The 54,886-nt window shown below is 65.8% G+C and carries 60 protein-coding genes and 1 tRNA gene (2 of these 61 running past the window's edge); 31 read left to right on the top strand and 30 right to left on the bottom strand.

Annotated features, from left to right (window positions below; all coding sequences use genetic code 11):
* The 5 genes in view from ftsY to J0H39_16850 are tightly spaced (at most 42 nt apart) and all read right to left on the bottom strand, a layout consistent with a single transcriptional unit that may run on beyond the window.
* Positions 1-445 carry the 5' portion of a signal recognition particle-docking protein FtsY gene (ftsY, locus tag J0H39_16870; GenBank protein MBN9498427.1) on the bottom strand. Its footprint begins 476 nt before the window's first position, so 445 of the gene's 921 nt are visible here — the first part of the coding sequence; the start codon lies at positions 443-445; its stop codon lies beyond the left edge, outside the window.
* Positions 442-1,668: a tRNA (N(6)-L-threonylcarbamoyladenosine(37)-C(2))-methylthiotransferase MtaB gene (mtaB, locus tag J0H39_16865; protein ID MBN9498426.1), complete on the bottom strand. Its 1,227-nt coding sequence runs from the start codon at positions 1,666-1,668 to the stop codon at positions 442-444. Before mtaB ends, ftsY begins: the two co-directional genes overlap by 4 nt.
* Positions 1,665-2,513: a diaminopimelate epimerase gene (locus tag J0H39_16860; GenBank protein ID MBN9498425.1), complete on the bottom strand. Its 849-nt coding sequence runs from the start codon at positions 2,511-2,513 to the stop codon at positions 1,665-1,667. The genes mtaB and J0H39_16860 overlap by 4 nt, the downstream gene beginning before the upstream one ends.
* 42 nt (positions 2,514-2,555) lie before the next feature.
* Positions 2,556-2,996, bottom strand: coding sequence for a type II toxin-antitoxin system VapC family toxin (locus J0H39_16855; GenBank protein MBN9498424.1), 441 nt, complete (start codon positions 2,994-2,996; stop codon positions 2,556-2,558).
* Entirely contained in the window at positions 2,975-3,265 is a 291-nt protein-coding gene (locus tag J0H39_16850; protein MBN9498423.1) for a hypothetical protein, read from the bottom strand. The genes J0H39_16855 and J0H39_16850 overlap by 22 nt, the downstream gene beginning before the upstream one ends.
* A 225-nt stretch (positions 3,266-3,490) precedes the next feature.
* Between J0H39_16850 and ffh the strand changes: the two genes are divergently transcribed.
* The 9 genes from ffh (at position 3,491) to leuB (ending at position 11,005) form a co-directional block, all read left to right on the top strand.
* Positions 3,491-4,840: a signal recognition particle protein gene (ffh, locus tag J0H39_16845; protein ID MBN9498422.1), complete on the top strand. Its 1,350-nt coding sequence runs from the start codon at positions 3,491-3,493 to the stop codon at positions 4,838-4,840.
* Between the two features lie 33 nt (positions 4,841-4,873).
* Positions 4,874-5,230, top strand: coding sequence for a 30S ribosomal protein S16 (rpsP, locus tag J0H39_16840; protein MBN9498421.1), 357 nt, complete (start codon positions 4,874-4,876; stop codon positions 5,228-5,230).
* 12 nt (positions 5,231-5,242) lie between these two features.
* Positions 5,243-5,827 carry a ribosome maturation factor RimM gene (gene rimM, locus J0H39_16835; GenBank protein MBN9498420.1) on the top strand — a complete coding sequence of 195 codons (585 nt, stop codon included), beginning with the start codon at positions 5,243-5,245 and terminating at the stop codon, positions 5,825-5,827.
* Positions 5,824-6,582: a tRNA (guanosine(37)-N1)-methyltransferase TrmD gene (gene trmD / locus J0H39_16830; GenBank protein ID MBN9498419.1), complete on the top strand. Its 759-nt coding sequence runs from the start codon at positions 5,824-5,826 to the stop codon at positions 6,580-6,582. Before rimM ends, trmD begins: the two co-directional genes overlap by 4 nt.
* 20 nt (positions 6,583-6,602) lie before the next feature.
* Positions 6,603-7,037 (top strand): 50S ribosomal protein L19, encoded by a 435-nt coding sequence (rplS, locus tag J0H39_16825; GenBank protein MBN9498418.1) that lies wholly within the window; start codon positions 6,603-6,605, stop codon positions 7,035-7,037.
* Positions 7,038-7,115: 78 nt separating this feature from the next.
* A complete protein-coding gene (leuC, locus tag J0H39_16820; GenBank protein ID MBN9498417.1) occupies positions 7,116-8,537 on the top strand; it encodes a 3-isopropylmalate dehydratase large subunit in 1,422 nt (473 codons plus the stop codon).
* A gap of 5 nt (positions 8,538-8,542) precedes the next feature.
* On the top strand, positions 8,543-9,232 hold the full coding sequence (locus J0H39_16815) for an RDD family protein (protein MBN9498416.1): 690 nt from the start codon (positions 8,543-8,545) through the stop codon (positions 9,230-9,232).
* Between the two features lie 18 nt (positions 9,233-9,250).
* Positions 9,251-9,871, top strand: a complete 621-nt coding sequence (leuD, locus tag J0H39_16810) for a 3-isopropylmalate dehydratase small subunit (GenBank protein ID MBN9498415.1) — start codon at positions 9,251-9,253, stop codon at positions 9,869-9,871.
* A 21-nt stretch (positions 9,872-9,892) separates the two neighbouring features.
* Positions 9,893-11,005, top strand: coding sequence for a 3-isopropylmalate dehydrogenase (gene leuB, locus J0H39_16805; protein MBN9498414.1), 1,113 nt, complete (start codon positions 9,893-9,895; stop codon positions 11,003-11,005).
* Between the two features lie 87 nt (positions 11,006-11,092).
* On the opposite strand, the gene J0H39_16800 is transcribed toward leuB, so the two are convergent.
* Positions 11,093-11,713 carry a methyltransferase domain-containing protein gene (locus tag J0H39_16800; GenBank protein ID MBN9498413.1) on the bottom strand — a complete coding sequence of 207 codons (621 nt, stop codon included), beginning with the start codon at positions 11,711-11,713 and terminating at the stop codon, positions 11,093-11,095.
* A 250-nt stretch (positions 11,714-11,963) separates the two neighbouring features.
* Here J0H39_16800 and J0H39_16795 point away from each other — a divergent pair, with 250 nt between their 5' ends.
* Together J0H39_16795 and J0H39_16790 are read left to right on the top strand one after the other, a co-directional pair.
* Positions 11,964-12,974, top strand: a complete 1,011-nt coding sequence (locus J0H39_16795; protein MBN9498412.1) for an aspartate-semialdehyde dehydrogenase — start codon at positions 11,964-11,966, stop codon at positions 12,972-12,974.
* Positions 12,971-13,690, top strand: a complete 720-nt coding sequence (locus J0H39_16790) for a hypothetical protein (GenBank protein ID MBN9498411.1) — start codon at positions 12,971-12,973, stop codon at positions 13,688-13,690. The genes J0H39_16795 and J0H39_16790 overlap by 4 nt, the downstream gene beginning before the upstream one ends.
* Here J0H39_16790 and J0H39_16785 read toward each other — a convergent pair.
* Complete coding sequence (locus tag J0H39_16785; protein MBN9498410.1) at positions 13,687-14,322, bottom strand: LysE family transporter; 636 nt, start codon at positions 14,320-14,322, stop codon at positions 13,687-13,689. The genes J0H39_16790 and J0H39_16785 overlap by 4 nt on opposite strands.
* Positions 14,323-14,469: 147 nt before the next feature.
* Between J0H39_16785 and J0H39_16780 the strand changes: the two genes are divergently transcribed.
* Together J0H39_16780 and J0H39_16775 are read left to right on the top strand one after the other, a co-directional pair.
* On the top strand, positions 14,470-15,354 hold the full coding sequence (locus J0H39_16780) for a CoA ester lyase (protein ID MBN9498409.1): 885 nt from the start codon (positions 14,470-14,472) through the stop codon (positions 15,352-15,354).
* Positions 15,351-15,923 carry a hypothetical protein gene (locus tag J0H39_16775; GenBank protein ID MBN9498408.1) on the top strand — a complete coding sequence of 191 codons (573 nt, stop codon included), beginning with the start codon at positions 15,351-15,353 and terminating at the stop codon, positions 15,921-15,923. The genes J0H39_16780 and J0H39_16775 overlap by 4 nt, the downstream gene beginning before the upstream one ends.
* Here J0H39_16775 and J0H39_16770 read toward each other — a convergent pair.
* Genes J0H39_16770 through J0H39_16755 form a run of 4 tightly spaced genes read right to left on the bottom strand, consistent with a single transcriptional unit; the run spans position 15,920 to position 19,118 of the window.
* Entirely contained in the window at positions 15,920-16,474 is a 555-nt protein-coding gene (locus J0H39_16770) for a demethoxyubiquinone hydroxylase family protein (protein MBN9498407.1), read from the bottom strand. The genes J0H39_16775 and J0H39_16770 overlap by 4 nt on opposite strands.
* Positions 16,471-16,971: a disulfide bond formation protein B gene (locus J0H39_16765; protein ID MBN9498406.1), complete on the bottom strand. Its 501-nt coding sequence runs from the start codon at positions 16,969-16,971 to the stop codon at positions 16,471-16,473. The genes J0H39_16770 and J0H39_16765 overlap by 4 nt, the downstream gene beginning before the upstream one ends.
* 21 nt (positions 16,972-16,992) lie before the next feature.
* On the bottom strand, positions 16,993-18,402 hold the full coding sequence (locus tag J0H39_16760) for a two-component sensor histidine kinase (protein ID MBN9498405.1): 1,410 nt from the start codon (positions 18,400-18,402) through the stop codon (positions 16,993-16,995).
* Positions 18,399-19,118 (bottom strand): response regulator, encoded by a 720-nt coding sequence (locus J0H39_16755; GenBank protein ID MBN9498404.1) that lies wholly within the window; start codon positions 19,116-19,118, stop codon positions 18,399-18,401. The genes J0H39_16760 and J0H39_16755 overlap by 4 nt, the downstream gene beginning before the upstream one ends.
* Positions 19,119-19,306: 188 nt before the next feature.
* Between J0H39_16755 and J0H39_16750 the strand changes: the two genes are divergently transcribed.
* From J0H39_16750 to J0H39_16725, 6 genes are all read left to right on the top strand, one after another.
* Complete coding sequence (locus J0H39_16750) at positions 19,307-19,777, top strand: Spy/CpxP family protein refolding chaperone (protein ID MBN9498403.1); 471 nt, start codon at positions 19,307-19,309, stop codon at positions 19,775-19,777.
* Positions 19,778-19,896: 119 nt separating this feature from the next.
* Entirely contained in the window at positions 19,897-20,304 is a 408-nt protein-coding gene (locus J0H39_16745) for a hypothetical protein (protein ID MBN9498402.1), read from the top strand.
* 138 nt (positions 20,305-20,442) lie between these two features.
* On the top strand, positions 20,443-20,904 hold the full coding sequence (locus J0H39_16740) for an Hsp20 family protein (protein ID MBN9498401.1): 462 nt from the start codon (positions 20,443-20,445) through the stop codon (positions 20,902-20,904).
* Positions 20,905-20,907: 3 nt separating this feature from the next.
* Positions 20,908-21,135, top strand: a complete 228-nt coding sequence (locus J0H39_16735; GenBank protein ID MBN9498400.1) for a DUF1150 family protein — start codon at positions 20,908-20,910, stop codon at positions 21,133-21,135.
* A gap of 370 nt (positions 21,136-21,505) precedes the next feature.
* Positions 21,506-22,210, top strand: coding sequence for a hypothetical protein (locus J0H39_16730; protein MBN9498399.1), 705 nt, complete (start codon positions 21,506-21,508; stop codon positions 22,208-22,210).
* Positions 22,211-22,224: 14 nt separating this feature from the next.
* Positions 22,225-23,427 carry a hypothetical protein gene (locus J0H39_16725; protein ID MBN9498398.1) on the top strand — a complete coding sequence of 401 codons (1,203 nt, stop codon included), beginning with the start codon at positions 22,225-22,227 and terminating at the stop codon, positions 23,425-23,427.
* Positions 23,428-23,465: 38 nt separating this feature from the next.
* On the opposite strand, the gene J0H39_16720 is transcribed toward J0H39_16725, so the two are convergent.
* Positions 23,466-24,071, bottom strand: a complete 606-nt coding sequence (locus J0H39_16720) for a hypothetical protein (GenBank protein ID MBN9498397.1) — start codon at positions 24,069-24,071, stop codon at positions 23,466-23,468.
* A gap of 126 nt (positions 24,072-24,197) precedes the next feature.
* Positions 24,198-24,941 (bottom strand): hypothetical protein, encoded by a 744-nt coding sequence (locus tag J0H39_16715; GenBank protein MBN9498396.1) that lies wholly within the window; start codon positions 24,939-24,941, stop codon positions 24,198-24,200.
* Between the two features lie 409 nt (positions 24,942-25,350).
* On the opposite strand from J0H39_16715, the gene J0H39_16710 reads away from it, so the two are divergent.
* Positions 25,351-26,775: a hypothetical protein gene (locus J0H39_16710; protein ID MBN9498395.1), complete on the top strand. Its 1,425-nt coding sequence runs from the start codon at positions 25,351-25,353 to the stop codon at positions 26,773-26,775.
* Positions 26,776-26,844: 69 nt separating this feature from the next.
* On the opposite strand, the gene ptsN is transcribed toward J0H39_16710, so the two are convergent.
* The 9 genes from ptsN to J0H39_16665 form a co-directional block, all read right to left on the bottom strand.
* Positions 26,845-27,306: a PTS IIA-like nitrogen regulatory protein PtsN gene (gene ptsN, locus J0H39_16705; protein ID MBN9498394.1), complete on the bottom strand. Its 462-nt coding sequence runs from the start codon at positions 27,304-27,306 to the stop codon at positions 26,845-26,847.
* 21 nt (positions 27,307-27,327) lie between these two features.
* The gene (gene raiA, locus J0H39_16700; protein ID MBN9498393.1) at positions 27,328-27,945 is read right to left on the bottom strand and encodes a ribosome-associated translation inhibitor RaiA; all 618 of its coding nucleotides are present in this window, start codon (positions 27,943-27,945) and stop codon (positions 27,328-27,330) included.
* 228 nt (positions 27,946-28,173) lie between these two features.
* Positions 28,174-29,715, bottom strand: a complete 1,542-nt coding sequence (rpoN, locus tag J0H39_16695; protein MBN9498392.1) for an RNA polymerase factor sigma-54 — start codon at positions 29,713-29,715, stop codon at positions 28,174-28,176.
* The gene (gene lptB, locus J0H39_16690; protein MBN9498391.1) at positions 29,712-30,479 is read right to left on the bottom strand and encodes an LPS export ABC transporter ATP-binding protein; all 768 of its coding nucleotides are present in this window, start codon (positions 30,477-30,479) and stop codon (positions 29,712-29,714) included. The genes rpoN and lptB overlap by 4 nt, the downstream gene beginning before the upstream one ends.
* Positions 30,476-31,396 carry a hypothetical protein gene (locus J0H39_16685; GenBank protein ID MBN9498390.1) on the bottom strand — a complete coding sequence of 307 codons (921 nt, stop codon included), beginning with the start codon at positions 31,394-31,396 and terminating at the stop codon, positions 30,476-30,478. The genes lptB and J0H39_16685 overlap by 4 nt, the downstream gene beginning before the upstream one ends.
* Positions 31,393-32,208, bottom strand: a complete 816-nt coding sequence (gene lptC, locus J0H39_16680) for an LPS export ABC transporter periplasmic protein LptC (GenBank protein MBN9498389.1) — start codon at positions 32,206-32,208, stop codon at positions 31,393-31,395. Before lptC ends, J0H39_16685 begins: the two co-directional genes overlap by 4 nt.
* Complete coding sequence (locus J0H39_16675) at positions 32,208-33,200, bottom strand: KpsF/GutQ family sugar-phosphate isomerase (GenBank protein MBN9498388.1); 993 nt, start codon at positions 33,198-33,200, stop codon at positions 32,208-32,210. Before J0H39_16675 ends, lptC begins: the two co-directional genes overlap by 1 nt.
* 192 nt (positions 33,201-33,392) lie before the next feature.
* The gene (locus J0H39_16670; protein ID MBN9498387.1) at positions 33,393-34,004 is read right to left on the bottom strand and encodes a ribonuclease D; all 612 of its coding nucleotides are present in this window, start codon (positions 34,002-34,004) and stop codon (positions 33,393-33,395) included.
* 79 nt (positions 34,005-34,083) lie between these two features.
* Positions 34,084-34,170, bottom strand: a tRNA-Leu gene (locus tag J0H39_16665).
* Positions 34,171-34,330: 160 nt separating this feature from the next.
* Between J0H39_16665 and J0H39_16660 the strand changes: the two genes are divergently transcribed.
* Complete coding sequence (locus J0H39_16660) at positions 34,331-35,281, top strand: complex I NDUFA9 subunit family protein (protein ID MBN9498386.1); 951 nt, start codon at positions 34,331-34,333, stop codon at positions 35,279-35,281.
* Here J0H39_16660 and J0H39_16655 read toward each other — a convergent pair whose 3' ends face one another.
* A complete protein-coding gene (locus tag J0H39_16655) occupies positions 35,282-35,869 on the bottom strand; it encodes a hypothetical protein (protein MBN9498385.1) in 588 nt (195 codons plus the stop codon).
* A gap of 70 nt (positions 35,870-35,939) precedes the next feature.
* On the opposite strand from J0H39_16655, the gene J0H39_16650 reads away from it, so the two are divergent.
* The gene (locus tag J0H39_16650; protein MBN9498384.1) at positions 35,940-36,464 is read left to right on the top strand and encodes a Crp/Fnr family transcriptional regulator; all 525 of its coding nucleotides are present in this window, start codon (positions 35,940-35,942) and stop codon (positions 36,462-36,464) included.
* Here the strand turns inward: J0H39_16650 and J0H39_16645 are convergent.
* From J0H39_16645 to hpxZ, 5 genes are read right to left on the bottom strand one after another with little or no spacing between them, the layout of a single operon-like run.
* Positions 36,461-37,078 (bottom strand): cyclic nucleotide-binding domain-containing protein, encoded by a 618-nt coding sequence (locus J0H39_16645; GenBank protein ID MBN9498383.1) that lies wholly within the window; start codon positions 37,076-37,078, stop codon positions 36,461-36,463. The genes J0H39_16650 and J0H39_16645 overlap by 4 nt on opposite strands.
* Positions 37,079-37,080: 2 nt before the next feature.
* Complete coding sequence (locus J0H39_16640; GenBank protein MBN9498382.1) at positions 37,081-37,956, bottom strand: ABC transporter permease; 876 nt, start codon at positions 37,954-37,956, stop codon at positions 37,081-37,083.
* The gene (locus J0H39_16635) at positions 37,953-38,900 is read right to left on the bottom strand and encodes an ABC transporter permease (protein ID MBN9498381.1); all 948 of its coding nucleotides are present in this window, start codon (positions 38,898-38,900) and stop codon (positions 37,953-37,955) included. Before J0H39_16635 ends, J0H39_16640 begins: the two co-directional genes overlap by 4 nt.
* 37 nt (positions 38,901-38,937) lie before the next feature.
* Positions 38,938-40,488 carry an ABC transporter substrate-binding protein gene (locus J0H39_16630; GenBank protein MBN9498380.1) on the bottom strand — a complete coding sequence of 517 codons (1,551 nt, stop codon included), beginning with the start codon at positions 40,486-40,488 and terminating at the stop codon, positions 38,938-38,940.
* Positions 40,489-40,532: 44 nt separating this feature from the next.
* Positions 40,533-40,925: an oxalurate catabolism protein HpxZ gene (gene hpxZ / locus J0H39_16625; protein ID MBN9498379.1), complete on the bottom strand. Its 393-nt coding sequence runs from the start codon at positions 40,923-40,925 to the stop codon at positions 40,533-40,535.
* A 270-nt stretch (positions 40,926-41,195) separates the two neighbouring features.
* On the opposite strand from hpxZ, the gene J0H39_16620 reads away from it, so the two are divergent.
* The 6 genes from J0H39_16620 to J0H39_16595 all read left to right on the top strand — a co-directional run bounded on the left by J0H39_16620 (position 41,196) and on the right by J0H39_16595 (position 50,661).
* On the top strand, positions 41,196-42,674 hold the full coding sequence (locus J0H39_16620) for an NAD(P)-dependent oxidoreductase (protein MBN9498378.1): 1,479 nt from the start codon (positions 41,196-41,198) through the stop codon (positions 42,672-42,674).
* 11 nt (positions 42,675-42,685) lie between these two features.
* On the top strand, positions 42,686-47,239 hold the full coding sequence (gene gltB / locus J0H39_16615) for a glutamate synthase large subunit (protein ID MBN9498377.1): 4,554 nt from the start codon (positions 42,686-42,688) through the stop codon (positions 47,237-47,239).
* A gap of 22 nt (positions 47,240-47,261) precedes the next feature.
* The gene (locus J0H39_16610) at positions 47,262-47,921 is read left to right on the top strand and encodes a VTT domain-containing protein (protein ID MBN9498376.1); all 660 of its coding nucleotides are present in this window, start codon (positions 47,262-47,264) and stop codon (positions 47,919-47,921) included.
* Positions 47,918-48,514, top strand: a complete 597-nt coding sequence (locus tag J0H39_16605; protein ID MBN9498375.1) for an exopolysaccharide biosynthesis protein — start codon at positions 47,918-47,920, stop codon at positions 48,512-48,514. Before J0H39_16610 ends, J0H39_16605 begins: the two co-directional genes overlap by 4 nt.
* A gap of 19 nt (positions 48,515-48,533) precedes the next feature.
* Positions 48,534-49,202 (top strand): glutathione S-transferase family protein, encoded by a 669-nt coding sequence (locus J0H39_16600; GenBank protein MBN9498374.1) that lies wholly within the window; start codon positions 48,534-48,536, stop codon positions 49,200-49,202.
* Positions 49,203-49,347: 145 nt separating this feature from the next.
* The gene (locus J0H39_16595; GenBank protein ID MBN9498373.1) at positions 49,348-50,661 is read left to right on the top strand and encodes a pentapeptide repeat-containing protein; all 1,314 of its coding nucleotides are present in this window, start codon (positions 49,348-49,350) and stop codon (positions 50,659-50,661) included.
* Here J0H39_16595 and J0H39_16590 read toward each other — a convergent pair.
* Positions 50,658-51,518, bottom strand: coding sequence for a hypothetical protein (locus tag J0H39_16590; protein MBN9498372.1), 861 nt, complete (start codon positions 51,516-51,518; stop codon positions 50,658-50,660). The two genes, J0H39_16595 and J0H39_16590, sit on opposite strands and share 4 nt — an antisense overlap.
* Positions 51,519-51,568: 50 nt before the next feature.
* On the opposite strand from J0H39_16590, the gene J0H39_16585 reads away from it, so the two are divergent.
* Entirely contained in the window at positions 51,569-52,474 is a 906-nt protein-coding gene (locus J0H39_16585; protein ID MBN9498371.1) for an SDR family oxidoreductase, read from the top strand.
* On the opposite strand, the gene J0H39_16580 is transcribed toward J0H39_16585, so the two are convergent.
* Entirely contained in the window at positions 52,460-53,239 is a 780-nt protein-coding gene (locus J0H39_16580) for an alpha/beta hydrolase (protein MBN9498370.1), read from the bottom strand. The genes J0H39_16585 and J0H39_16580 overlap by 15 nt on opposite strands.
* A 65-nt stretch (positions 53,240-53,304) precedes the next feature.
* Between J0H39_16580 and J0H39_16575 the strand changes: the two genes are divergently transcribed.
* Both J0H39_16575 and J0H39_16570 read left to right on the top strand, forming a co-directional pair.
* Positions 53,305-54,462 carry a glycosyltransferase family 4 protein gene (locus J0H39_16575; GenBank protein MBN9498369.1) on the top strand — a complete coding sequence of 386 codons (1,158 nt, stop codon included), beginning with the start codon at positions 53,305-53,307 and terminating at the stop codon, positions 54,460-54,462.
* On the top strand, positions 54,459-54,886 hold the 5' end (the start) of the coding sequence (locus tag J0H39_16570) for a glycosyltransferase family 9 protein (GenBank protein ID MBN9498368.1). It continues 514 nt past the right edge of the window; 428 of the gene's 942 nt are visible here — the first part of the coding sequence; the start codon lies at positions 54,459-54,461; the stop codon falls past the right edge of the window. Before J0H39_16575 ends, J0H39_16570 begins: the two co-directional genes overlap by 4 nt.

The following is a 54,886-nucleotide window of genomic DNA, read 5'->3' as shown; positions in this document are numbered from 1 at the left end:
CGAGCTGCGACACGGCCGCCGCGCGGAACGTATCGCCCGCCGCCAGCGTCACGCGCTTGCCGTCCGCGGCCAGCGACGACGCCAACTTGCCGATCGTCGTCGTCTTGCCGCTGCCGTTGACGCCCACGACCAGCACGACATGGGGTTTGAGCGCGGGGTTGGGCGCGAATCTCTGCGCGACGGGCGCCAAAATCGTTTCGATATCCTCGGCGAGCAGCTCCTTGACGCGTTCGATCGACGTTTCGGCCGGAAGTTTTCGCGCGCGCAAGGCGCCGACCAGCTTCGCCGCGACCGACGGGCCCAGATCGGCTTCGATCAGCGCGTCTTCCAGCGCCTGATAGGCCGCTTCGTCGAGCCGGCCGATATTGAGTGCGCGCGAAATGCCTTCCGCGAGCCGCGCCGAAGATTTCTTGAGACCCGTCTTGAGACGCTGAAACCAGCTCATGCCACCGCCCGCAATTGCCGCCCGTCGTGACCCAGGATGCGCGCGGGCACGAGTGTGCCGCGCATCATTTCGCGATCGAGCCGCACGCGTGTGCCCCGCGCGTCCAGCCCGTCGCGGCGCGAGGCTTCGACCAAAACATCGGCCGTTGCGCCAATGCGCCGGTCGAGGTCGCGCCCGCGCGACGCCGCAACCGCATGACGCAACGCCTCGGCACGGCGGCGAATCGTCTCGCCGTCGAGCTGGGGCATGCGCGCGGCGGGCGTGTTGTCGCGCGGGGAATAGGGGAACACATGCGCGTCGGCCAGGCCGATTTCTTCGACCAGCGCCAGCGTATTGGCGAAGGCATCGTCGCTTTCGGTGGGAAAGCCTGCGATCAGATCGGCGGTCAGCGCCACGTCTTCGCGGGCTTTGCGCGCGCGGCTTGCAACGGCGATCACGTCGGCGCGCGAATGGCGGCGCTTCATGCGCTTCAAGATCAGATCGTCGCCCGCCTGGATCGACAGATGCAGTTGCCCCGCGAAGCGCGGCTCGCGCGCCAGCAGATCGAAAATATCGTCGTCGATCTCGGCCGGATCGACCGAGGACAGACGCAAGCGCGCCAGATCGGGGCACGCGGCGAGGATCGCCTTGGCGGCCGCCCCCAGTCGCGGCGCGCCGGGCAGGTCCTGACCCCACGAGGTGAGATCAACGCCCGTCAGCACGATCTCGCGCTTGCCCGCGTTCACGGCCGCTTGGGCGCGCGCGATCACGCGATCCAAGGGCAGGGAGCGCGAATTGCCGCGCCCATACGGGATCACGCAAAAGGTGCAGCGATGGTCGCAGCCTTGCTGGATTTCCAGGAATTCGCGCGTTCGGCCGCTATCGGGCGGCGTATCGGTCTCGACGAATTCGCGCGACGTCATGATGTCGCCGACGGTGGCGTCGGCGCCGGCCCAGGTCGCCTGTTGGAGTTTCTCGCGATTGCCGACCACGGCGGCGACGTTCGGGAGCCCCCGCCAATGATCGGGATCGATCTGGGCGGCGCAGCCGGTCACGACGATGCGCGCTTGCGGGGTTTCGCGCGCGAGCTTGCGGATCGCGGCGGCGGCTTCGCGCGTCGCTTCGGCGGTCACGGCGCAGGTATTGACGACGATCGTGTCGGTATCGCCCGCCCGGGCGAGCAGCGCTTCGATCGCCGCGCTTTCGGCGGCGTTCAGCCGGCAGCCGAAAGTGACGACGCTCATCGCAGCGGCCAGATCCCGCTGAACGACATCGCGGTCGGCCCGGTCATCAGCACATGGCCGTCGCGCAACCATTCGATCTCGATTTCCGATTTCGGATCGTTCGGGACCGAACCGTCGACGACGATGGAAACTTTGCGGCCCGCGACCAATTGGCGGCGGATGGCGGCGACACCGGCCGCACACGCGCCCGAACCGCAGGCGAGCGTGATGCCCGCGCCGCGTTCCCACACGCGCAGGCGCATCCGCTCGGGGCTCAGGATTTGCGCGATACCGATATTGGCGCGCTGCGGGAACATCTTGTGATGCTCGAGTTGCGGCCCGAGCTTGTCGAGTTCGATCGCCTCGGCGTTCGGCACGAAGAACGTCGCGTGCGGATTGCCCATCGACGTCGCGACGGGCTTGGCAAGCGGGCCCAATTCGATCGGCACGGCGTTGGTGTCGCACGCCTCGGCCAGCGGGATCTCGCGCCAATCCAAACGCGCGGGGCCCATATCGACCGTCACGCGGCCATCGGGCTTGCGCGTGGCTTCCAGCGAACCCGCGATGGTTTGAATCGCGAGCTGATCCGCCCCGCGTTCGGCCATCACGCGGTCGGCCACACAGCGCGTGCCATTGCCGCAGGCGCCGGCCTCGGAGCCGTCCGAATTGTAAAAGCGGAAGAACACGTCGGCGTCTTTATCCGCCGGCGTTTCGATCACGATCAATTGATCGAAGCCCACGCCGCGATGCCGGTCGGCGATCGCGCGCGCGAGATCCGGCGTAATCGCGGGCGCGTTTTCACGCGCGTCCACGACGACGAAATCGTTGCCAAGCCCATGCATTTTGACGAAAGGCAGCGTGTCCATGTCCGGGATATAGGGGCCGCCCGCCCCAAAAGTCCACCCGGTTCAGACGGCCAGAACGCGCACCCGTTGGGCGAGATCGGGCTCGGAGGCCGCCGCTTTGCCGAGACGGGTATCGGCGGTCAGGATGGCGCAGTCGAGTTGTGCCGCAAGCGCCAGATAGAGGCAGTCATAAACCGAATGCGGCAGGCGAAGGGCGAGCGCCATCGCCGCGGGTAGAAGCGATGCGTCGGGCGTCAGCGCGATCGGCAATTCGAGGAGGCGAGTTTGTCGTGCGATGGCCTGTGCGGCCGGTTGGCTTTTAAAGCGTGCGATCTTCCAGATCGCGTTGGAAACTTCGACCAGCAATAGGTCGGGCGCATTCATAGCTTTGCCCGAAATCGCTTGGGCGAGCGCTTCCGGCAGGGCGTCGTCTTCGGTCATCGCGCGGACGACCGACGCATCGACGATGACGCGATCCTCGTTCACCGGAGTTTTGCCACCCATTCGTCGTCGCGCGCGTCACGCTCGTCGCGACTCTCTTGGAGCGCTCTCGTCCAATCCTCGGCGGAGACGGGATCGATGGGGGCCGTGACTTTCCACTTCGCCTGCAACTCGCGAAAGCGCTCCAGCGAAAAGGGTTGGGCGGGTTTCGGCGCGTTTGCCCGGATCGTCCTTTTGGCGGCCTCGGAAAGGGTAATTCCTTCCGTTGCCGCCTGAATTCGAAGATTCCGGTGCGTCTCGGGATCGATGTCGCGGATTAGGATGTCGACCATTTGATATCTCCAATATCATTGATATCATTGATATCAAATGCGTGCAAGCCTCACCCTATATAGGGTGGCGCCAGAGTCGAATTGACGGGGGCCGCCCGATCCCCTAAAACCGCCGCCATTCAAGGGCAATACGGAACCCTTGGGCCCCTTCGGGGTCTCCCGCCGTCCGCGAGTTTCGCGCACGGCGGCCGTTTTGTTTTGGCTTCGAGGTTCGTTTCGGCGCGTATGTTCGACCAGCTCGGCACAAAACTCGGCGCGGTATTCGACAAGCTGCGCGGCCGCGGTGTGATCACCGAGGCCGACGTCGATACGGCGTTGCGCGAAGTGCGTCTGGCGCTGCTCGAGGCCGACGTCGCCTTGCAGGTGGTGAAGGACTTCATCGCCGCCGTGCGCTTCGAAGCGATCGGCCAGCAGGTCGTGCGCTCGGTCACGCCGGGCCAGATGGTCGTCAAGATCGTCCACGACAAGCTGATCGAAACGCTCGGCTCGACCGCGACCGACGTCAATCTGCGCGCCGCCGCCCCGATCCCGTTCCTGATGCTGGGCCTGCAAGGCTCCGGCAAAACGACGACGTCCGCGAAGCTTGCCAAGCGTTTGACCGAGAAGGACCGCAAGAAGGTCCTGCTCGCCTCGCTCGATACGCGCCGCCCCGCCGCGCAAGAACAGCTCGCCGTGCTCGGCACGCAGATCGGCGTGACGACGCTGCCGATCGTCGCGGGCCAGGAGCCGGTCGCCATCGCCAAGCGTGCGATGGAAGTGGGCCGCACCGAAGGCTACGACGTCGTCATCCTCGACACCGCCGGTCGTCTGTCGATCGACGAAGAGTTGATGGCCGAAGCGAAGGCCGTGCGCGACACGGTGCAACCGGCCGAATCGCTGCTGGTCGTCGATGCCCTGACGGGCCAGGACGCGCTGACGACCGCGACGCGCTTCAACGAAGGGCTCGGCATCACCGGCGTGGTGATGACGCGCTTGGACGGCGATCAGCGCGGCGGTGCCGCGTTGTCGATGCGCGCCGTCACCGGCAAGCCGATCAAACTGGTCGGTCTCGGCGAAAAGATGGACGCCCTCGAGACGTTCCATCCCGACCGCGTCGCGGGTCGCATCCTGGGCATGGGCGACATCGTCGGCCTGGTCGAGAAGGCGCAGGCGACGGTCGAGGCCGAAACCGCCGAGAAGCTCGCCGCCAAGATCAAGAAGGGCGAGTTCGATTTCAACGACATGCTGTCCCAGCTTCGCCAAGTGAAGAAGATGGGCGGGCTTGGCGGCGTTATGGGCATGCTGCCCGGCGTCGCCAAGATGCAAGCGCAGATGAAGAACGCGAACGTCGACGAAAGCCTGCTGCGCAAGCAGGAGGCGATCATCTGCTCGATGACGAAGCGCGAACGGCGCGACGCCAAAGTTCTCGACGGCAAGCGCAAGCGGCGGATCGCCGCAGGCTCGGGCACGTCGGTCGAGGAGGTCAACCGCCTCGTCAAGCAGTTCATGGAAATGAGCCGCGTGATGAAGCAGATGGGCCGCCTCGGTCAGAAGGGAATCATGCGGACGGGTATCGGAAACCTGTTCCGCCGATAGACAACGACTTATCTCAAGAAAGGACCAACACGAATGGCCGTTAAAATTCGTATGAGCCGCGGCGGTGCGAAGAACCGCCCGCACTACAAGATCGTCGTCGCCGACTCGCGCTACGCGCGCGACGGCCGCTTCATCGAGAAGATCGGTTACTACGATCCGATGCTGCCGAAGGAAAACGACAAGCGCGTCGTGATCGACGTCGAGCGCGCCAAGCATTGGCTGTCGAAGGGCGCGCAGCCTTCCGACCGCGTGACGCTGTTCCTCGCGGCCCTGGGCCTCGCCGAGAAGCCCGCGATCCGCGAAACGCCGAAGAAGTCCGCGCCGAAGAAGAAGGCGCAGGAGCGTGCGAAGGAAGCCGCGGCCAAGGCGGAAGCCGCTCCGGCGGCCTAAGGGGTCGGGGCGTTGTCCGCCACTTCACCGGGGAAGCGGGTTCTGGTCGGGGCCATCGCGTCGGCGCACGGTGTGCGCGGCGAGGTCAAGATCAAGAGCTTCACCGGCAAGCCGGCGGATGTCGCGGGTTACGGCCCCGTCTCGGACGAGAGCGGCAAGCGCCGCTTCGACATCCGGAAGGTCGGCATCGTTCGCGGTCTGGTGATCGCGAAACTGTCGGGGGTCGAGGATCGCGACGCGGCGGAAGCTTTACGCGGCATGCGGCTCTATGTGGACCGCGACGCGCTGGGCACGAAGCCGAAGGGTTCGGGACGATCGAAGGAACTTTGGTTCCATGCCGATCTGATCGGACTCGAAGCGAAGGACACGCAAGGGCGCGTCCTGGGCAAGGTGACCTCGGTGCAGAACTACGGCGCCGGGGACATTCTGGAGGTGGCGGACGAAGCGGGCGAAACCCGGCTTCTGCCCTTCACCAAAAGAGTGGTGACGGAAGTGGACGTCGCGGCGGGCACGATCACGGTCGACCCGCCCCAATGGACCGAAGCGAAGCCTGACGAGGATGATTCCGAGTCTCGGGCGGACGAAGGGAACGAATGAGTACGGCGAACGACATCGGCGGATCGGGCAAGACGGGCGGCACAGCCGCGCCGTGGCGCGCGGTCGTGCTGACGATCTTCCCGGACATGTTCCCGGGCGTGCTGGGCCAGTCGCTGGTCGGCCGCGCCCTCGCCGATGGCGTGTGGACGCTGGACGCGATCGATATCCGCGATTTCGCCTTCGACCGCCACCGCTCGGTGGACGACGTTCCCTTCGGCGGCGGGCCGGGCATGGTTTTGAAGCCCGACGTCGTCGATGCCGCACTCGCGGCCGCCATCGCCAAAGCTCCGGAAAATGCCCCCGTCCTTTACCTAAGCCCGCGCGGCGCGCGTTTCGATCAGGAACGCGCGCGCGCTTTGGCGGCAGCCCCCGGCGTGGTGCTGCTGTGCGGGCGGTTCGAAGGTGTCGATCAGCGCGTGCTCGACAAGCGCCAGGTGGCCGAGCTCTCGCTCGGCGATTTCGTGTTGTCGGGCGGCGAGCCGGCGGCGCATTGCGTCCTCGACGCGTGCGTTCGTTTGCTGCCGGGCGTGCTGGGCGCTTGCGAATCGCTGGGCGAGGAAAGCTTCGAGGACGGTCTGCTCGAATACCCGCAATACACGCGCCCCGCTTCGTGGGACGGCCGCGACGTGCCGTCCGTGCTGACCAGCGGCCACCACGCCAATGTCAAAGCCTGGCGTCGCGCCCAGGCCGAAAAAATCACCGCCGAACGCCGGCCCGATCTGTGGGCCAAGCGTCAGGCGCAAACCCAACACTAGAATCAAGCAGGAGAAAGCACATGTCGTTCATCATCGAGCAGATCGAGAAGGCGGAAATCGCCAAGCTCACGGCGACCGCGAAGAAGGTCCCCGATTTCGGCCCCGGCGATACGCTGCGCGTCGCCGTGAAGGTGCAGGAAGGGACGCGCGAGCGTCTTCAGATTTTCGAAGGCGTGTGCATCGCGCGCAAGAATTCGGGTCTCAACTCCAACTTCACCGTGCGCAAGATCTCGTTCGGCGAAGGCGTGGAGCGCGTGTTCCCGCTCTACTCGCCGCGCCTGGGCGGCATCGAAGTCGTGCGCCGCGGTGCGGTGCGTCGCGCGAAGCTGTACTATCTGCGCGGTCGCACGGGTAAGGCCGCGCGTATCGTCGAGAAGTCGGGCAACAACACCGCCGCGACGGCCGCCGACATGTCGGCCGCCGATCTGGAAGCGGCGGCCGACGCCAAGGCGTAAGCCTTCGCGGGCTCGAGTGGGGGGAGGACCGCGAAAAGGCGGCCTCCCCGGCAGGTATTGGGAGCGAGGAAGGAAACGATGGCTAAGCCGCGCACGCTGTTCGACAAGATCTGGGATGCCCACGTGGTCCACCGTCAAGACGACGGCACCTGCGTGCTTTATATCGATCGCCATCTCGTCCACGAGGTGACGTCGCCCCAGGCCTTCGAAGGTCTGCGCATGACCGGCCGCAAGGTCCGCCGTCCCGACCTCACCGTCGCCGTCGCTGACCACAACGTGCCGACGACCGATCGCTCCAAGGGCATCGAGGATCCGGAAAGCCGGATCCAGGTCGAAACCCTCGCCAAGAACGCGCATGATTTCGGCGTGATGCATTTCGGCATGGACGATATCCGCCAGGGCATCGTCCACATCATCGGGCCCGAACAGGGCCTGACGCAGCCGGGCAACACGATCGTGTGCGGCGACAGCCACACCGCGACGCATGGCGCGTTCGGCGCTTTGGCCTTCGGCATCGGCACGTCGGAGGTCGAGCACGTTCTGGCGACGCAGACGCTGATCCAGAAGCCGGCCAAGAACATGCGCATCTCGGTCGACGGGCAATTGCCGGTCGGCGTGACCGCGAAGGACGTGATCCTCGCGATCATCGGCAAGATCGGCACGGCCGGCGGTACCGGCTACGTCGTCGAATTCGCGGGCAACGTGATCCGCGAATTGTCGATGGAAGGCCGCATGACCGTCTGCAACATGACGATCGAAGGCGGCGCGCGTGCGGGCCTGGTGGCGCCGGACGAAAAGACGTTCGAATACGTCAAAGGCCGCCCCTACGCGCCCAAGGGCGCGCAGTGGGACATGGCCGTCAATTACTGGCGCACGCTGCCGTCGGACGAAGGGGCGAAATACGATCGCGAGGTTTCGCTCGCCGCCGCCGACATCCCGCCGATGGTCACCTGGGGCACCTCGCCCGAAGACGTGCTGCCGATCACCGGCGCCGTGCCCGATCCGTCGTCCTTCGCCGATGCGGCGAAGAAGACGGCGGTCGAGCGCGCCATCGCCTATATGGGCCTGAAGCCCGGCCAGAAATTCCTCGACGTTGCGATCGACAAGGTCTTCATCGGCTCGTGCACCAACGGCCGCATCGAAGATCTTCGCGCCGCCGCCGCCTTGGCCGAGAAAGCGCTCGCCAAGGGCAAGAAGGTCGCTGCGAACGTCCACGCGATGGTCGTGCCCGGTTCCGGCCTCGTCAAGGAACAGGCCGAACGCGAAGGCCTCGACAAGGTGTTCAAGCAAGCGGGCTTCGACTGGCGCGAGCCGGGCTGCTCGATGTGCCTCGCGATGAACGCTGACAAGCTCGAACCCGGCCAGCGTTGCGCGTCGACCTCGAACCGCAATTTCGAAGGCCGTCAGGGTCGCGGCGGGCGCACGCATCTGGTCAGCCCCGGCATGGCCGCTGCGGCGGCGTTCGCCGGCCGCTTGGCCGACGTGCGCGACTGGCAGTGAGCTTCATGGCGCTGCCGCTGCCCGTTGGCGGCGCCACCTTCGCGGTGGCGCCGTTCGGGCGGCGTGTGGCGGCTTTGTGCGTTGATGCGGCGATTTTGACCGTCGTGCTGTGGGCTTTGGCGATCGCCGTGCGCGGCGTGCTGGGGTTGCCGGCCTTCACCGTGGCGCCGTGGATCGATCCGGCGGTCGTCGAAATCGACCGCCAGCAAGTGACGGTCGAAGATCAGCGCATGTTCGACAATAGCGGCCATCGCCGCGTCGAATTCCATGTCGAAACGCGCCGCTACGAAGACGGCACGGTGCGCGTCTATTCGGTGGGCGAGGGCGTCAATACGTATGACGACGGGCGCGTCGAACCCGTGCGCAGCGAGCTTTTGATCGCGCGCAATTTCCGCGGCCTCGTCCAGTTGATCGCCGCGCAATTCGTCTTGTTCGCGCTGCCCTTCGCCTATTACGCGGCGTTCGAAGCTTCGCGCCGTCAAGCCACACCGGGCAAGATTCTGCTGGGCCTGAAGGTCGTCGATCTCGCCGGCAACCGCTTGAGCGCGGTACGCGCGCTCGGCCGCCAGTTTCTGAAAATCTGCGAAATCGTCTCGACCGGGTTCGGTTATGTGCTGGGCTGCCTCAACGGTTCGGGACAAGCGTTCCACGATATTCTGGCGGGCACGCGCGTCGTGCCGGCCCAGACGAAATAGGAAGAAGGGGAGATCGAGATGGATAAATTCACCGTTCTGACCGGCGTTGCCGCACCGCTGCCGATCGTCAATGTCGACACCGACATGATCATCCCCAAGCAGCATCTCAAGACGATCAAGCGCACGGGGCTTGGCGTCGCGCTGTTCGAGGAGATGCGCTACGACATGAACGGCAAGGAAAACCCGGATTTCGTGCTGAACAAGCCGGCCTATCGCAAGGCGCAGATCATTGTCGCCGGCGACAATTTCGGCTGCGGCTCGTCGCGCGAACACGCGCCCTGGGCGCTGCTCGATTTCGGCATTCGCTGCGTGATCAGCACGTCCTTCGCCGATATTTTCTACAACAACTGCTTCAAGAACGGGATCCTGCCGGTCAAGGTCTCGAAGGAAGATCTCGACAAGCTGATGGACGACGCCAGCCGCGGCTCGAACTCCACGCTGACGGTCGATCTGGAAAAGCAGGAGATCAAGGGCCCGGACGGCGGCACGGTGAAGTTCGAAATCGACCCCTTCCGCCGCAAATGCCTGCTCGAAGGCCTCGACGATATCGGCCTGACGCTGCAGCACGCGGCCGATATCGACGCCTACGAGGCGAAGGGCAAGACGACGCAGCCCTGGCTGCACGCGGCCAAGGCTTGAAGCAAGAAGGACGAACGCGAAATGGCATCCAACCGTAAACTTCTGGTTCTTCCCGGCGACGGCATCGGCCCCGAGGCGATGCGCCAAGTGCTGCGTGTCGTCGACTGGTTCGACAAACGCCGCACCGTTTCCTTCGACGTGAAGTCGGGCCTCGTCGGCGGCGCTTCCTACGAGAAGCACGGCACGCCGCTGACCGACGATACGATGGCGCTGGCCCAGGAATGCGGCGCCACGCTGTTCGGCGCCGTCGGCGGCCCGCAATGGGACAATCTGCCGTTCGAGAAGAAGCCCGAGCGCGGCTTGCTGCGCTTGCGCAAGGATATGGACCTGTTCGCCAATCTGCGTCCGGCGCTGGTGTTCGACGCGCTGGCCGATGCGTCGTCGCTGAAGCGCGATCTGGTCGCGGGTCTCGATATCCTCATCCTGCGCGAGCTGACCGGCGGCGTCTATTTCGGCGAACCGCGCGGCGTGTCCACGCTGCCCGACGGCCAGAAGAAGGCGGTCGATACGCAGGTCTACACGACGAGCGAAATCGAGCGCATCGCGCGTGTGGCTTTCGAGCTTGCGCGCAAGCGGTCGAACAAGGTGCATTCGGTCGAAAAGGCCAATGTGATGCACACGGGCGTGTTGTGGCGCGAGACGGTGACCAAGCTGCACGCCGCCGAATACAAGGACGTGACGCTCGAGCATATGTACGCCGACAATTGCGCCATGCAGCTGGTGCGCAAGCCCAAGCAGTTCGACGTGATCGTCACCGACAATCTGTTCGGCGACATCCTGTCGGATTGCGCGGCGATGCTGACCGGGTCGCTGGGCATGCTTCCCTCGGCCTCGTTGGGCGCGCCCGACGCCACCGGCCGGCGCAAAGCGCTGTACGAGCCCGTGCATGGTTCGGCCCCCGATATCGCGGGCCAGGACAAGTGCAACCCGCTCGCCACGCTGCTCAGTTTCGCGATGATGCTGCGTTATTCGTTCGAGCTGGGCGACGACGCCGATCTGGTCGAACAGGCGGCGAAGAACGTGCTCGCCACCGGCATCCGCACGCCGGATATCGCCGGCCCCGGCGACAAGCTCGTGTCGACCACGCAAATGGGCGACGCGCTGCTCAAGGAACTCGACAAGCTCGCGGCTTAAGCGGCTTCGTCGCGCTCAAGTAAGATTGGGCAAAGAAAAAGGCGGGGCCTTGCGGTCCCGCCTTTTTAATTGCTGCGACGCGCGCGATTACGCGTGCGTCGGCTCCGCGTCGTCTTCGGCATCGCGCCCGAATGTCGGCACGTAGCTCCACACCCAAGCGGGCGGAAAATTCATCATCGCGATGCCCTTGCGCTTGCCGGTGAGGCCGAGCGGCTTTTCCTTGATCGGCGAGGCGAGCGAGTAGGTGTATTGCAAAATCTCGCCCCCCGGCACCATCACGTCGATCGCGGCTTGGGTCAGCGCCTTCTGCACATCGAGGGGCAGGGGCACCATCGGAATGCCGGAGATGACCGTGCCGACCTTGCCCACCCATTGCGGGGGCAGAAGCTGGGTCAGCTTCGTCGCATCACCATGGATGACGTTCACGTTGGGGAATTCGCGGCGCAGATAGGCGCACATATCGGCGTCGATCTCGACCACGAACAAGCGGTCGGTCGGAATGCCGGCGGCGAGCAAAGCCTTGGTGACGGGGCCGGTACCCGGTCCCAGTTCGACGACGCATTCGTCGGCGGCGCGGCGCACCTGCTTGACGACGAGGCGCGCCAGCGCGGGCGAGGAGGGGATGACGGAGCCGACCTTCATCGGGTTGGCGAGCCAGCGGCGGAAGAAAAACAGATCCTCGGGTTGATCTTTCGCTTCCTTCGCCATCGCGTCGTCTCCGGTGTTGATGTTGCGGATCGATGAACGCCGAACCCGCGAGACCTATATAAGGCTGTAATGACGTGCTTTGTAAGGGGTTTTGGCGCGTTAAATTTTTATGACGCCCATTCCGAATTTGCGGTATCGAACTCGCGAAACTTTCCGCCGGGCGCGACGGCGCCCCCGGCATCGTGTATCCACAGTTCTCCGTTATCGAAAACGCCGTATGTTTTTGCGGCGCTGTGAAGGAATAAAGTCGATGGGTAAAGCGTTTGCGGTCGTCGGTGCCTCGGGCACGCTGGGTCGCGAGGTTCTTCAAGCGCTCGCCGAGGCGGGCGTGAAGGCGGAGGATGTCGCGGCGCTGGCCTCCGACCGGTCGGCGGGTACGGGCCTCACCTATGGCGAGGACGACGAAATCGTCACCCAGGAACTGGGGACGCATGATTTCTCGACGACCAAAGTCACCGTGTTCTGCACCGCCCCGGCGGTCGTTGCCGCGCATCTCCCGCGCGCGGCGAAGGGCGGCGGCTGGGTGCTCGACGCGACGGCGCATAGCCGCCTCGACGCGCAGGTGCCGTTGGTCATCCCGGGCCTCAACGACACCGATGCGGTATTGGGCAAGGCGGCCAAGCGCGTCGTCGCCTTCCCCAGCGCTTGCGTGTCGATGATCGCGCGCGCGCTGAAGCCATTGCACGACGCGGCGACGTGCAAGCGCGCGGTCGTGTCGACCTATCAATGCGTGTCGGAAGCGGGCAAGGACGCGATGGACGAATTGTTCGGCCAGACGCGCAACGTCTACGTCAACATGCCGTTGGAGCGCGAACACTTCGTCAAGCAGATCGCGTTCAACACGATCCCACATTGCGGCAATTTCCAGGACGACGGATCGACGTCGGACGAAGCCGCCCTCGCCAAGGAAACGCCGCGTCTGCTGCCGGGCGTGAAGGTCGCGGCGACTTGCGTGCGCGTCCCCACCTTCGTCGGTCACGGCATTTCGGTCGTCGCCGAATTCGCCGAGCCGATGGGCACGGCCCAGGCGCGCGCGATGATGAAGCGCATGAACGGTGTGGCGGTCGTCGATCTGCGCCACGAACAGGGCATCGTCACGCCGCTGGAAACCCAAGGCGAAGGCTCGATCTTCGTCAGCCGCATTCGCGACGACGCCTCGGCGCCGAACTCGATCGCCTTCTGGCTGGCGGCGGACAATCTGCGCGCGGCGTTGGCAACACCCATTGCGCGCCTGGCGCTGGAGCTCGCGGCGCGCGGATGATCAAGCGCTTCGTCCTTCTTTTCGCGCTGCTTGCGGCCCCCGCCGCCGCGCAAGGGACGGCGGATCTCGACCGGCTTTACGGCTCGCGCGATTGGCGCGGCGTTTCCGAACGCCTGCGTCTGGCGAATAGCGAGGCCGACGCGCATGCCGCTCTGCAATGGGCGGCGGCCAAGGTGCTCGATGGCGCGCCGCATGTCGTCGCACTGGCTTACGGCGATCTGCTATGGCGGATCGGCCAAGGGCGTAACGACGATTCGCTGCGGCACGAAGCGGCGATCGTGACGCTCTATTCGGTGGCGCTGGCGGCGGTGGACGGGGCCGCGTGTCTCGACCGCACGGCGATCGAAGCGCGCGTCAACCAAATCCTGTCGGCGACGGGCCCGCGCATCACGCTGCTGCGCAATCTGCCCGCCGAACAGCGCCAGGACGCGCGCGCGCGCGTGACGTCGCTGGAGCAGACGACCTTCCTGCGCCGGCCGGAGGATCAGGATATCTGCCGGGCGGGCCAAGGCGAGATCACGCGCCAATTGCGCGCACCCGGTACGGAAGTGATCGAACAGCCGCTGCGTCCGGGGCAGGCGTCGCGCACGGTCGATATCCGGCCGGGTCCGACCTATCGGCCGCAGATGTACACGTTGCAGGAAGCGCGCGTGCGCCGCGAAGTGCAGCGCCAGCAACGCCTGCCGGCCTTGCTGCGCGATCTGGTGCCGAATTAGATCAGCCCCAGCCGGCGAAGTGCGAGTTCGCCCAGCACGCCGATCGCGAAGGCCAGGATGATCCACGCCGCGATGCGGTTGGCCCAGGTCAGGCCCGTGGTCGTGAAGCGGTCGCGGAAATAATGGACCAGTTCCACGACCAGCACCCACCACGCCGCCGCCCCGGTGAACACGCCCGCGATCAACAGCCAATCCTCGAATGCGGCGCGCCCCTCGGTGCGCACGCCGAACGCCGCGAACACCGCCATGAAGGACAGGATGGTGATCGGATTGGTGAGGGTCAGCACCAGCGTCGAGGTGAAATCGGCGATCAGGCCGCTCGGGTCCTTGCCTTCCGCCATTTTGGGGGTGGGCCGGCGCATCAAACGCACGGCCATCACGATCAGGATGATTCCGCCGCCCAGCGCCAGATAATCGCGCTGTTCCTCCATGAAGCTTTTCAGGATGACGATGCCGAATGCGGCGATCGCGCCGAACATCGTATCGGCGACCGCCGAGCCGGCCCCCGAAAACAGCCCGGCCAGCCGCCCATGCACCAGCGTGCGGCGAATGACCAGGATGTTGATCGGTCCGACCGGGGCTGTAATCAGGAACCCGACCACGACGCCTTTGAGGAACAGCCACTCGAACATGTCCTTCGCCGTATAGCCGCCAAATCCGAATGCCGCCAGTGCGTTGTGCGGGTGCGAGAGGATTTGATTACCCCGCGAAACGCTTGGCAGGGGGCGGGCGGGCTGACAGGATAGGCGCCCGACAACGCCGACAACGCTTGGATTCCCATGGCTGAATTCCGCCCCGTCCCGCGCCGCTCCGCCCTTTACGTGCCGGGGTCCAACGCCCGCGCTTTGGACAAGGCACGCGGGGTCGACGCCGATGTGCTGATCTTCGATCTGGAGGATGCGGTCCACGCCAACGCGAAGGATTCGGCGCGCGACGCGGTGATGGCGGCGTTGAAGCAGGGCGGCTATCGCGCCGAACGCATCGTGCGCGTCAATCCGCTGTCGGGCAAAGTCGGCCAAGCCGACATCAAGGCCGCCGCGCGCTCGGGCTGCCAAGCGGTGCTGCTGCCCAAGGTCGAAAGCGCCAAGGATGTGCGCGACGCCGCCTTGCGCCTTGCCGCCGCCGGGGCGCCCGAGAACGTCCAGCTTTGGGCGATGATCGAAACGCCGCTGGGCGTGTTGCGCGCCCAGGAAATCGCGCTGTCGAGCCCGCATCTGGGCGCGCTCGTCATGGGCACCTCCGATCTCGTCAAGGATCTGCGCGCCCGCCATTCGGAAGATCGCTTGGCGATTATGCCGTCGCTGGGCCTGTGCCTGCTGGCCGCGCGCGCGGCGGGTTTGCCGATCCTCGACGGCGTGCATCTCGATCTGAACGACGATTCCGGTTTCGCCGCGACCTGCCGCCAGGGTGCGGAAATGGGCTTCGACGGCCGCACGCTGATCCATCCGAAGACCATCGCGGTGTGCAACGCCGCCTATGGCCCGTCGGCGGCGGACGTCGAATGGTCGCGCAAGGTCATCGCGGCCTACGACGCCGCGTCGGCGAAGAACGAAGGCGTGGTCGTGGTCGACGGCAAGCTGGTCGAACAGCTGCACGTCGAATCGGCGCGCAACACCGTGGCGCTGGCCGACGCGATCGCCGCGCGCGCGGCCAAAGCGGCGTGAGTGCGGGCAACCGCCGCCTCGCCACGCTTGGCAGCGGCACCAATCACGATTTCGTCGCCCGGCAATACGCGCAATTGCGCGGCCTCGCGCCCGAGCCGCTGGCGTGCGACACGCTGAAAGCGTGCGCCGAAGCCGTGCTGGCGGGCGATGCGGATTATGCGGTGATTTGTTCGGTCCATCCCGATACGCCGCATCTGCTGACCGCCTATCACAAGCGCTTGTTCCTCGCCGATACTTTCATTTCGCCGAGCAAGCCCTTGGCGATCGTCACGCGCGAGCAGATCCATCGCCCGCATAGTATCGGCGTGTTCACCGCGACTTTGGGGCTTGGCGATCTGTCGGCATGGCGCGAGATCGTGGTCGAAAAATCGGGCACGATTTTCGACGTCGAAACGCAATTGCGCCGGGGCGCTTACGATTCGGCGCTGGTCTATCGCGATTTTCTCGATCGCGTGCCCGGCTATCGGCTGGAAATGGAAATCGAGTCGCCCGACGATGCGTGGCTCGTCCTCGGCACGACGCGCGCTTATAAGGGCGCGATCGTCGCGGCGCAGCCCAAACTTCCCTAAATCCGGCTCGACAGCCAGATGGCGAGGCGCGAGCCCGCTTTGATCGCGGCAGCCAGCGGTTCGTAGCCCGGCGCGAGTTCGGCGCCGCGATCGAGCGCTTCGTTCTTGTGCTCGACCTCTTCCTGACGGAATTTCTCGAGCGTCTCTTTGAGCGCGCTTTCGTCGTCGGGCAACGCGGCGATCTGCTCGCGATAATGCGCGTCGATCACTTCCTCGACCGCGACGGTGCAGGCCATCGCGGCCTTCTCGCCCAGCATGGCCGTCGCGGCTCCCAGCGCGAAGCCCGCGACATGCCAGAACGGCTGCAACACGGTCGGCCGCGCGCGGCGCTCGGGCAGCAGCTTTTCGAACGCGGCCAGATGCGCGCGTTCCTGTTCGGCCATATGCGCCACGGCCTTCGCGGCGTCGCTGTTCTTGCCCAACACGGCGAGCTGGCCTTCGTAGATGCGCACGGCGCCGTATTCGCCGGCATGGTCGACGCGCAGGACGCGGTCGATCAGCGCTTCGCCGGCGGGTTCGCCGGGCAGGCCCATACGATGCGATGCGGTCATTTCGAATCTCCGCGAAGGGCAAACCAAGCGCTCGCGCCCGCAAAAGCGGCGAGAGCCCCTGACAGGAGAAAATTGTACCCGGCCATCGTCACGCCGAACAACGACCATTGCGGCTCGTCGCAGCGCACGACGGGTGCGGCCATAAGCCGCGCGCGCAATTCCTCCAGCGAATTCGACAGCCCGCGCGGCGAACTGCACGAGGCGAGGCCTTCCCACCAGCCTTGTTCGACGCCGGTATGAAACGCGGCCACACCCGCGCCATAGGTCAATGCGGCGGCGGCGATCGCCAGCAGGGCCGCGCGCGGCTTGCCGGCCGGCGCATAGGCGGCGGCGAGGCCGGCGGGGATCGCGATCCAGAAGGGATAGCGCTGCATGTAGCAAAGATCGCACGGGACCAGCCCGCCGACATGCTGGAAGGCGAGGGCGGTGCCGAGAATGGCGACCCCCGCGATGGCGATGGCGGTGCCCGCAAGGCGGGAACGGAGAAGAGCGTCGATCACGGCGCGCAGTATACAGCGTCAGCCGACGCGCGGCAGCACCAGTGTCGCGCGCAAACCCCGTGTCGCGCGGTTTTCCAGTCGCACCTCGCCGCCATGGGCGACCGCGATATCGCGCGCCACGGCCAGGCCCAGCCCCGAGCCGCCGGTCTCACGCGAACGCGAGATTTCGAGCCTGTAGAACGGCCGGAACACATGTTCGAGTTCGTCGGGCGGAATACCCGGCCCTTCGTCGACGATCGCCGCTTCGATCCGGTCGGGATATTCGGCGAGCGTGACTTCGGCGCGCTCGCCATAGATCAGCGCGTTGTCGATCAGATTGGCGAGCGCGCGTTTGAGGGCACCCGCGCGGCCCTCGACGATCAGGCTTTGCGGGCCCTTATAGGAAATCTCGCGGCCCAAATCCTCGCGCTCGTCGACCAAAGTTTGCAGCAACGCGGCGAAGTCGAAACGCTCGGGCGAGGATTCCATCGCGTCGGCGCGCGCGAAGGCGAGCGTTTCGGCGATCATCTTCTCCATCTCGACGATGTCGTTCTGCGCCTTCGCGCGTTCCTCGGGATCGTCGATCGATTCCGCGCGCAGGCGCAGGCGCGTCAACGGCGTGCGCAGATCGTGGCTGACGGCGGCCAGCATGCGCGTGCGATCTTCGACATGGCGCACGAGCTGGGCGCGCATGCGCGCGAGCGATTCGCCGATGCGGCGCACTTCGCGCGGCGCCCCCGACAGACGCGGCAACTCGGCGGCGAGGCCTGCCCCCGCGCGCTGTGCGGCGATCGAGACGGAGACGAGCGGCCCCGCGACGCGGCGCGCGGCCCACAACGCGGCCGCCCCGGCGGCGACGGCGATGCCCGCGAGCCACGCACCCAGAACGATCCAGCCCCAATTGAGGCCGGGTGCGATCGGGTGCAGCGTCAGGAACGTGCCGTCGGGCCCCCGAATGACGATGCGGAAAATGCCGGGAATGGTCTGCGCTTCGCTCCAGGCGGATTCGTCGGCGGGCACGCGCAATACCTGCGTGTGGCGTTCGAAACGTCCCGGCGGGCGGGGCAGGCCGAAACCGCCGATCGCGAGCTCGCTGGAAACGCCGAAGCCCGGCCCCAGCGCCTCGGCGATGATGCGTTCCAGGCGCGCGGCGCGCCCGCGCGCGGGCCGCGGATCGGGCGGCACTTCCAGCGTTTGCGACCATTCGAGGTCGAGATGCTCGGTTTCCGCGCGTTTTTCGAGATAGGCGGCGCGCGCGCCCGGCGCGCGCGCGAAGGTGTCGCGCGCGATACCGACGGCGGCCTCGGCCAGCCAAGGTGCCGCGTAAAGCCGGAACTCGGTCGGGCGCAGCAGCAGCGCCAGACCGACGGAAACGAGCTGTGCCGCGACGAGACCGACGATCGCGACCAGCGCGATGCGCCCCGCGATCCCGTCGAACAGGCCCTTCACGCCCGTGTCTCGACGTCGGCGGCGAACAAGTAGCCACCGTTGCGCACGGTGCGGATGATCTCGGGCTTCGCGGGATCGGGTTCGATCTTGCGGCGCAGGCGCATCACCGCCACGTCGATCGAACGGTCGAACAATTGCGCCTGACGGCCGCGCGCGAGATCGAGCAATTGTTCGCGCGACAGCGTGCGTTGCGGACGTTCTACGAAAGCGATCAGCAGATCGATCTCGGCGTCGGTCGTGGGCACCAGCGCGCTGTCGGGCCGGCGAAGTTCGCGCCGCGCGGCGTCGAGCGTCCAGCCCGCGAATTGGAAGATGCGCGCTTTGACGTCCGGCTCCTGGCGTTCGCCCGCGCGGCGCAAGACCGCGCGCACGCGCGCCAGCAGCTCGCGCGGATTGAAGGGCTTGGGCAGATAATCGTCGGCGCCGATCTCCAGGCCCACGATGCGGTCGGTTTCCTCGCCGCGCGCGGTCAGCATCACGATCGGGATACGGTCTTGCGCGCGCAAGCGCCGCGCGAAGGACAAGCCGTCTTCGCCCGGCATCATCAAGTCGAGAACGACGAGTTCGAATTTTCCGGCACCCAACGCGGTCTCGGCCTCGCGCACGTCCTTCGCTTCGGTCGTGCGGAAGCCGTTCTCGGTGAGGAAGCGCGAGACGAGTCGGCGGATTTCGCGATCGTCGTCGACGACGAGGATATGCGGCGTGCGTTGCGTCATGTGACGATCATATCGCCGCGCCGCAGCTTCGCCGACGGGTCGTAACCCGGCGTTACAAACACGGATACATGGTTATGCGACGTTACATATACGGGGGCTGCGGTCATGCGAAGAAATCCGCCGGTCATCGCGGGGCCTCAATCCAAGCCGATAACGGCGTCGTTCGCAATCCACAACGGAGACGCACGATGAAGAAGCCCATCCTCCTCGCTCTCGCCGGCCTCGCCTTGGCGCTGCCGGCTTTCGCCCAGCAACCGCCGGCACCGCCCGCCGGCGGTCCGCCGCCCGACCGCGCGCAGCGCGGGTTCGAACGTATGTGCGCCGATGCCGACGCGCGCATCGCCTCGCGCCTTGCCTATGTCGAAGCGAAAGTGAAGCCGACCACCGCACAACGTTCGGCGTGGGAAAGTTTCGCGCGCGACAGCCGTGCCGCGAGCGAGCCGATGAAGCGCTTGTGCGACAATCCGCCCGCACAGGCCGCGCGCAACGATGCGGCGGCGCAACTGGCGCGGCGCGAAACGTTCGCGCAAGCTATGGCATCGTCGCTCGCCGTGCTGCGCCCGGCGGTCGAACGCTTCCAGGCCGTGCTCGACGACGCGCAGAAATCGGCGCTGGCCGAAGCGCTGTCGCCGCGCCGGATGATGCGCCGTCACCACTAAAGCCGATCGATCGGGAGGACGGGCGGGATCTTCCGGGGTCCCGCCCGAATTTTTACCGCGCTCGCAACGGGGGAATTATCCGGCGTATACTTTTCGCGTCCGCGAACGAATCGAAGCGTATGCCGAAGCAAGATTCCAAATCCGAACAATATCTGGCCAAAGCCAAGCGCTTTCGCGACCGCGCGGCGGGATTTCGCCACACGCTGGCGCGCAAGGATCTGACCAAGCACCACCGCGAGGAATTGTCGACCATGGTCGCCAATCTCGAAGGGGCGGCGCGTCAGCTCGAAGCCATGGCCGGTGGTGCCCCCGTGGAACCCGCGTTGAGCGCGGCCGAGGAAATCCGCCGCCTGCGCGCCACGGGTAAAATGGACCCCGCGCGCGCGGCCTTGATCCGCGACGCCCGCAATGTGCGCAACGCCCGCGTGGCGATGCAGGTGCTGAACGCGGCCGCCGGCGTGCCCCCCGTCAAACCCGCCGGAAAGCCCGCCATAATCGGAATTCCGCCGCGCAAGCGGGGGGCTTGATACCCCCCGCCGGGACCGCCATATTTTCCGAAGGATGGGTCGCCTTTCGGGGGATCCGTCGCCCCGCAACGGGCCGCGAATGCGGCCGTATAGGGGGTGCCGCCCAGTTTCGGGGGCGCTCCGGAAAGTGCCTGCGTTATGTCGCGCCTGTCGATGTTCAATAATCCGCTGCTGCTCGGCTTCGACGAGTTCGAGCGCACGCTCGACCGCATCGCCAAGCATGGCGGCGACGGTTACCCGCCCTACAATATCGAACAGATCGGCGAGAACGGCCTGCGCATCACGCTGGCCGTCGCCGGGTTCACCACCGACGATCTCGTGCTGTCGCTCGAAGGCAATCAGCTCGTCGTGCGCGGCAAGCAGGTCGACGACGGCAACCGCGCCTTCATCCATCGCGGCATCGCGGCACGGCAATTCCAGCGCAGCTTCGTGCTCGCCGACGGAATCGAAGTGCTCGGCTCCTCGCTCGACAATGGCTTGCTGCATATCGATCTCGCGCGCCCGCAGCCGGAAGCCAAGGCGCGGCGCATCGAAATCAAAAGCGGGGCGGCCAATGCCGCGCGCCGCCCCACGATCGACGTTTCCGGTAAGGAGGGCTGAAGTATGAGCGATCTTTCCACGTTGCGCGCCTTGTCGCCCGAGGCGTTCGCCGCCCTCGGCCAGCAAGGCATCGCCTATGTCCGGCGCACGGAAGAGGCGGGCGAGCAAGGCCCGGCGTCGATCTATGCGATCCACGCCGCCGGGGGCGAACGCATCGGTGCCGCGCCCACGCGCGATCTCGCCTTCGCGGCGATCCGCCAGCACGGGCTGGAGCCGCTCGACGCGCATTGATCGAACGCGCCGTCGACGAATTCACAAAGGGCCCGCGCCAGCGGGCCCTTTTTCGTTCGCCGCCTAGAATCGCGTGCCGAAATTTTTCTTGCGCCTAAAAGTAGATGTTCTATATTCATTCTATCGGCCTCCGGCGAGCCAGGGTTTCCCGTCTTGCCGTTGCCGTTTCGAATGCGCAGCACCCTCGCGAAGCGTCAAATACCGGCGAATCGAGCCGAATTGCCGGGCTGGACCTTTCGCGACCCCGCATTAGAACATTATAGGTACTTTTGCGGCGATGCGACGAAGGAGCGGTAGCGGATATTCGTGAATTACGGGGCTCGCCCGGCGGCCGGAACCGCAACGCCGTTCCGCCATCGAGGGGTCCTTCATGTCCGCGCCGCAACCGCCCGAACCGCATCCGCGCCTGACCAAAGCCTTACCGCACGCCTTGTCCGCCGCGACGGGAGGGCGGCCGGGCGATGCCGCGATCGCCACCGTCGGGGCATTGGCGCTGGGGCGGCTGCGGCTGATTCCCGCGCAAGAACCCAAGCTGCGCTGCGCGTTGGCCGATGCGGCGCGCGCCGCGCGCGTGGGGGAAATTCCGCTGGGCGACGGGCGGGTGCTGATCCCCGATCTCGATTCCGTGTTCGGCCGCGACGATCTTCGCGACGACGAAGCGGCAAGCGTGCGCGCCTTGCTGCTCGCGCGCGCCACGCTGGAAACGGCGGCGGGCAAGCGCGCCTTGGCCAAGGCCGAGCGGCGGCGCCTCGTCGCGATCGGGGCGCGCGTGCGGCTCATGCTCGCGCAAGCCGCCCCGTGGAGCTGGCGCGCGATCGGGTCACTCGGCGGTCAACTCGAACTCGCCGCGCATTTCCATGCGTTGCCCCGCCACGCGCATAGCGAGTTGGCCGCGGTATTGGCGCGCGGGGTCGTTCCGGATGCGGCGCGCTTCGATCTTGCGGCGTTGCGCGCCCTCGCGCGCCGGCATTCGCCGGTCTGGCCGCTCGCCGAAGGCTGGGCCGCGCGCGACGCGGCCTTGGACGCCATCGCGTGGGATTTCGCGCCGCACGAAACCGCGCGTCTGTCGGCGTAAGGGCGGGATCGAACATGACCGAAGATCGTTATCTGCTCGATCCCGATTTCGACGCCGTGCTCGCCGAAGTGCTGGGCGACGCGGAAGGCGGGCCCGAAGGCCGCGTCGTCGCGGTCGACAACGCCGCCAGCGGCTTGTCGGCCGGACGTTTCCAGATGGATCTCTCGCAACGCGCCGAATTGGCACGGCGTTTCGCGGCGATCGCGGTGGCCGAGAAGCTGCCGGGGGCCGACGACGCGGCGTTGCTGTCGGCGCGCACGCGCGATTTGACGAGTGCCGAGCGCGCGCGTGCGGTGGCGCTGGGCAATTCGATCCTCGCAACCGATGCGGGCAAGGCGGCGTTGACCGAGGCGGAGGCCGCGAAATTCGCCGAGCTGCGCGCCGCCGTGCGGCGCGTGGCGCGCGATTCGGGGGCGGGGGCGCGCGATTTCCTCGCCGGGCTTCGCGGGCAGATCGAACTCGCCTGTCATCTGCATCAATTCGGCACGGGCAGTATCCGCAAGCTGCAAGCTTACTTGCGCGGGGAAGCGGTCGCGTTCGAATTCCCCGGCGCGCCGCCCGAGCCGCCGGTGGCGCCGAACGATCCGCTCGATCTCGCGGGCTTCCGGGCGTTTCGCGCCGCCACGCGCTGGGGCCGCGAATTCCCCCGCGCGCGGGAATCGCGCGATCTGCGAATCGACCGCGCCTTCGCGCGTGTCGCCAAACGGCTGGGGATCGGCGGCGGGCCCGGCGATCCCACGGCCGAGATGCCGCGCTTGCTGCGCCGCGCCTTCGCGCGCGCGGTGCGCGAGGATCGCTTGCCCGGCGCCGTGCGCCGTTTGCAACGCCTGCTGCTCCGGCTTAACCGCATGGCCGACAGCGTGGTCGCACCGCCGCCGTTGGAAGTCGACGGCAAATGGGGGCCGCAATCGCGTGCCGCCTTGGCGCGCGCCATCGACCGGCACGGGGCGGAGGAGGTGGGGCGCCGCTTCGCGATGGATGCGGCCGACGAAGCCTTGCGCAGCGACGGCAAGCGGCCGGGGATCGGCGCCATCGGGCGGGCTTACGCGATCCTCGCCGATCTGGGCCCCGCCGCCCCGCACGCGATCGCGCTGGCGATGGGCGCGAAGGACGCGGCCGACGCGAAGGCGGCTTTCGCCAAAGCCGCCGCGCAATTCATGCCGGGCGAGATTTTCGCCTCGCTCGCCGCCGCCCCCGAATGGCGGGGCGTGCGATGAGCGCACATCTCCTTGGATTCCTCCATCCGAATGGCGGCTCAATCGCAGGGAAATCTTTTTTTCACCGAAGCGGGAAAGTCGGCGACCAACTTGCACATGCAGCGCCCAAAAATATTGTAGTGCCAAGCGGATACCGATATTCGCGCCGAATAGGCGCGAGGCTCGCCCGACGGCAATGTCAGGACGATCCGGTTGCCGCCACCTTCAATCTCGCTCGTGAACCAGATGTAGTCGTCGCCGGAGATTTTGGAAATTCGCTGACTTGCCTTGATCCAGCCGTTTCGATCGATCGGTGCGATCTGCCAATTGACCGTCGGTCCGACGGCGCGGATATCGAGGACGGGCCTGTCGATGGCGACGGGCCTCCCATTCGGACCGTCGAGATAGCGAAGGCGGAAGAAGAAAGTCCCCGTCGCGGGCTCGCCCGCTTTCGGCCGAATTCGCTCGATGCCAAGTTCGATTGCTTGCGGGCCGCCGCCATCTCCGACCTCAAAGCGCGCGAATTGCGTGCAGCGTTGCGGCGTGCCATCCGAAAAGTTCGCCGCCCGCACGATCTCGTCGCCATCGGTGCGTATGTACGGATAGCCCATGCCGATGGCGCGCGAGTCGCCCGCATGATTCCGCAGCGGATTGGTCGCGTCCATCCACTCCAATTGCGCTTCGGCGCTGCCGGCGAAGCAAGCGAACAGCGCGACGGCAAGTGCCTTGCCGATCCAATTCACGCGAATGCCTCCTCCGGATGGAAAGTGCGGAGTTCGGGCTCCATGGCGTCACTTCGGCGGGCGATGGTCGCGGATTTCGGCTTCGTAGGCGCCTTCGGTCAGCGCTTCGCTGCCCATCGCTTGCAGGCAGGTGCGCATCGCATCGGCCGCCGGCGTGGGAAAGCCGACCCGGTTGATCGTGACGCGGTAGAGAATCCACCCGCCTTCCGGTTTCGTCTTGATGGCGACGTCCACCAGCGTGTCGCCGGCCGCCAAACCGAAAATCGCCCGTTCGTGTTCATCCGAATCGAGCGTCGGTTTCGATATCCGCACGTAACCTTCGCGGTTCGGCGATTCGACGCGCCAGCCCTCGGTCGAGGTCACTTTGTCGAGCCACACCTTGATCGCGTGGGGCGTCATCGCGTGCCAAGTCGTGGCATCGGCGAAGCGCACGCGCAGATACATCGTGCCGACGATCCGCTCTTTCGTGGAGGCGGTGGGGTCACGTTCGAGCCCTACCTCCAGCGATTCGAACGCCGGGTCGGTCGCATTCGTTTGAGCACGGAGGGTCAATGCGCAGAGCGTCGGTGCGGCGTCGGCGGCGTCGTTCCGAATGTGGCTCTCGCGCATCTTCCCGAGAGTCCAGAATTCATTGCCGTTGGCGATCACGGGCGTTCGCAATGGTTCGCTGGTTATGCGTGGAAGTGGCGCGATCTCTTCGCTCCATGCTGGCCGCTGAACGACCATCATCGCGGCCAACAGAGCCAAAGCGACAATTTTCTCTCTTGCCTTCGCCACCTCGAATTCCCCCATCCGAACGGCAGCCGGATGGCGGGTGCAACCCCTTGCTGCCAAGTTTTAGGAGAATATCACAATGTCAGAGAATAAAAAATTCACTCTGCAACCCGGAGTGATCGAGGCGGCCGATGCGGCAATCCGCATGGCGGAAACCGGCGACCGAGACTCGATCGCCATCCCGCCGAAAGGAAAGAGCGGGGTGTCGATCGGGCCCCGCCAAATGGATCTCGGGCAAAATCCGGCGTTGCGCGAAAATCTCATTCGCTTTGGGGTCGATAAAGGCGTTATCGCGGCGGACAAGGTCGATGAGGTGCGTAGCTTATTTTCGGAGAAGTATGGCAGTCGGTTGGATCCGAATTCGGACAAATATGATCAAGCATTAACCGCTAAATCCGAAAAGGCTCAGGAGTGGGCAGGGAAGATTATGATGCGGCCCGGCGCGGACAATATTCTGCGCGAGGCGGAGATCAAGCATCTCCAAGAAAACGCCAAAGGGGTGGAGGCGCTCTGCAAGGACGCGCCGGAGGCCGCGAAGGACTTCTGCAATTCGCGGGAAGGCCAGATCGAGATGCTTGGGATGCGCCATCAATACGGCAATCAGGCCGACAAGGCGATCAAGTCGGTATTTACCGGTGAGAAGGTCACGATCGATATCGGTGGCCGCAAAAGCACCGTCCAGCTCGAAGGGAAGATGGATAAAGAGCAGTTCCGCAAGCTCATTCGCGATAACACGCCGTATGGCGCCGATCCCAACAATCGAAATGGCATCGAAGGCCGGGATCGGAAGATGGACAAGTTCTATCGCGACAATAAAATCGACGACGGATCAAAGGCGAAGGTGAACCCAACGCCTCCGCCGCCGCCGATTCCGGTGCCGCGCGACAACGCGGCGACGCCCGAGAAGCATTCGGCGCTGCCGGACGACGAAGCCGATGCGCCGGTGCAGAGTGCCGAGGCGACGCCGGCGGCACCGGCGCGCGAAGACGAGAATCGCTTCATCGTCGGCTGGACGACGCAGCCCGACATGACGTCGCGACCGATCTGGGGCAATGCGGCGCAGTACGATGCTTACAAAGCCCAGCAGGCGGTGACCGAAGCGGGCACGCCAGCGGCGAACGCTCCAGAACCGGCGATGCCGCAATTGGCGTCGCTGCTTCAGCAGCCAGCACCAGAACAAAACACCAACTTGTTGGAAATGGCGTCGTTGATGCCCGACGAAAGATCGTCGCGCGGGCCGAAGGTGTGGTCGCCCGATAGCGGTGCGCTCGCCGATGCGGTGATGCAGGCAGGCGGCACCGGCTTGCCGATCTGGACGCAGATGCTGCTGGGGCGCGATGCGATGACCAATGGTTCGCGCGCGGCGGTCAAAGGCCTTCAGAACGCGATCAACGCCGCGACCAAGCCGCCGGGCTTCGATTATCACTGGGGCTTGGGCGGGCGCGAAGGGCGCATCGATGTCGACGGCGATCTCGGGCCGCAGACGATGGCTGGGTTCGGGCGCGCGGTCGAAAAGCACGGCGACAAGGGCTTCGCGCGGATCTACGCCCTCGACCAGTTCGGCCGCTACACCAAGGGGCTCGATACCGGCCTATCGCGCATCGATGATTTGGAAGACACGCTCGCCTCGACGCTGGGTCAGGTCACGCCCGATGCCGGTGCGCGCGCGCAGGAAACGTTGAACATCGCGCGCGATATGGTCGGCGATCGCCAGCGCTACGCGCCGCTGAAGGTCGATGGCTGGGTCGGCCCGGTCACCAGCGACGCGTTCAAGCGCGCTTACGATACGTTCGGCAGCACGCGGCTGTTCGAACGCTTCGCCGGTCCCGATTTTTGGGATGAGGGGGTGTGAGAAAGCGCACCCGGAATTCGCCTCGCCCTTCGACTTGCTCAGGGTGAGGCGAATTCCTTGGGGCTTCGTTCAAGCCGCGTTGGCGGTGTGCTCGGTGATCAGCGCGTAGAGCGCGTCGGGCTTTTCCGAGCCGCGCAGTTTTTCGCAAATACGCCGGTCGCGCAGCAGGCGCGAAACCTTGGCGAGCGCCTTGAGATGATCGGCGCCGGCGCCTTCGGGGGCGAGCAGCAGGAAAACGAGATCGACCGGCTGTTCGTCGATCGCTTCGAAATCGACCGGCTTCTCCAGCCGCGCGAACACGCCCCACAGGCGCTTCAAGCCCCCGAGCTTGCCGTGCGGAATGGCGATGCCGTTGCCAACGCCCGTCGTGCCCAGGCGCTCGCGCTCCAGCAGCACGTCGAAGATCGCGCGCTCCTCCGCCCCCGTCAGCTCGGCGGCTTTGCGGGCGAGGTCCTGCAGAATTTGCTTCTTCGAGGTCGCGCGCGAATTTGCGACGACCCCATTCGGGGCGAGGATATCGACGAGGTCCATTCTTTCCCGTTTCGCTTTCGCTTATGCCTTCGCCGGTGCCGCTTGCGGCACCGAGCCGGGGTCGATCCAGCCGATCGCGCCGTCGGCGCGCCGGTAGACGACGTTGAATTGTCCGTTGGCGCCGTTGCGGAACATCAGCACCGGCTTCTGGCCCAGATCGAGGCGCGCCACCGCTTCGCCCACGCTGAGCGTGGCGATATGGGTCGCCATTTCCGCGACGATCGGCGCGGCGGCGTTTTCCGCACCCGTGCCGCCGTCGATCGATTCGGCTTCCGGATCGACGACCGCGTAGCGCGCGGGCTCGGCCGCGAGTTCGGCTTCGCCGTCAGCACCGTCGGCGCGGCGCTTGCGGTCCGACAGGCGGCCCTTATGGCGGCGCAGGCGGTTGTCGAGCCGCTCCACGGCACCGTCGAACGCCGCGTAGACGTCGGCGGCCGCGTGATGGCTTTGCAGCGTCATGCCCCGCGTGACATGGACTTGGATATCCGCGCGGAACAGATGGCGCTGGCGCTCGAACGTCACCTTGCCTTCGATCGCCTTGCCGAAATAGCGATCGACCGCCGTGCCCAAGGAAGACGCGACATGGACGCGCAGGGAATCGCCAACATCGAGACGTTTGCCGCTTACGGAGAGCTGCATGATGAAGCCGTCGGTTGGTTGCGGGAAGAAACGAAGTCGCGAAGCCCGATTGACGTGGTTCGGTTTGGTCCGCGCAAGACCGTCCGGCGGCCGAGTTGCGGCGCACCATAGGTGCGGCGCTTCGGGCAAGTCAAGGCGGGTGTCCTGGTTGGAACCAACATGCTTGCGACCCTATGCCGGAAGCGTGCGCCCCGCCCCGGCAAGGGTCAAGAAAAATCGCCTAAGCCTTTAAAAGGCCGACGTTTTTTCGCGCCGGCGCTGAACCGACGACGCGATGCTCATCGCCTCGCGATATTTGGCGACCGTGCGTCGTGCGATATCGATCCCGTCGGCTTTCAGCATCTCGACGATGCGGTCGTCCGACAGGATTTCGTCGGGCTTTTCGGCGTCGATCAGCGACTTGATGCGGTGGCGCACCGCCTCGGCCGAATGCGCCTCGCCGCCGCCCGAAGCGGGGATGGCGGAGGTGAAGAAATATTTGAGTTCGAAGATGCCGTGCGGCGTGGCGATGAACTTGTTGGTCGTCACACGGCTGACGGTCGATTCGTGCATGTCGATCGCTTCGGCGATGTCGCGTAAGACCAGCGGCTTCAAATGCCGCACGCCATTGCGGAAGAACGCGTCCTGCTGGCGCACGATCTCGATCGAGACTTTGAGGATCGTCTGCGCGCGCTGATGCAACGACTTCACCAGCCAATTGGCCGAGTGCAGACGTTCGGCGATGAATTCCTTGTCCGACTTGGTGCGCTGGCCGACATTGACGCGCGCGAGGTAGCGCGTGTTGACCAGCACGCGCGGCAGCGTGTCCTGGTTGAGCTCCACGATCCAGCTTTTGTCGGGGGCCAAACGCATCAGCACGTCGGGCACGACGGGCTGGGCTTCGGCCCCGTCGAAAGCGAGGCCGGGCTTGGGATCGAGGCTGCGTATCTCCGCGACCATATCCGTCAGGTCTTCGGCATCGACGCCGCACAAGCGGCACAAGGCGCCCGCGTCGCGCTTGGCGAGCAGATCGAGATGGTCGAGCAACGTCGCCATCGCGGGATCGAGGCGGTTGCGCTCGGCCAATTGCAGCGAGAGACACTCCTTGAGTGTGCGCGCCATGATTCCGGGCGGATCGAATTTCTGGCAGCGCTTCAGCACCGTTTCGACGCGCGGCAGATCGATATCGAGCTTCTCGGCGAGTTCGCCGATATCGCTCGAGATGTAGCCGCTATCCTCCATCAGATCGACCAGCCGCGCCGCGATCACGCGGTCCACGGGATCGGCGAAATCCACGCCGACCTGGTCGAGCAGATGTTCGCGCAGCGATTTGGGCCGTTGCAGCGTCTGCTCGAGGCCGAATTCCGAATCCTCGAAATCCGAGCGGCCGCCGGTGCCCTTCCATTCGCCTAGGAATTCACCCTCGCCGCCGGTGGCGGATTCGTCGCCGCCGCGCGCGTAGGAATTGTCGTAATCGACGTCGAGCGGCGCTTCGGTGGTCGTGCTCGCCGCACCGCCGATCGCGTCGACGATCCGGTCTTCGCCGTTCAAATGGCGCTCGTCGGTCGGCACGTCGGACGCGGCGAGTTGCGGGCGCTCCATGTCGGGGGCGGCACTTTCCGCACCCGGCTCGTCGCGTTCGAGCAGCGGGTTTTGCGCGAGTTCCTCTTCGACGAATTGCGCGACTTCGAGATTGGAAAGCTGCAGAAGTTTGATCGCCTGCTGCAGCTGGGGCGTCATCACCAGCTGCTGCGTCTGCCGTAGATCGAGACGCGGGGCGAGACGGTTCATAGCGAGAATTTCTCGCCGAGATAGACCCGGCGCACGTCGGCCGACGACACGATCTCGCGCGGGCTTCCTTCCATCAGCACTTGGCCGTCATGGAGGATGTAGGCGCGGTCGACCAGCTCCAACGTTTCGCGCACGTTGTGGTCGGTGATCAGCACGCCGATGCCGCGATCTTTGAGATGGCTGACCAGATCGCGGATATCGCCCACGGCGATCGGGTCGATGCCGGCGAGCGGCTCGTCCAGCAGCACGAAATGCGGCTGCGAAGCGAGCGCCCGCGCGATCTCCACGCGGCGGCGTTCGCCGCCCGACAAGGCGAGCGACGGCGTGCGGCGCAGATGGCTGATCGAGAATTCGGCGAGAAGTTCGGTCAGCGCCTGTTCGCGCTTCTCGCGCTCCGGCTCGACGAGTTCGAGCACCGCGCGGATATTCTGCTCGACCGTCAGGCCGCGGAAGATCGACGCTTCCTGCGGCAGGTAGCCGATGCCCAGGCGCGCGCGCCGATACATCGGCAGGTCCGTCACGTCCACGCCGTCGAGCGAGATCTCGCCGTAATCGGGCGAGATCAGGCCCGTGATCATATAGAAACAGGTGGTTTTGCCCGCCCCATTGGGGCCGAGCAGCCCGACCGCTTCGCCGCGCTGGACCGCGAGGCTGACGTCGCGCACGACGGGACGGCCCTTGTAGCGCTTGCCGAGCTTGCGCGCGGCGAGGCCCGGATTGCCCGCGACGACTTTCAGGTTGGGCGAAACCGGAGACGCGGTCATTGCCGGGCCCCCGCGCGCGGCGCTTGCTGCGTTTGCTGCTGCGGCGTGAACAACCCGCGCACGCGCCCATCGCCGCCGGTTTCGGCCGCGGGGCGCGACAACAGGCGCGAAATCCCGGTGTTGTTGTTCACCTCGGCGAAATCGCCGGCGAGCTGGTTGTCGCCGCGCGTGAGCCGTACATTGCCCGCGAGCTGCGCGATGCTGGTTTCCATGTTGTAGACGCCGCGATCGCCGCGCGCGATTTCGGTCGGCGTCGAGACATGGACGTTGCCGAAGGATTCGACGCGCTTCAGGCGCTGGTTCTCGGTCGAATTCGACGAGGTTTGCGCGGCCGGTTGGGCGCGTTGATTGCGCTGGTTGCGCTGCTGGGCCTGCGGGCGCGCGGGCTGATTGGCGGGCCCGAAATAGGCGGTCATCACGTCGGCGGTCATGCGCCGCGTGCCCGAAACAATCATCGCGTTGCCGCGCGCTACCGCGACGTCGCGGGCACCATGATATTCAAGCGTATCGCGCGCGGTCAGCGTGTCGTTGGGCGTGACCAAGCGCAATTGCTTGCCGGTCACCACCATTGTCTGGCTGTCGATGTCGTAGATGCCGCGATCGCCGTAGACGGTCTGCGTCTCGGTGGCGATGCGCACATTGCCTTGCGCTTCGTAGCGGAAAATCTCGGTGCCGCCGGTCGCGGCCGCGCGATACCAAGCGATCAGCTTGTCGGCATAGACGGTGGTGCCGTCCTGGCGCGCGGCGGCGTCGCCGGTGGCGACGTAACGCTGCGCGTCGCGATCCCATTCGATGCCGTCGCGCGCGGTGATCTCGATCGGCTGGCTCGAACCGCCGCCGCCCATATTGATCGTTTGCGCGAAAGCGGGCGCGCTCGCGAATAATCCCAAGGCGAGGAGGAGTGCGGCCTTGTTCATCGCGCATTGCCCTTGGCGGCGGGGGGCGGCGCTTTGGCGGCGGGGGCGGCCGCCTTGGGCGCTTGCGCGTTTTGCGGGGCCGCCGGTTGCGCGCTCGGCGTGGGATAGAGCATCACGCGCGCGGGGCCGGTCACTTCCACGCGCTGGCCGCGATCGTGGATGCGGAAGCCTTTGCCTTCCAACGTCGAGTTCGGGCCTTGGCCGCGCACTTCGGTGTCGCCGGACGCGAAACCTTTGTCGAGATCGACGATCGCGGTTTCGGTCGAAATCTCGTAGCCGCCATCGTGGAAGATCTGCACGCCGCCTTCGAGGTCGAGTTCCTTGGCCGTCTGTTTATAGACGCCGCGATCGGCGGTCAGCGCCAGCCAAGCGCCTTGCGTCAGCTGGATATCGCCTTGCGGATGGGCGAGGCCGGTCTCGTCGGACGAGCCCTTTTGCTGCGTCGCCTGCTCGGCGATGATCGTGTAGGGCTGGCTGCGCTCGTCGACGCCGACATAGCGCGGCTGCACCATGCGCAGATTCTCGAGGTCTTCCATCGAGACCTGCACCGGCGTCAGGCGGAAACGCTGGTCGAGCGGGTTGAGCTGCGGCCAGATCAGCACCAGCGTGGCGAGGCCCAGCGCCACCGCCGGCAACGCGAATTTCAGGAAGCCGACGAGCTGGCTGTAGATCGTCGAATGCGCGCGCGGCGCGCCGGGCGCGAAACCGCCCAAGCGCAGACGCGGCTTTTCCGCTGCTTCGCCGTTGGCGCGCGGCACGGGTACGGGGCGCTGCGGCTCGTTCGCGCCGTCGTGCAGGGGATCGGCCGCCATCAGGCGACGCCCTCGCGCAGCAGATCGTGGATATGGACGATGCCGACGGGCTTGGCGCCTTCGCACACCAGCAGCGCCGTGATCTGGCGCGCGTTCATCGTGGCCAGCGCTTCCAGCGCCAGACCGCCGGGGGCGACGCGCAAGGGATTCGCGGTCATCACGCGCTCGACCGGCATTTGCAGCAGATCGCCGCCCATATGCCGGCGCAAATCGCCGTCGGTGACGATGCCGACCAAATCGCCGCGCGCATCGACCACGGCCGTGCAGCCGAAGCGCTTCGCGGTGATCTCCAATACGGCTTCCGCCATCTTGGTTCCGACGCGCACGACCGGCGGTTCGGCGTGCATCAGATCGGAAATCTTCGCGAGGCGCTTGCCCAAGCTGCCGCGCGGATGGAATTCGCGGAAGGATTCGGCGGTGAAGCCGCGCCGTTCCATCAACGCCACCGCCAGCGCATCGCCCAAGGCGAGCATCAAGGTGGTCGAGGTGGTGGGGGCGAGGCCGACGGGGCAGGCTTCCTCCGCGTCCGGCAATTTCAGCAGCACGTCGGACGCTTGGCCGAGCGAGGATTCGCCACGCATCGTGATCGCGATCAGGGGAATGCGGAAGCGGCGCGTATAACCGATCAGGTCGGTCATTTCCGCCGTATCGCCCGAGTTCGACAACGCGAGCACCGCGTCCTCGGGCTTGATCATGCCAAGATCGCCGTGGCTCGCCTCGCCGGGATGGACGAATTGCGCGGGCGTGCCGGTGGAGGCAAAGGTCGCCGCGATCTTGCGCGCGACATGGCCCGACTTGCCCATGCCCGACACGATCAGCCGGCCTTTGATGTTTAGGATCGCGTCGAGGGCGCGCGTCAGATTGGCGTCGAGGGCGGCTTCCAGCGCGGCGAGACCCGCACGCTCCGTCGCGATCGCCTTGCGCGCGGCGGCGAGGTCGGCCGTCACGGTGGCGTCATCGAGATGGATCGCGGGGCTATTCGATGCGTTCATATCCGTCCCAAAGGGTCTCGGCCTCCGGGGACGGAGCGCCGAATATCACGCAAAAATTATGCCTGTCTTGGCCCGGCGAAGTCAACCAGGGCAAGTTTTTGATAAGACTTGGTGATTCGTATCCGCAAGGTTTGCGGGGGTGCCCGCGCCGCTTAATTGAGCAGGCCGGGATGCTGCACCGCAATAACGGGCTTAGTGTTCGAAGATGTCTTCTTCGTCCCAGCCGAGCAGATCGAGATCGGCGCGCGTGGACAGGAAGTCGAAACAGGCCTGCGCGATCTGGGTGCGGCCTTCGCGCGCCAGCATGACGTCGAGCTTTTCCTTCACTTGGTGAAGATAAAGCACGTCGGCGGCGGCATAGGCGAGCTGCGCTTGGGTGAGTTCGGCGGCCCCCCAATCGGAGCTTTGCTGTTCCTTCGACAATTCCTTGCCGGTCAGCTCGCGCACCAGATCCTTCAGCCCGTGACGGTCTGTATAGGTGCGCACCAGCTTCGACGCGATCTTGGTGCAATAGACGGGCGTGGTATCGACGCCCAGATATTTCTTCATCACCGCGACGTCGAAACGCGCGAAATGGAAAAGCTTCAGCGTCGATTTGTCGGCCAACAGCGCCTTCAAATTCGGCGCGGCGTATTGGCCCTTGGCGAAGCGCACGCAATGCGCCGTGCCGTCGCCGCCCGAAAGCTGCACCACGCATAACCGGTCGCGTTCCGGGCGCAGGCCCATCGTTTCGGAATCGATGGCGACCCCGTTGGGGAATTTCAAACCGGCGGGCAGATCGCCCTGGTGGAGATGGACGGCCATGATCGCTCGGCTAATGGAACCTGGGGAAGTGATCTCCCGCCGGGGCTGCCGTATCGGCGCCGCCGGCGGGAGGGAAACTTGGTGCCCGAGAGAAGACTCGAACTTCCACGACCTTTCGGCCACTAGAACCTGAATCTAGCGCGTCTACCAATTCCGCCACCCGGGCACCGGGCCTCGCCGGACCTCGTCCTTGGTAAGGACGCGCTCCAGCAGGGCAAACGCGAGGGGCGAACGTCTATCCCCGCCGCCTTGCGAAGTCAACTGGCCAAGCTTGACCCGGACGCGCGGGGGGATTATCCCGGTCGAGCCAGCTTCAGGGGGCTTATATGCAGGCGGGACACAGGGTTACGGTCTTCGGCGGTTCGGGCTTCATCGGCCGCTATGTGGTCAAGCGCCTGGCGCAGCAAGGCTGCGTCGTCCGGGTCTGCGTGCGCGACACAATCGCCGCCGCTTTCCTGAAGCCGATGGGCAATGTCGGCCAAGTCGTGCCGATGCATCTGCCGATCACCAGCGACGACGCGGCGTTGCGCGTCGCGGTCGAAGGGGCGGATGCGGTCATCAACCTCGTCGGCATTCTCGCCGAAAGCGGGAAGCGTACGTTCCAAGCGCTGCACGCCGATGCGCCGACGCGCTTGGCGAAGATCGCGGCCGACGCCGGCGTGTCGAAATTCGTCCATGTCTCCGCGCTCGGCGCTTCGGCGGAATCGAAATCGTCCTATGCGCGCTCCAAGGCCGCAGGCGAAGCCGGCATCCGCGCCGCGTTCCCCAACGCCACGATTTTCCGCCCGTCGATCGTGATCGGGCCGGAGGACGGCTTCTTCAACCGCTTCGCGCAGCTCGCCAACTGGTCGCCGGCGTTGCCGCTGATCGGCGGCGGCGAAACGCGCTTCCAGCCGGTTTACGTGGGCGATCTCGCCGACGGCATCGTCGCCGCCCTCGATAAGCCCGACGCCGCCGGCAAGACCTACGAAGCGGTGGGTCCCACCGCCTACACGTTCCGTCAGTTGATGGAATACCTGCTCGAAGTCACGGCCAAGCATCGCGGCCTGATCCCGATCGCGTGGCCGATCGCGGAATTGAAGGCGGCGATTCTGGAATTGCTGCCGATCAAGCTGCTGACGCGCGATCAGGTGACGCTGCTGCGCAGCGACAATGTCGCGACGGGGGCGCCCGCCCTCGAAGCGCTCGGCGTCAAGCCGCATGCGATGGAAGCGGTGGCGCCGACCTGGCTCGCCGCCTATCGCAAGGGCGGGCGCTTCGCGGCGAAGAACGCCTAACTAGCAGGCGTTGTGGCGGCGCCACATCGCCGCGTCGTGCCCTGGCGGGATATTCGCACAAGGATCGGCGGCGTAGCCGCGCAGCGCCTTATAGCGCTCGATTTGCGCCGAAGTCAGCAGCGGTACCGTTTCCGAATGGCGCGACAGATGGACAAAGCGCAGTTCGTTGCGCGCGGCGCCGGCGGTGTCGATTAGCGCGCGCAGCCGATCGGCCGGAACGCCGCCCGCGCGAAACGCCGCTTCGATGTCGGCCTCCGCGCGGATGAAGCGCTCGCCCGCCGTTTTTGCCTCCGCCTGCATGCGCGCGAATATCGCCTCGATCCGCGCGATTTGATCGGCCGTCAGGCCGAGCGGTTCGCGCAGCTCCAGCAGATGCGCGGGGCCGGGCACGGCGTTCAATTCGGCCGGCAACGCCAAGCCCCAGCCGCCGCCACGCCGCAATTCGGCGATATCCTCCGCCGATAGGCTTTTGATCTCGCGCGTTTGCAGCCCGGCGTAAGGGGCGGCGGCCGGCGCATGGCGGTGCGGTTGCGCTTGGGCGGCGAAGGCGATCGCCAGCAGGGGGATGAGGGCGGCGATACGGCGCATGAGGGCTCCGGGGGATGTTTGAACGGCCGCACCGTCGCATGCGCGCGCCGATCGCTATATGATCGAAATCATGCGCGATCTCATCGCTTCGATTTTCGACGGCGCGCGCCGGGTCGAGTTCGCCGCGCGCAAGGAGCTGTTCGCCGCCGGTCAGCCGGTGCGCAACATCCATCTGGTGCTGCGCGGCCGCATCCATCTCGTTCGGCACACGCCGCAGGGCAGCGCGCTTATCCTGCAAAACGCGGGGGCCGGCGCCGTCCTGGCGGAGGCGTCGGCTTACTCGGCCAATTATCACTGCGATGCCGTCGCCGCCGAGGACTCCGCCGTCGCCGTGGTGAGCAAAGCCGCGTTCCGCGCGGCGCTGGCCGCCGATCCGGCTTTGGCCGAGGCGTGGGGCGCGCGCCTTGCGCGCGGCGTGCAAGCGGCGCGCGTCCGGGCGGAAATCCGCGCCTTGCCGACCGTGGCCGAACGTTTCGACGCGTGGCTTGGCGAAGGCAACGTGCCGCCCGCGAAAGGGCGCTTGCAGGACGTCGCCGCCGAGCTCGGCGTTTCGCGCGAAGCGTTCTACCGGGAGCTTGCGCGCCGCCGCCGTTAGTCGCCGCCGCGCCGGTTGAGCTCGCCCGTCAGCCGGTCGATGTCTTCGGACAAGCGGCGCGAAACCAAGCGCAGCATCTCGAACCCGAACGCCGGGTTCTGCAACGCGGTCAGTTCCATGTCGCGCTTGGTCATGCGCGCGAGCGTCACGGGCGTCACGGTGCGCGCGGTCAGCGAGCGCCGATGCGACGGGACCACCATCGCGACTTCGCCCAGCACTTGACCCGGCCCCAGGCGTTTGCCGATCTCGACGAGTTCGACCCAGCCTTCGACGATCAGATACATCTCCTCGCCGCCCTCGTCCTTGCGGAACAAGATCGTGTCGGCGGGGTGTTGCTCGCGGCCGACGAAGGCGAACAACGCGGTCGGGCGCGGCTCGTCCGCGTCGGCTAACCGGCGCACCGTCGCGCGCGCTTCGACATAGCGCCACGCATGCGCGGCGAAGCCCAGCACGCCCGCGATCAACAGCCAGTTGCTGCCGACGGCGAGACCGAAAGCGGCGGCAAGGGCGGCGGCGCCCATGCCGATCAGGCGCAAGGCGGGCATCGTGCGCATCGCGGCGGAAGCGAGGGTGGCGGCCGCCGCGGCGATCGCCAGAAGCTGAACGGGTTCCATGGTCAGTCTTTGTCGCGCGGATCGAGCGTGTCGCGCAAGCCGTCGCCCAGCAGATTGAAGCCGAAAACCGCCAGACAGATGGCGAGACCCGGCCACAGGCTCATCCACGGCGCCTGAACGATGAAGTTCTTGGCGGCGTTGAGCGACGAGCCCCAGCTGGGGGCCGGCGGCTGTTGGCCCAGGCCCAAGAACGAGAGCGAGCTTTCGGTGATGATCGCGGTGGCGATGCCCAGTGTCGCCTGGACCAGCAAGGCCGGCACGGTATTCGGCAACACGTGGCGCAGTGCAATCCGCAGATGCGAATAGCCCATGGCGCGCGCCGCCTCGACATATTCCTCGGCCATCGCGCTCAGGGTTTGCGCGCGGGCCAGGCGCACGAAGATCGGGCAGACCGACAAGCCGATCGCGATCATCGCGTTGGTCAGCGACGGCCCAAGCGTCGCCGCCATGGCGATCGCCAGCACCAACAGCGGGATCGCCAGCATGCCGTCGACCACGCGCATCAGTACCGCGTCGATCCAGCCGCCGAGATAGCCGGCGGCGAGGCCCAGCGGCACGCCGATCGCCATGGCGATGGCGATGGACACGAGACCCGCGAGCAGCGAGGCGCGCGATCCCCAGATCACGCGGCTCAACACGTCGCGGCCGATTTCATCGCTGCCGAACCAGTGTGCTGCGGAAGGCCCGCCGCGAATCGCCAGCCAATCGACCGCCATCGGATCGTAGGGCGCGATCACGGGTGCGAAGATCGCGATCAACACGAAGAACAGCGCGATGGCGCCGCCCGCGACGGCGCCGGGATGGCGCAGCAACCGCGCGAATACGCCGGGTGCGCGCGGCAAGGCTTGGGCGGCGGTCTGGATCGCCAGGTCGGTCATCGTGCGCGGATCCGGGGATTGACCGATGCGTAGGCGGCGTCCGCCAGGAAGTTCAACGCGATGTAGCAGCACGCCGCGACCAGCACGACGCCTTGCACGATCGGGTAGTCGCGGGTGAACACGCCATCGACCAGCAGCTTGCCGAAGCCGGGAATGGTGAAGACCTGCTCGGTCAGCACCGCCCCGCCGAGCAAGCGGCCGAATTCGATGGCACCCAGCGTGATGACCGGGATCAGCGCGTTGCGCAAAGCGTGGCGCACGACGACGACGCGCTCGAACAAGCCCTTGGCGCGCGCCGTGCGCACGTAATCCTGCTTCAGCACGCCCAGCATGGCCGAGCGCGTGTGGCGCATCAGGATCGCGATGTTTTCGGACGCCAGCACGATCGCGGGCAGGATCATCGTGTGGATCGAGGCCCAGAAATCCTCGGCGGGGCTGACGTAACCCGATGCCGGGAACCAGTTGAGTTCGACCGAGAAGGCGAGGATCAGCATGATCCCGAACCAGAAGGGCGGGATCGACAGGCCCGACAGACCGGCGGCGTTGACGCCGTAATCGACGGCCGAGCCGCGCTTCAACGCGGCGATCACGCCCAGCGGCACGCCGATGCCGACCGAAATCACGATCGCCATCGACGCGAGCTGGAACGTCACCGGCAGCTTGTCGAGGATCACTTCCAGCACGGGCAGTTTGGTATTGAGCGACGTGCCGAAATCGCCCTGCACGACGCCCCACATCCAAACGAGATATTGGACGGGCCAGGTCTTATCGAGGCCGAGGGCCGCACGGATGCGCGCCAGATCGTCGGCGGAAAGATCGGCGTCGGCGGTCATCAGCGTCGCCGCGTCGCCCGGCAGAAGTTTCTGCAGGACGAACACGACGATGCTGACGACGATCAACGTCGGAATCGCCAAAGCGAGACGATGGAGTAGATAGCGACCCACTGTTCCGTTTTCTTGGGGCGTTCCGTCATTCGGGCGTTTACTGCGCGTTCCAGCGCAAGCCGCGCACGCGGATCATGCCGTCCGGGTTCGCGGTGAAGTCGCTCAAGCGGCTGGAATACGCGAAGAACCATTTGCGATGGTAAGTGAAAATTCGCGGCCGCTCGTCGAGCAGCACGGCGGTCGCGGCCGAATAGAGCTTCAAACGCTCGGCCGTGTCGGTCAGCTCGCGCGCTTTGTCGAGCGCGGTGTCGATCACCGGCGACACGAATTTCGAATCGTTTTGCGCGCCGGTCGAATGGAAGAACGTGTGCACGTTTCCGTCCGGATCGACGCGGCCCGACCACGACAGCAGATAGGCTTCGAAATCGCCCTTCTGGCTCATCGCGATCGAGGTCGCGAAATCGACGACCTGCAGCTTGATGTCGAAGCCGGCCTCGCGCGCCATCTGCTGGATGATCTGCGCGACCGCGTTGCGCTCGGTGTCGTTGGGCACCATCAAAGTGAAGCTGGCATTGGGCACGCCCGCCTCGCGCAGCAATTCGCGCGCGCGGGCGACGTTGCGCGGCTTGGGCGCCAATTCCTTCGCGTAATAGGGCGTACCCGGCGCGAAAGGCTGGTTGCCGACGACGAATTCGCCGGCATGCGCGGCACGGTTCAGGATTTCGCGGTCGAGCGACAATTCCAGCGCCTCGCGCACGCGCTTGTCCTTGCCCAGCACGTTGTCCGCCTTGGCGCCATTATGCGTGTTGATGATGATCGAGTTCCAGCCGAGTTCGACCGCATCGGCCAGCTTCAAGCGGCGGTCGCGGCGCGCGTTGGGAAGATCGGTCGGCAGGATGCGCTCGATCATATCGACCGAACCGGCCTGCACGTTGGCCAAGCGCACCGTGGCGTCCGGGATCGGCAGATAGACGACGCGATCGAAATGGTACTGGTCCTTCTCCCAGTGCCGGTCGAAGCGTTGCAGCACGATGCGGTCCTGCGCCACGCGCTCGGCGAAGCGATAGGGGCCGGCGCAAATCGGATTGCGCGCGAATTCCTGGCCGGCGGCTTCGGCCGGCTTGGCGTTGACGATCATGCCGCCGCGATCGGCGAACTGGGCGAGCAGCGGAATGAAGGCCGAGCGCAGATCCAGGCGCAGCGTCTGCGCGTCGACCACCACCGTTTCGGCGATGGGGCCGAGTTCGGAGCGGCGCAGCGATTGCGGGTTCGATCGCGCGCGGTCGAGCGAGGCTTTCACCGCCGCCGCGTCGACAGGGCTGCCGTCATGGAAAAAGGCGTTGGGGCGGATGCGCAAGGTCAGCGTCTTGCCGTCGGCGGCCCATTCCCAGGATTGGGCCAAGCGCGGCACGAATTCCAGCTTCTCGTTGTAGTCGACAAGCGTGTCGCACATCGACGAGAACACCATGCGGCCGACCAGCGTGCGCCCCAGCATCGGATCCAGCGCGTCGGGGTCCGCCGTCAAGCCGATGCGCAGCGTGTTCTGCGCGGGCTGGGCGCCAGCACTTGATGCAACGACCGCGGGGGCTGCGAAGGCGAGGGCGATGAGGGATGCGGTCGCGAAGCGCCGCAAGGTTTCGAAGCGCATGGTTCTGTCTCCCGGACTGACGGACCCGATTACGACGCCGCCGATTATGACGAGGCCGGCGTCTCGGGCATATAGGACACGTGCGCGGCGACGACCTTCCAGCCTTCCGGCATCCGGACCCAGCTTTGCTGCTGGCGGCCCGTACCGCCGCGCCGCGCCGCGAAGGCGATGCTCACGCAAGCGAAATCCTTGCCAAAGGTCGTGATGACGGTGCGCAGAACGCTTTGCTTGGCATGGCCGCCGGGTTTCACCGATTGGCGGAAGGCCTGAATCTCGGCGTGGCCGTAGAGGTTCTCGTGCGTGCCGAAACGCACCACGCGCGGGTCGTTCCAGAAGCAATCGCCCAAGGTTTCGACGTCGCGATCGACCAGCGCCTTCTCGTAACGCGCCAAAGTGGCCTCGATTTCGGCCACCACGTTCGGGTCGTTAATTTGCATGGACTCGCCTTGTCACAGGATTGCGCGATACTTCCCGCGTAAGGCCAAAGCGGTCCGTCTCGCAAGTCTTGGGGGCATGAATTCCATTTAGTTCCGATATGGTACTAATTGGAATCAGAAAGCGGTTTCTAATTACCCTAAACGGGCTTTCCGGTTTATGTTGGAGCCTATTAGGGAAATTATACTGACCTATATGGTCGATTTCACTTACTTGGTGTCGTATTTCCGCCTATACCTCGCTCCCCCTTCCAGAAAGTCCGGGCTCGAACCATGGCGACCACCTCCAAGTTGCTCCGCTTCGTCGAGATCGAACAGCAAACGCCCGAAAAACGCGCCGCCACCGAGCGTAAGCGCGATTTCGACGAGATCTACGAGGCGTTCTCGGCCGATGCGGCCGCCACCCAGGCCGGGCGCTGCTCGCAATGCGGCGTGCCCTTCTGCCAGGTGAATTGCCCGGTCTCGAACAACATTCCCGACTGGCTGAAGCTGACTGCCGAAGGGCGCTTGGAAGAAGCCTATGAGGTGAGCCAGGCGACCAACACCTTCCCGGAGATTTGCGGCCGCATCTGCCCGCAAGATCGTCTGTGCGAAGGCAATTGCGTGATCGAGAAGGGCTTCGATTCCGTCACGATCGGCTCGGTCGAAAAATACGTGACCGACACGGCGTGGGAAAAAGGCTGGGTCAAGCCGATCGTCCCGCCGGTCGAGCGCGCGCAATCGATCGCCATTATCGGCGCCGGGCCCGGCGGCCTCGCCGCCGCCGAGAATCTGCGCCGCAAGGGATATAAGGTGCATGTCTATGATCGTTACGACCGCGTCGGCGGTCTGATGATCTACGGCATTCCGAACTTCAAGCTGGAGAAGGACGTGGTCACGCGCCGCGCCGACCAGTTCGAGAAGTCGGGCATCGTCTTCCATCTGAATTTCGAAATCGGCCGCGACGCGACGCTCGCCGATCTGCGCGCCAAGCACGACGCGGTGCTGATCGCCACGGGCGTCTACAAGGCGCGCGTGCTGGAAGCGCCGGGGGCGGGGCTTGAGAACGTCGTCAAGGCGATGACGTATTTGACCGCGTCCAACCGCAAGGGCCTGGGCGACGACGTGCCGGAATTCGACAGCGGTGCGCTCGACGCCGCGGGCAAGCATGTCGTCGTCATCGGCGGCGGCGACACGGCGATGGATTGCGTGCGCACGGCGGTCCGTCAGGGCGCCAAGTCGGTGAAGTGCCTCTATCGCCGCGACAAGAAGAACATGCCGGGCTCGCAGCGCGAGGTCGCCAACGCCGAGGAAGAAGGCGTGGAATTCGTGTGGCTCGCCGCCCCCGAAGCCTTCGTCGCCAAAGCGGCGAAAGCGAAAGCGAAGAAAGCGGGCGCCGAGCCGGTGGGCGCGGTACGCGCCTATCGCATGCGTTTGGGTATTGCCGACGCGACCGGCCGCCAAGTGCCGGAAAAGATCGAAGGCTCGTCCTTCGAACTGCCCTGCGACCTCGCCATCGAAGCGCTCGGCTTCGATCCCGAGGATGTGCCCACGATGTTCGGCGCCCCCGAACTCTCGGTCACGCGCTGGGGCACGTTGAAGGTGAACCACCGCACGATGATGACCTCGCTCGACGGCGTGTTCGCCGCCGGCGACATCGTGCGCGGCGCCTCGCTCGTCGTTTGGGCCATCCGCGACGGGCGCGATGCCGCCGACCAGATCCATAAATTCCTGGCGGCGAAGGTGAAGCCCGCCGCCGCGGCCGCGGAATAAGGGAGCGCGCCATGACCCAAGAACTCGATCCCGGTCTTCGTTTCGCGCAGGAATACGAAGCCAACCGCGCCAAGCTGATCGAAGGCAATGCCTACGATCCGGCCGAGGAGCACGACAATTGCGGTGTGGGCATGATCGTCGCCATCGACGGCAAGGCGCGCCGTTCGGTCGTCGAACTCGGTGTGGAAGCGCTGAAGGCCGTGTGGCATCGCGGCGCGGTCGACGCCGACGGCAAAACCGGCGACGGCGCCGGCATCCATATCGAAATTCCGCAGGACTTCTTCCGCGCGCATATCGAACGCCAGGGAGTGAAGACGTCCGACGCGCGTTTAGGCGTGGGCATGATCTTTCTGCCGCGCAACGATCTGGAAGGGCAGGAGCGCTGCCGCACGATCGTCGAAACCGAAATTCTGAAAATGGGCTACGGCGTCTATGGCTGGCGCCAAGTGCCGATCGATAGCTCGGTCTGCGGCGAGAAGGCCAACGCCTCGCGCCCGGAAATCGAACAGGTCATCGTCCAGAACACGCGCAATGTCGACGACGACAAGTTCGAACTCGACCTCTACGTCATCCGCCGGCGCATCGAAAAGCAGGCGCTGGCCGAAAACCTGGTCGATTTCTACATCTGCACGCTGTCGTGCCGGTCGATCATCTACAAGGGCATGTTCCTCGCCGAAGTGCTGTCGGTCTTCTATCCCGACCTCACCGACGAGCGCTTCGTCTCGACCTTCGCGATCTATCACCAGCGCTATTCGACCAACACCTTCCCGATGTGGAAGCTGGCGCAGCCGTTCCGCACCCTCGCCCATAACGGCGAGATCAACACCGTGCGCGGCAACGTCAATTGGATGAAGAGCCACGAAACGCGTATGGCGCATGAGCGCTTCGGCCAGACGGTCGAGGACATCAAGCCGGTCGTGCAGCCGGGCTCGGACTCCGCGCAGATGGACAACGTTTTCGAGCTTTTGATCCGCGGCGGGCGCGAGCTGCCGATGGTCAAGACGATGATGATGCCGCAATCCTGGTCCTACGACGACCAGACGCCGCAAAGCATCCGCAACATGTACGCCTACGCGAACAGCGTGATGGAAGCGTGGGACGGTCCCGCCGCCATCGCCTGCACCGACGGCAATTGGGTTCTGGCCGGCATGGACCGCAACGGTCTGCGCCCGTGCCGCTACACGATCACCGGCGACGGCTTGCTGGTCGTCGGCTCGGAAACCGGCATGGTCAAGGTCGACGAAGTCTCGGTCGTCGAAAAGGGCCGCGTGGGCCCCGGCCAGATGATCGCGGTCGATATGCGCCAGGGCCGTTTCTATCGCGATCCCGAAATCAAGGACTGGCTCGCCAAGTCGCGGCCCTTCGGCGATTGGACGCGCAACATCACCGTGATCGACCAGCTGGTGAAGGCCGACGCGGTGCCGAAGCCGGAGCTGTCGCGCGATGAACTGCGCCGGCGCATGCTGACCGTCGGCTGGACGCTCGAAGATCTCGAACTGATCCTGCACCCGATGGTCGAGGACGCGAAGGAAGCCGTCGGCTCGATGGGCGACGACACGCCCATCGCCGTGCTCTCCGACAAGTATCGCGGCCTGCATCACTTCTTCCGCCAGAATTTCAGCCAGGTCACCAACCCGCCGATCGACAGTTTGCGCGAACGGCGCGTGATGACGCTGCGCACGCGCCTGGGCAATCTCGGGAACATCCTGGACGAAGACGAAGCCCAGTGCCGCATGCTGCAACTCGAAAGCCCGGTGCTGACCACCGCGGAATTCGAAGCGATGCGCGCCTATATGGGCGACACGGTCGTGGAGATTGATTGCACGTTCGATCCCGCCTCGGGCGAATTTGCACTTCGCGACGCGTTGAAGCGCGTCCAGCGCGAGGCCGAGGACGGCGTGCGCGGCGGTGCCGTGCATGTGATCCTGTCGGATCGCGCGCAAGGCGGCGGACGCGCGCCGATCCCGATGATCCTGGCGGCGGGTGGGGTACACACGCATCTCGTGCGCCAGCAATTGCGCACTTTCACGTCGCTGAACGTGCGCACGGGCGAATGCATGGACGTGCATTTCTTCGCCGTGCTGATCGGCGTGGGGGCGACCACCGTCAACGCCTATCTCGCCGAAGAAGCGATCGCCGATCGCCATGCGCGCGGGCTGTTCGGCAACATGGCGCTGAAGGATTGCGTCGAGCGTTTCCGCAAGGCGATCGACGACGGCTTGCTGAAGGTGATGTCCAAGATGGGCATCTCCATCATCTCGTCCTATCGCGGCGGCTATAATTTCGAGACGGTGGGCCTGTCGCGCACGCTGATCTCGGAATTCTTCCCCGGTATGACCAGCCGCATTTCCGGCATCGGTCTGGTCGGCATCCAGAAGAAGGTGCGCGATCTGCACGAGCGCGCCTGGCGCGAAGACGTGGTGGCGCTGCCCGTCGGCGGCTTCTACCGCTTCCGCAAATCCGGCGAAGCGCATTTCTGGGAAGGCGAGTTGATCCACACGCTGCAAGCGGCCGTGGACAGCGACTCCTACGGGCTTTACCGGAAATTCTCGGAGGCGTGCCGCAAGCTGCCGCCGATCAATATCCGCGATCTGCTCGACTTCAAGCCGGGCCGCAAGGCGATCTCGGTCGACGAAGTCGAAAGCATCACCGAGATCCGCAAGCATCTCGTGGCACCCGGTATCTCGCTCGGCGCCCTCGGGCCCGAGGCGCATGAGACGCTCGCCATCGCGATGAACCGCATCGGCGCCAAGTCGGATTCCGGCGAAGGCGGCGAGGACCCGGCGCGCTACAAGCCGCGTCCCAACGGGGACAACGCATCCTCGGCGATCAAGCAGGTCGCGTCGGGCCGCTTCGGCGTCACGGCCGAGTACCTGACCAATTGCCGCGAGCTTGAAATCAAGGTGGCACAAGGGGCGAAGCCCGGCGAAGGCGGGCAATTGCCGGGGCCGAAGGTCACGGACCTGATCGCGCGTCTGCGTCATTCGACGCCGGGTGTCACGCTGATCTCGCCGCCGCCGCATCACGACATCTACTCGATCGAAGACCTCGCGCAGTTGATCTATGACCTCAAGCAGATCAACACGACCGCGTCGGTCTGCGTGAAGCTGGTCGCACGTTCGGGCATCGGCACGATCGCGGCGGGTGTCGCCAAGGCCAAGGCCGACGCGATCCTGATCTCGGGTCACGTGGGCGGTACCGGTGCTAGCCCGCAGTCGTCGATCAAGTATGCGGGCCTGCCCTGGGAAATGGGCTTGAGCGAGACGAACCAGGTTCTGACGCTCAACCGCCTGCGTCACCGCGTGAAGCTGCGCGTCGATGGCGGGATTCGCACAGGCCGCGACGTCGTCATCGCGGCCATGCTGGGCGGCGACGAATTCGGTATCGGCACCGCGTCGCTCGTGGCGATGGGCTGCATCATGGTCCGCCAGTGCCACTCGAACACCTGCCCGGTGGGCGTGTGCACGCAAGACCCGAAGCTGCGCGCGAAGTTCGAAGGCTCGCCGGAGAAGATCGTCAACCTCTTCACATTCGTGGCCGAAGAAGTGCGCGAGATCCTGGCCTCGCTCGGCTTCAAGCGCCTGATCGACGTGATCGGCCGTTCGGACCTGCTGACGCAGGTGCTGCGCGGCGACGAAACGCTCGACGATTTGGATTTGAACCCGCTGCTGGTTCAGGCCGATCCGGGCGAATATCCGCGCTACTGCACGCTCGAAGGGCGCAACGAAGTGCCCGAGACGCTGGACGAGCAGATGATCCGCGACGCGGCTCCCGCGCTCGAAGGCGGCGAGAAGATGCAACTCGCCTACAACATCCGCAACGTCTACCGCGCGATCGGCACGAAGCTTTCGTCCAAGATCACGCGCAAATACGGGATGACCGGGCTGAAGCCGGGCCAGATCACCGTGCGTTTGCGCGGGTCCGCGGGCCAGTCGCTCGGCGCCTTCGCGGTGCAGGGCTTGAAGCTCGAAGTGTTCGGCGACGCCAACGACTATGTCGGCAAGGGCTTGTCGGGCGGCACGATCGTCGTGCGGCCGTTCACCTCCTCGCCGCTCGTCTCCAACGCCAACACGATCGTCGGCAACACGGTGTTGTACGGCGCCACGGCGGGCCGCTTGTTCGCGGCCGGCCAAGCGGCCGAACGCTTCGCCGTGCGCAACTCCGGCGCCACGGCCGTCGTCGAAGGCTGCGGCTCCAACGGTTGCGAATACATGACCGGCGGCACGGTCGTGATCCTCGGCGCGGTCGGCGACAATTTCGCCGCCGGCATGACCGGGGGTATGGGCTTCGTCTACGACGCGGACGGCACGCTCGAACGCCACCTCAACCTCGAGAACGTGATCGCCCAAGGCGTGGAAACGGCGCATTGGGAAGGCGTGCTCAAGGAACTGATCGAGGAGCACGCGCGTGAAACGCAAAGCGCCCACGCCCAGCGCATCCTGGCCGATTGGGATCGCGAGGTCGTGAAGTTCAAGCAGATCGTGCCGAAGGAAATGGTGGCGCGTCTGGCCCATCCCGTGCGCCGCGCCGACAAGCGCCGCGGGGCGGGTGCCGGCGACGATTGAACCATGCGATAAGGCGGGCGACATGACTTCACGTCGCCCGCCTTTCGTTTTGCGTCTCGTGCCCGTCATCCTCGTGATCGCGGGGATCGCGGCCGTCTTTATCAATCGCGATTCGATCGACGCGCGCGGCATCGTCGCGTGGGTCGAATCCTGGGGCGCGCTCGCAGGCCTTGCTTTCGCCGCCTTGCATATCGCGGGCACGATGGTGTCGATCCCGCGCTGGGCGCTGGCGCTGGCGGCGGGGGCCTTGTTCGGCGTCGCGGGCGGTTTGTTTTGGGCATTGTTGGGCACGCTGGCGGGCGCTTCGCTCGCCTTTCACCTCGCAAGATTCGTCAATGCGGGTGCGATCGTGCCCCATGCTTTGCCCAAGATCGGGCCCTGGATCGCGCGCGCCGAAGCGGGCGGCTGGCGCACGATCGCTTTGTTGCGTTTGACGCCCATCCCCGGCGCGCTCGTCAATTACGGTCTGGGGCTCAGCGCGTTGTCGTGGCGCCAATTCGCGCTCGGCACGTTGATCGGCTCTTTGCCCTATGCGGCGATCTTCGTTCAAGCGGGGGCGGCCGGGCGCTTGGCAATGGAAGACGGGCTTGCCGCCGCGCGCGATCCGCTGCTGATCGCCGGCGCCGTCGGCGTCGTCGTGCTGGCGTTGAGCTTCTTCGTGCGGCGAAAGGAACCGCGATGAGCGATCTGGGGCTGGCCGCCGCTTTCGCCCGCGCCGTCGACGGGCCGGACGACGTGAAGGCGACATTGGGCGAAATGGTCGCGAAGCTCGAATCGCGCGGCTATGGCGTGTTGCTGTTCCTGTTCGCGGCCCCGAATCTCACGCCCGGCCCATCGCTGCCGGGATTCTCGACGATTTTCGCGCTGCCTTTGGCGCTGATCGCCGCACAGATGGCGCTGGGCATCGACAGCCCGAAACTGCCGGGCTTCCTCGCGCGGCTCGGCGTAGCACGGCCCCGCGCGCGCGGCATCGTCGCCTATTTGACGCCGGCCTTGAACGCGGCGGAGAAACTCCTGCGGCCGCGTTTGCCGGTGCTTGTCGCGCCATCGATGCGCCGTTTCATCGGCGCGGTCGCGATCGCCGAGGCGATTCTGTTGCTGATCCCGCTGCCCTTTTTGCCGCTGATCCCGTCCGCCGCGACGACGATTCTGGCCTTGGGCTTGATGGCGCGCGACGGCGTGGCGGTCGCGATCGGACTCGCCGCCTGTGCCGCCGCGGCGGTCGCTTTCACGACGGCGCTGATTTGGGGGGCAAGCGCGCTCGGACTGGCGTAGAATCGCCCCATCGATTCGCATGCGTACCTTGCTTCACCAGCCACTGTCGCCGTTTTGCCGGAAAGTCCGCGTGGCGATGGCGGAAAAGCGCCTCGACGTCGAACTCAAGGTCGAGAAGACCTGGGAACGGCGGCCCGATTTTCTTGCGCTGAATCCGGCGGGCACCGTGCCGGTGCTGATCGAGGAAGCGGGCTATGCGATCTGCCATAGCCAAGCGATCTGCGAACATCTCGACGAAGCCTACCCCGAGCGCAAATTGTTGGGCGATTCGCCCGAGCAGCGCGCGGAGATCCGCCGCCTCGTCGCGTGGTTCGACGAGAAATTCGCGCGCGAAGTCGTCGATTGCCTCTATCGCGAGAAGCTGCTCAAGCGCTTTCTGGGCACGGGCGAGCCGTCGAGCCAGGCGATCCGCGCGGGCTACCAGAATATCCGCTACCACATGGAGTATCTGGGCTGGCTCGCCGAACGCCGGCGCTTCCTGGCGGGGGAGAGTTTCAGCCTTGCCGATATCGCGGCCGCCGCCCATCTCTCGACGCTCGACTATATGGGCGACGTGCCGTGGGATGCCCATCCCCGCGCGAAGGAGTGGTATGCGCGGATCAAAAGCCGGCCGTCCTTCCGCCCGCTTTTGGCCGACCATATTCCCGGCTCGCCGCCGCCAACGCATTACGCCGACTTGGATTTTTGAAGTTGTCGTGATTTCTGACGCCGTCCAAAAAATTATGCGGCGGCAATAAGTTACGATACAATCTAATTGTGCTTATCTACGGACCATTAACCCTGTTTTGCTAAACTCGTCCGTTCTACGTCGAACGAGCGTGATTGCGAGACAGATGAATTCCCCGGTTCCCCAGCAAGACGAACGCACGGCGCCCGTGCGTATGGTTCAGCCGATTCTCGATCGGCTGATCGCCGCGCACGAGGCGTGGTTGAAGGGCAAGGCGGGCGGCAAGCGCCTGATCCTGAAAGGTGTCGAAGCCAGCCGTCTCGACTTCAACGACCACGATCTGACCGACGCCGAATTCGTCGGCGGGTCGTTCGTCGAAAGCGATTTCAGCCGCGCGAAATTGACGCGCGCGAGTTTCTTCGGCGCGGATATCCGCCGCACGACCTTCATCGATGCCGATTGCACGCGCAGCGATTTCCGCGCCGCGTCGCTGGTCGGCGCCGATTTCGAGGGGGCGACGCTGCACAAGGCCGATCTGCGCGACGGCGTGATGATCAAGGCGGGCAAGGACGGCGAGCTCGATTATTCGGGCTCGGCGCGCGCCAATACGAACGCCGAGGGGGCGTCGTTCATCGGCGCCAATCTTTCCGATGCGCGTATCGGCCGTGCGGCAGGCCACAAGACCGACCTCACCAACTGCAATCTGTCGGGCGCCAGTTTGATCGGCGCCGATTTGTCGGGGGCCGATCTGACCGGTGCGGTGTTCAAGGGCACCGATCTTTCGGACTGCAATTTGTCGAATTGCGTGCTGGCCGGGGCGAGCTTCGCCGACGCCAAGATGCACCGCACGAATCTCGAAGGGGCCGACCTCGCCGCCGCGTCGTTCGACGGCGCCTTCCAGCAGGATATGAAACTCGCCCACGCCAAATATCCGGTCGATCCGTCGCGCATCGGTTTCAACGCGATCGATGCGGTGACGCAGCACGCGCTGTGGGTCGATACGCAAGGCAAGGAAGGCACGCAGCTTTTCCTCGAAGGTTACGATCTGGGGCACGCGGAATTCGCGGGCTGCAATCTGTCGGCCGCCAAATTCGTGCGCTGCACCTTCACCGGCGCGGATTTCTCGGGCTGCGATCTGACCTTCGCGACGCTGCAAAGCTGCCTGCTGAAGAACGCGAAATTCGTGAACGCGAAAATGCGCGGCGCCACGCTGATCAAATCGAATTTGATGGGGGCCGATTTGCGCAACGCCGATCTATCGCCCGTCCCGCTCGATCCCAAGGGGCCGCGGCCCTTCTGGGCGGCGCGCCTCAACGACGTTCAGGCGGCCGGGGCGAATTTCGCCGGCGCCAAGCTGGTGGCGGCAAGTTTGCGCCGCGCGATCCTGCGCGACGTCGATTTCGCGGGTGCCGATCTGCGCCACGCCAACACGCAGCGCGCCGATTTGAACGGCGCCAAGCTCGAAACCGCGAAGCGTTAGCGCCGGCGATTGACCGGCGGGCCGGAATCGAGCTCCATGCGCTCGATATTCTCGCGCGCCGCGTCGCCCACCGGGCCGTCGCCGTCGAGCAGCACGACCTCGCGGAAATCGCGCCGCGCGGCGTTCTTGTCGTTCTTCAAGCGATTGACGATGCCGCGCTCCAGCCACGCCTCGGGCAGTTTGGGGGCAAGTCGCACCGCCTGGTTCGCGTCCTCGGCGGCGAGGTCGAGCGTGTTGAGCTTGCGATAGAGCGAAGCGCGCATCGCGTAGATCTCGCCGCGATTGGGATCGAGGTCGCTCGCCCGGTTCAACGCGTCGATCGCGTCCCAATCTTGGCCCAACGCCGCCAACGCTTCGGCGCGGTCGGCGTGATAGATCGCCGCGTCGGGGGCGATTTCGACCGCCGCGTCGAACGCGGCCAGCGCGTTCGTGGCATCGCCCGCGATCATCCAGGCATGGCCGGCTTGCGCGGTCATGTCGGCGCGGATCGCGGCGCGCTTGTCGCGCGTCGTTTCCGCCAATTCGGTGAACGCCGCCGCCGACATGCGAAAGCTGCCTTGGGCGAACAGCGCGATCGCCGCGCAATGCAAGGCGGGGTCGCCGCCGCCGCGTGCGCGCGCCCAGTTCATCGCGTCCTCGTAGGCGCCTTCCGGATCGCGTTCGGCGCGCGCCAGGCAGCGATCGTATTCGCCCTGGGTCTGGGCGGGCGTTTCCAGCCGCAGGCGCGGGCGCGGCGGCACGGGGCGGGGCGGGGCGGGGGCCAGCTCGCGCGCGACCGGCGTGCGGTTTTGCGCGGCGAGCTCGGCGGGCGGCAGCGTTAAAGCGGCAAGGGCGAGAAGCGGCAGAAAGCGTTTCATAGCGCCGAGGATGTAGCGCCAAGCGCCCGTCCGCGCCATATATAGAACGCATGGAGCTTCGTTTCGCCGGCGGCCTGCCGCCCCATCCCGCGCGCGCCAACCGGCTTTTTTGCTTCGGGCTGGGCTTTTCGGCGCTGACGCTGGCGCGCCGCTTGATGGCCAAGCATTGGCGCGTCGCGGGCACGTGCCGCTCGGCCGACAAGGCCGCGGCGCTGACCGCCGAGGGGATCGAGACCTTCGTATTCGACCGCGCGCATCCCTTGCCGCCGGGCGCGCTGGACGGCGCCACGCATATTCTGGCGAGCGTCCCGCCCGACGGGACGGGCGATCCCGTCATCGATATCCACGGCAACGATCTTCTGCGTCTCGAAGGCGTCAAATGGATCGGCTATCTCTCGACCACCGGCGTCTACGGCGACAGGGATGGGGATTGGGTCGACGAGCGCGCGGCCTTGCATCCGTCGGGGCCGCGCGGGGCCGCGCGCGTCGCGGCCGAAGACGCTTGGCAGGCCTTGGGGCGCGTCGGCCACAAGGTCCATATCTTCCGCCTCGCCGGGATCTACGGCGCCGGGCGTTCGGCGCTCGACACGGTGCGCGACGGCAAGGCCAAGCGCATCGTCAAGCCGGGCCAAGTGTTCAGCCGCATCCATGTCGAGGATATCGCCAATGTCCTCGAAGCCTCGATCGCCAAGCCCGATCCGGGGGCGGTCTATAACGTCTGCGACGACGATCCCGCCCCGCCGCAAGACGTGATCGCCTATGCCTGCGCGCTGCTGGGCGTGGAAGCGCCGCCCGAAATCCCTTATGCGCAAGCCGCGTCGGCGATGAGCGAGATGGCGCGCAGCTTCTATACCGACAACAAGCGCGTCTCGAATTTGAAGATCAAGGAAGCGCTGGGCGTGAAGCTCGCTTATCCCGATTATCGCGCGGGGCTTAGGGCGCTACTCGACGCTTAGTTCGGTCAGCGTGGCGCGCAGCAGATCGAGGTCCTGGTCGCGCGACAGGCGATGATCGCCATCCTTGATCAGCGTCACGCGCACGTCCTGCGACGTCACCATCCGCGCGATTTTGGGCGAGAGCTCCCACGGCACGTCAGGGTCATTCATGCCGTGCAGCAGGCGCACGGGGCCGTCGAACGCAATGGGCGCGCGCAACACCAGATGTTCGCGCCCGTCTTCGATCAGCTTGCGGGTGATCGTGTAGGGTTCCTCGCCATATTGCGATGGCTCGTAGATCACGCCCTTGTCCATCAATTCGGCGCGGACCGGCGGGGGCATCGCCGCCCACATCAAATCTTCGGTGAAGTCGGGGGCGGCGGCGAGGCCGATCAGCGCCTTGATCCGGCCGGGGCGCGCCTTGGCCAGCAGCAGCGCGATCCAGCCGCCCATCGACGAGCCGACGACGATTTGCGGGCCCTCGGTCAGCGCGTCGAACGCCGCCAGCGCATCGGCGAACCAAGCGCCGATGCAGCCATCGGCGAATTTCCCTTCCGATTCGCCATGGCCCGAATAGTCGAAACGCAAGGCAGCCTGGCCCCGCGCGCGGGCGAAAGCCTCGACCGCCAAAGCCTTCGATCCGGTCATGTCGGACATAAACCCGGTGCAGAAGAATATCCCGGGAGACTTGCCGGGAATCCGGCGATAGGCGATACGGGGTCTGCCGGCGCCGGGGTCTAGGAAATCGGGGGCCGGCGTCGAAGCCGTCGTAGAATTGTCGGACATTGGACCAGAACCAGGAAGAAACGGTCGCGCAGGCTGACGGGGCGGATTTGCCGCCCCCGCCGCCGATGCGCGTGCCCACCATCATGCAGGTTCTGCCCGCCCTCGTCACCGGCGGGGTGGAGCGCGGGGCCGCCGACGTTTCCGCCGCCATCGTCGCGGCGGGGTGGAAATCGATCGTCGTTTCCGAAGGCGGGCCGATGGTGCGCGAGATCGAGCGCGCGGGCGGCATCCATGTGACGCTGCCGATGGGCTCGAAAAACCCGATCACGCTGCGCCGGAACGTGGCGCGTTTGGTCGAGGTCGCGCGCCTGCATGGCGCGGATCTGATCCATGCGCGCAGCCGCGCGCCGGCGTGGTCCGCGCGCGCCGCCGCGCGCGAGCTCGGCATTCCCTTCATGACCACGTTCCACGGCACCTATAATTTCGGCAATCCGCTGAAGCGCTGGTACAACTCGATCATGGCGAAGGGCGCGCGCGTCATCGCGATCTCCGATTTCATCGCCCGCCATGTGACCAAGCACTACGGCACGCCCGGCGCCATTCTGCGGACCATCCATCGCGGCGTGGACGTGTCGCGCTTCGATCCGGCGCGCGTGTCGGCCGAGCGTGTGATCAAGCTTTCGCGCGATTGGCGCCTGCCCGACGGCCTGCCCGTGGTGATGCTGCCCGGCCGCCTGACGCGCTGGAAAGGCCAAACGCTGCTGATCGAAGCGGCGGCGAAACTCGGCCGGCGCGACATCGTCGTGCTGTTCGTCGGCTCCGATCAGGGGCGCTATGCCTATCGCAAGGAATTGGAAGCGCTGGTGCGCAAGCGCGGCCTCGAAGGCATCGTGCGCATCGTCGATCACTGCAACGACATGGCGGCGGCCTATATGTTGTCGGACGTCGTCGTCTCGGCCTCGACCGATCCCGAGGCGTTCGGCCGCGTGGTGGCCGAAGCGCAGGCGATGGGCCGCCCGGTCGTGGCGCCCGACCATGGCGGCGCGCCCGAAATTCTGAAGCCGAACGAAACCGGCTGGCTGTTCAAGCCCGGCGATGCGGGCGATCTGGCCGAGGCGCTCAAGCGGGCGCTCGCCCTCGACCCCGCCGCGCGCGACGATCTGGCGGGCCACGCCATCGCCAATATCAACGACCGCTTCACCAAGGAACGCATGTGCGCGGCGACCCTCGACGTTTACGAGGAGGTGTTGCGCGAATCGCGGCCGGAGGTTTGGGGCGGATGAACCTGGCCGAGTACGAACGTATTCTGGTCATCAAGCTCGGCGCGCTGGGCGACGCGGTCCAAGCGCTCGGGCCGATGAAGGCGATCCGCCAGGCCCATCCCAACGCCAAGATCACTCTGCTGACCGCCCCGGCTTATGCGGGGTTGTTCGAGAATTGCCCCTTCGTCGATCGCGTATGGCGCGATTCGCGCCCGCATAAGCTGAACATCATCGGCATGCTGGGCATGCGCTCGCTGCTGCGCGCGGGGCAGTTCCAGCGCGTCTACGATCTGCAAACCTCGTCGCGCTCCAGCCTTTATCATCGGCTGATGGGCCCGGGCCGGCGGCCCGAATGGTCGGGCATCGCACCCGGCGCCTCGCATCCCCATGCCAATCCGTTGCGCGACACGATGCACACGATCGACCGCCAGCGCGATCAATTGGC

This window comes from Alphaproteobacteria bacterium (assembly GCA_017308135.1).
Taxonomy (GTDB): Bacteria; Pseudomonadota; Alphaproteobacteria; order CACIAM-22H2; family CACIAM-22H2; genus Tagaea.
Note: the sequence above shows the minus strand (reverse complement) of the source record. Positions and strands in the feature narration are given on the sequence as shown.

Bases quoted from the DNA above. Each gene is read 5' to 3' on its own strand.
- J0H39_16685 (MBN9498390.1), bottom strand. From the start codon at position 31,396: ATGAACAAGGCCGCACTCCTCCTCGCCTTGGGATTATTCGCGAGCGCG.
- J0H39_16745 (MBN9498402.1), top strand. From the start codon at position 19,897: ATGCCGAAGCAAGATTCCAAATCCGAACAATATCTGGCCAAAGCCAAG.
- J0H39_16740 (MBN9498401.1), top strand. From the start codon at position 20,443: ATGTCGCGCCTGTCGATGTTCAATAATCCGCTGCTGCTCGGCTTCGAC.
- J0H39_16785 (MBN9498410.1), bottom strand. From the start codon at position 14,322: ATGTTCGAGTGGCTGTTCCTCAAAGGCGTCGTGGTCGGGTTCCTGATT.
- J0H39_16645 (MBN9498383.1), bottom strand. From the start codon at position 37,078: ATGGAACCCGTTCAGCTTCTGGCGATCGCCGCGGCGGCCGCCACCCTC.
- J0H39_16620 (MBN9498378.1), top strand. From the start codon at position 41,196: ATGGCGACCACCTCCAAGTTGCTCCGCTTCGTCGAGATCGAACAGCAA.
- J0H39_16670 (MBN9498387.1), bottom strand. From the start codon at position 34,004: ATGGCCGTCCATCTCCACCAGGGCGATCTGCCCGCCGGTTTGAAATTC.
- leuD (MBN9498415.1), top strand. From the start codon at position 9,251: ATGGATAAATTCACCGTTCTGACCGGCGTTGCCGCACCGCTGCCGATC.
- trmD (MBN9498419.1), top strand. From the start codon at position 5,824: ATGAGTACGGCGAACGACATCGGCGGATCGGGCAAGACGGGCGGCACA.
- raiA (MBN9498393.1), bottom strand. From the start codon at position 27,945: ATGCAGCTCTCCGTAAGCGGCAAACGTCTCGATGTTGGCGATTCCCTG.
- J0H39_16800 (MBN9498413.1), bottom strand. From the start codon at position 11,713: ATGGCGAAGGAAGCGAAAGATCAACCCGAGGATCTGTTTTTCTTCCGC.
- ptsN (MBN9498394.1), bottom strand. From the start codon at position 27,306: ATGGACCTCGTCGATATCCTCGCCCCGAATGGGGTCGTCGCAAATTCG.
- ffh (MBN9498422.1), top strand. From the start codon at position 3,491: ATGTTCGACCAGCTCGGCACAAAACTCGGCGCGGTATTCGACAAGCTG.
- leuC (MBN9498417.1), top strand. From the start codon at position 7,116: ATGGCTAAGCCGCGCACGCTGTTCGACAAGATCTGGGATGCCCACGTG.
- J0H39_16720 (MBN9498397.1), bottom strand. From the start codon at position 24,071: ATGGACGCGACCAATCCGCTGCGGAATCATGCGGGCGACTCGCGCGCC.
- gltB (MBN9498377.1), top strand. From the start codon at position 42,686: ATGACCCAAGAACTCGATCCCGGTCTTCGTTTCGCGCAGGAATACGAA.
- J0H39_16660 (MBN9498386.1), top strand. From the start codon at position 34,331: ATGCAGGCGGGACACAGGGTTACGGTCTTCGGCGGTTCGGGCTTCATC.
- J0H39_16650 (MBN9498384.1), top strand. From the start codon at position 35,940: ATGCGCGATCTCATCGCTTCGATTTTCGACGGCGCGCGCCGGGTCGAG.
- J0H39_16855 (MBN9498424.1), bottom strand. From the start codon at position 2,996: ATGGGTGGCAAAACTCCGGTGAACGAGGATCGCGTCATCGTCGATGCG.
- rplS (MBN9498418.1), top strand. From the start codon at position 6,603: ATGTCGTTCATCATCGAGCAGATCGAGAAGGCGGAAATCGCCAAGCTC.
- lptB (MBN9498391.1), bottom strand. From the start codon at position 30,479: ATGACCGCGTCTCCGGTTTCGCCCAACCTGAAAGTCGTCGCGGGCAAT.
- hpxZ (MBN9498379.1), bottom strand. From the start codon at position 40,925: ATGCAAATTAACGACCCGAACGTGGTGGCCGAAATCGAGGCCACTTTG.
- J0H39_16605 (MBN9498375.1), top strand. From the start codon at position 47,918: ATGAGCGATCTGGGGCTGGCCGCCGCTTTCGCCCGCGCCGTCGACGGG.
- J0H39_16750 (MBN9498403.1), top strand. From the start codon at position 19,307: ATGAAGAAGCCCATCCTCCTCGCTCTCGCCGGCCTCGCCTTGGCGCTG.
- J0H39_16755 (MBN9498404.1), bottom strand. From the start codon at position 19,118: ATGACGCAACGCACGCCGCATATCCTCGTCGTCGACGACGATCGCGAA.
- lptC (MBN9498389.1), bottom strand. From the start codon at position 32,208: ATGGCGGCCGATCCCCTGCACGACGGCGCGAACGAGCCGCAGCGCCCC.
- J0H39_16735 (MBN9498400.1), top strand. From the start codon at position 20,908: ATGAGCGATCTTTCCACGTTGCGCGCCTTGTCGCCCGAGGCGTTCGCC.
- J0H39_16790 (MBN9498411.1), top strand. From the start codon at position 12,971: ATGATCAAGCGCTTCGTCCTTCTTTTCGCGCTGCTTGCGGCCCCCGCC.
- J0H39_16710 (MBN9498395.1), top strand. From the start codon at position 25,351: ATGATGCGGCCCGGCGCGGACAATATTCTGCGCGAGGCGGAGATCAAG.
- J0H39_16595 (MBN9498373.1), top strand. From the start codon at position 49,348: ATGAATTCCCCGGTTCCCCAGCAAGACGAACGCACGGCGCCCGTGCGT.
- J0H39_16860 (MBN9498425.1), bottom strand. From the start codon at position 2,513: ATGGACACGCTGCCTTTCGTCAAAATGCATGGGCTTGGCAACGATTTC.
- J0H39_16730 (MBN9498399.1), top strand. From the start codon at position 21,506: ATGTCCGCGCCGCAACCGCCCGAACCGCATCCGCGCCTGACCAAAGCC.
- J0H39_16715 (MBN9498396.1), bottom strand. From the start codon at position 24,941: ATGGGGGAATTCGAGGTGGCGAAGGCAAGAGAGAAAATTGTCGCTTTG.
- leuB (MBN9498414.1), top strand. From the start codon at position 9,893: ATGGCATCCAACCGTAAACTTCTGGTTCTTCCCGGCGACGGCATCGGC.
- J0H39_16630 (MBN9498380.1), bottom strand. From the start codon at position 40,488: ATGCGCTTCGAAACCTTGCGGCGCTTCGCGACCGCATCCCTCATCGCC.
- J0H39_16675 (MBN9498388.1), bottom strand. From the start codon at position 33,200: ATGAACGCATCGAATAGCCCCGCGATCCATCTCGATGACGCCACCGTG.
- mtaB (MBN9498426.1), bottom strand. From the start codon at position 1,668: ATGAGCGTCGTCACTTTCGGCTGCCGGCTGAACGCCGCCGAAAGCGCG.
- rpoN (MBN9498392.1), bottom strand. From the start codon at position 29,715: ATGAACCGTCTCGCCCCGCGTCTCGATCTACGGCAGACGCAGCAGCTG.
- J0H39_16590 (MBN9498372.1), bottom strand. From the start codon at position 51,518: ATGAAACGCTTTCTGCCGCTTCTCGCCCTTGCCGCTTTAACGCTGCCG.
- J0H39_16725 (MBN9498398.1), top strand. From the start codon at position 22,225: ATGACCGAAGATCGTTATCTGCTCGATCCCGATTTCGACGCCGTGCTC.
- J0H39_16850 (MBN9498423.1), bottom strand. From the start codon at position 3,265: ATGGTCGACATCCTAATCCGCGACATCGATCCCGAGACGCACCGGAAT.
- J0H39_16795 (MBN9498412.1), top strand. From the start codon at position 11,964: ATGGGTAAAGCGTTTGCGGTCGTCGGTGCCTCGGGCACGCTGGGTCGC.
- J0H39_16640 (MBN9498382.1), bottom strand. From the start codon at position 37,956: ATGACCGACCTGGCGATCCAGACCGCCGCCCAAGCCTTGCCGCGCGCA.
- J0H39_16770 (MBN9498407.1), bottom strand. From the start codon at position 16,474: ATGACCGCATCGCATCGTATGGGCCTGCCCGGCGAACCCGCCGGCGAA.
- J0H39_16655 (MBN9498385.1), bottom strand. From the start codon at position 35,869: ATGCGCCGTATCGCCGCCCTCATCCCCCTGCTGGCGATCGCCTTCGCC.
- J0H39_16815 (MBN9498416.1), top strand. From the start codon at position 8,543: ATGGCGCTGCCGCTGCCCGTTGGCGGCGCCACCTTCGCGGTGGCGCCG.
- J0H39_16580 (MBN9498370.1), bottom strand. From the start codon at position 53,239: ATGTCCGACAATTCTACGACGGCTTCGACGCCGGCCCCCGATTTCCTA.
- J0H39_16585 (MBN9498371.1), top strand. From the start codon at position 51,569: ATGGAGCTTCGTTTCGCCGGCGGCCTGCCGCCCCATCCCGCGCGCGCC.
- J0H39_16610 (MBN9498376.1), top strand. From the start codon at position 47,262: ATGACTTCACGTCGCCCGCCTTTCGTTTTGCGTCTCGTGCCCGTCATC.
- J0H39_16780 (MBN9498409.1), top strand. From the start codon at position 14,470: ATGGCTGAATTCCGCCCCGTCCCGCGCCGCTCCGCCCTTTACGTGCCG.
- J0H39_16600 (MBN9498374.1), top strand. From the start codon at position 48,534: ATGCGTACCTTGCTTCACCAGCCACTGTCGCCGTTTTGCCGGAAAGTC.
- rpsP (MBN9498421.1), top strand. From the start codon at position 4,874: ATGGCCGTTAAAATTCGTATGAGCCGCGGCGGTGCGAAGAACCGCCCG.
- J0H39_16575 (MBN9498369.1), top strand. From the start codon at position 53,305: ATGCGCGTGCCCACCATCATGCAGGTTCTGCCCGCCCTCGTCACCGGC.